Below are 56,754 nucleotides of genomic sequence, written 5' to 3'. Positions count from 1 at the left end.
ACCGGCGAGCGCGCCCAGGCCGGCGACCAGCAGGCTGACGAACCCGATCTCGGTGACCATCGCCGACCATCCTATGCTGGGCCCCATGGCCCGCACTCTGGTCGTCAAGGCCACCGCTGGCGCGGACGCGCCGGAGCGCTGCGCGCAGGCATTCACCGTCGCCGCCACCGCGGCCGCCGCCGGCGTCCCGGTGTCGCTCTGGCTGACCGGTGAGTCGACCTGGTTCGCCCTGCCCGGGCGGGCACAGGAGTTCGAACTCCCGCACTCGGCACCGCTGGCCGAGTTGCTGCACGTGATCCTCACCACCGGCACGGTCACCGCCTGCACCCAGTGCGCGGCCCGCCGGGACATCGGCCCGGACGACGTGCTGCCGGGCATCCGGATCGCCGGTGCGGCGGTCTTCGTCGAGGAGGCCATGGCGGACGGGGCCCAGGCGCTCGTCTACTGACCGGGTGTTCACCGGGGAACGGTGAGCGGACTTCCGATACCCACCCAGCGAGTCGGGCGAATGCCTACGATTCGGTTGTGAGCGAGGCGATCGAGCGGTTCTTCGACTCGCTGCCGTCACGCGCCCCGGCGGTGCTGCGCAGCACAGTCGCCGGCACCATACAGATCGACCTCGCCACCGGCGACGGGACGACCCACTGGTTGGTCCGGCTGCAACCCGGCGAGGCCGAGGTGACCCGCGCCCGCGGGCCGGCCGACGCGATCTGGCACAGCAGCGAGGACCTGTTCGACCGGCTGGTGACCGGCCGGGCCCAGGCCATCGCGGCGATGCTGCGCAACGAGAGCACCTTCGGCGGGAACGTCGTGCTGTTCCTGGCGTTCCGCCGGTTCTTCCCGTCCCCGCCGGGCGCCCGGGACCCACGCGACATCGTCCGCGCACAGGCCGGACGACCGCGGTGAAGCAGATCGTCAGCATCCTGGACGGCAACACCTTCCTGGTCAGCGACCGGCGCGGCGACGTGGAGCCGTCCCCGGACACCCCGACCGGGCTGTTCTCCTTCGACACCCGGTTCCTCTCCACCTGGCTGCTCACCCTGGACGGGGAACGCCTGCACGCGCTGTCGGTCGACGAGGACCGGTCCTTCCAGAGCCGTTTCTTCCTGGTGCCCGGCGAGCCGACGCACTACCTGGACGCCAAGGTCTCGGTGATCCGCAGCCGCGCGATCGGCGGCGGCTTCACCGAGGAGCTGACCGTGCTCAACCACACCCGCGAGGAGGTGGAGTTCACCGTCCGGCTTGACGTCGGCGCGGACTTCGCCGACCTCTTCGAGATCAAGGACGCCGCCATCCGCAAGCAGGGCCGCACCACCGCGACCGTCGGCCCGGACGAGCTGCGCCTCACCTACCGACGGGACGCGTTCCGGCGGGAAACCGTGGTCACCACCAGCTCACCGGGCGACGTCGACCTGGCCGGCATCACCTTCCGCGTCCGGATCGGCCCGCACGACGAGTGGACCACCCGACTGCACGTGTCCACCGTGATCTACGGCTCGCGCGGTGAGGACATCCGGGCCACCCTTCCGCTCGGCGGCAGCCGGAGCCCGGCGGACATCGAGGCCGAACAGAACGAGCTGATCGCCAAGGCCCCGAAGCTGGGGTGCGACTGCCAGCCGCTGGCCGGGGCGTACCGGCGCAGCCTCAACGACCTGGCGGCACTGCGCTACGAGTCGATCGCGCTCGGCGTCCGGCTGATGGCGGCCGGGCTGCCGTGGTTCATGACCCTCTTCGGCCGGGACAGCATCATCACCTCGCTCCAGGTGGTGCCGTTCCTGCCGGAACTGATCACCCCGACGATCCTGCTGCTCGCCGGGCTACAGGGCAACCGGCTCGACGACTTTCGCGACGAGGAGCCGGGCAAGATCCTGCACGAGCTGCGGTACGGCGAGACCGCCGGGTTCGAGGAGCAGCCGCACTCGCCGTACTACGGGTCGGCCGACTCGACGCCGCTGTTCGTCATCCTGCTCGACGAGTACGAGCGGTGGACCGGCGACGCCGACCTGGTCCGGCATCTGGAGGCACCGACCCGGGCCGCGCTCGCCTGGATCGACACGTACGGCGACCTGCTCGGCACCGGCTACCTCTGGTTCCAGACCCGCAACCCGGACACCGGCCTGGAGAACCAGTGCTGGAAGGACTCGTGGGACGGGATCTCGTACCGTGACGGGCGGCTGCCCGGGTTCCCACGTGCCACCTGCGAACTACAGGGCTACGCGTACGACGCGAAGATCCGGGGTGCCCGGATGGCCCGGCTGTTCTGGAACGATCCGGCGTACGCCGACCGGTTGGAGCGCGAGGCCGCGGAGCTGAAGATCCGGTTCAACCGGGACTTCTGGATCCCGGAGCGGGAGTACTACGCGCTCGCCCTGGATCCGGAGGGCCGGCAGGTGGACGCGCTCACCTCCAACATCGGGCACCTGCTGTGGAGCGGCATCGTCGACGAGTCCCGCGCCGGGCGGGTGGTCGAACACCTGCTCGGCCCCCGCCTCTTCTCCGGTTGGGGCATCCGGACCCTCGCCGACGACCAGGGGCGCTACAACCCCATCGGTTACCACGTGGGCACGGTCTGGCCGTTCGACAACTCGCTCATCGCCTGGGGTCTGTGGCGGTACGGCTTCCGCAAGGAGGCGGGTCAGATCTGCGAGACGATGATGGCGGCGTCCCAGTTCTTCGACGGGCGGCTGCCGGAGGTGTTCGCCGGCTACGAACGGGCCCTCACCGAGTACCCGGTCAAGTACCCGACGGCGTGCAGCCCGCAGGCGTGGTCGGCGGGTACCCCGTTGCTGCTGCTGCGGGTCATGCTCGGCCTGGAGCCGCAGGGTGAACACCTGATCATCGACCCGGCGGTGCCGGACGGCATGGGCCGGGTGGAGCTGCTGGACATCCCGGGCCGGTGGGGCAGGGTCGACGCCCTGGGCCGCAGCCGGGGCCCGCACGACAGCGACCGCGGCCACTGACCCGCCAGGAGGTCGGTCAGCCCGCGCAGCCGGTGGTGGCGGTGAGTCGTACCCCGTCGCCGGTCAGCTCGGCGACGACGCCGACCGGGCCGGCGCGGTAGGCGTACACCGTGCCGGTGGCGACGACCGGTGCGCCGTTGGCCAGCGGTGCGAGCGCGGCCACCGGGTCCGGCGGTGCCGGGACCGCCTCGGCGCGGACCGTCCGGACGGTGCCGCCCCCCGGGCAGGCCGCCTGGTCGTGGTCGCCGACCGGCTGGTCCGGACGCCCGAGGGCGCGCAGCGCCGCGGTCAGGGCGTCGACGTCGGGCCCCGCCCCGGCGCCGATCGCCGGCCGGACGTAGTCGTCGCCGACCGGGCGGCAGCCGGTGTCGGCGGTGAAGGTGACCCGGCCCTCCTCCTCGACCCGGCCCTCGACCAGGACGAACTCCCCCGCGTCGGCCCGCAGCCGGGGCCCGGTGGAGGTGACCCGGACGCCGGGGCGCCAGTGGTCCGGTAGCCGCTCGGACACCCGTTCCAGCAGCGCGCGTTCCGCACCGGCGGGAACGACCACGGTGATCCCGCGCCGCAGTACGGCCCCGTCGGCCAGCGGGGTCACCCGGCAGCCCCGGTCGACCCGCGGCGGGGTCAACGCCGGCACCGCGTCACCACCGAGCGCGCCGGAGAGCTGGCCGATCGCGCCGTCCACCACCGGACCGGCGTCGGAGAGGGTGCGCTGCTCCCGCACGGTGGGCGGGTCGGTACGCACCGAATACCAGGTGAGGGCGGCGAGCACCACCGCCCAGACCACCGTCGCGATCACCAGCCAGCGCGCGGGGCGGCCGGACGGGGACGGCTCGGGACCGGCCGGCGGGGCGTACCCGGGCTGGACGAGACCACTCACCGCGCCATCGTGTCACGTGCCGGCCGGCGACCGGCCGACGGATCACCCGGCCGGGGGCGGCGTGAGGCGGTAGCCCACCCCTCGGACGGTCTGCACCTGCGGGCCGCCGGACAGGCCGCGGAGCTTCTGCCGGAGCCGCTTCACCGCCGAGTGCAGGATCGCGGTGTCGCCCAGGTACGCCCCGCCCCAGACCGAGCCGAACAGCCGCTCGTAGCTCCACAGGGTCACCGGCGGGCTGGCCAGCCGGGCCAGCAGCTCCCGCTCGGTCCGGGTCAGCGCCACCGGCGTCCCCCGCCAGGTGACCAGGTGCCCGGCCCGGTCCACCACCAGGTCACCGCAGCTGACCGGGCGCTCCGACGCGAGCGGCACCGGCTCCGCGGACGCGCCGGCCTCGGTCGGCGCGAACAGCAGCGCCCGCAGCTCGGCGAGATCGGCGCAGCTCAGGACCGACCCCACCCCGTCGAGCTGGCGTACGACGCGCTCCCGCAACGCCAGGTCGGGACTGACACAGACGACGAACGGACCTTCCCCACCGGACACGCTGCCTCCCCCGGCCGCACGCACTGACGTGAAGCTCCCACCCACCGGAGGCGACCACCACCGACAGGGCTCGGCTCAGCGTATCGGTCGCCATCGCGTCACGTCACTGACCGAGTACTGACCGAGAACTTTCATTGATCAGCGTCAGCACCACGGTCAGCATGACTCTCATGCGGGCGCCCGCAACCCGCTCGGGCCCGCGAACGTGGGGAGGAACTGTGTTCGTACGACCATCCGCGCGATCACCGCTGAGGCGCGCGGCCGTCGCGCTCGGCGCGTTCGTGCTCGGGCTCACCGCCCAGCCCGTGCTCGCCACCCCGGCGGCGGCCACCCCGACCCGGGCCACCGTGGCTCCCGCCGTGAACGCGGCGATCGGCGCGACCGGCAGCACCACGTTCCTGGTCTACCTGCGCGAGACGGCACCGCTCGCCGACACCGCGAAGCTGCGCGACCCGGACGGCCGGGCGCGCGAGGTGCACCGCCGACTGACCGACACCGCCGACCGCACCCAGCGCGGCCTGCGGGAACTGCTCGACGCCCGGAAGGCCGAGCACACCGGCTACTGGATCGCCAACGCCGTCCGGGTGCGTGGCGACCGGGCCCTGCTCGACGAGGTGGCCCGCCGCCCCGAGGTGGCCCGGATCGAGCCGGCCCGCAGTTACCCGCTGGTCCGGCCGACGCCGTCGGCCGACCGGGCTCGCGCCGCCGGGGCCGAGTGGGGCCTGACCGACATCGGTGCGCCCCGGGTGTGGACCGAGTTCGGCGACCGCGGCGAGGGCGTCGTGGTGGCGAACATCGACAGTGGCGTGCAGTACGACCACCCCGCGCTGGTCGGTTCCTACCGGGGCAACTCCGGTGGCGGCAGCTTCGACCACGCCTACAACTGGTACGACCCGGCCGGTGTCTGTGACGACCCGGCGCCCTGCGACAACAACGACCACGGCACGCACACCATGGGCACGATGGTGGGCGACGACGGCGCCGGGAACCAGACCGGTGTCGCGCCGGGCGCGCGGTGGATCGCCGCCAAGGGCTGCGAGGACCGGTCCTGCTCGGACGCGTCGCTGCTGGCCGCCGGTCAGTGGGTGCTGGCCCCGACCGACCTGGACGGGCAGAACCCGCGACCGGACCTGCGTCCGGACATCGTCAACAACTCGTGGGGCGGCGACGGGGGCGACCCCTGGTACCAGCAGACCGTCACCGCCTGGCGGGCCGCCGGGATCTTCCCGGTCTTCTCCGCCGGCAACGACGGCCCCGCCTGCGGCAGCGCCGGTTCACCCGGCGACAACGCCAACGCGTACGCGGTCGGGGCGTACGACTCGTCCGGCGCGATCGCCGGCTTCTCCGGTCGCGGCTCCGGCACCGACCCGCTGAAGCCGAACGTCGCCGCGCCGGGGGTGGACGTGCGCTCCACCGTGCCCGGCGACGGCTACGAGGCGTTCGACGGCACGTCGATGGCCGCGCCGCACGTGGCCGGCACGGTCGCCCTGGTCTGGTCGGCGGCACCGAGCCTGCGCGGTGACGTCACCGCCACCGAGGCGTTGCTGGACCGCACCGCCCGGGACACTGACGCCACCACGTGCGGCGGCACCCCGGCCGACAACAACGTGTTCGGCGAGGGCCGGCTCGACGCGTACGCGGCCGTGCAGGCCGCCCCGCGCGGAGCGGTCGGCCGGATCGTCGGCACGGTGACCCGGGCCGGTGACGGCGCCCCGGTCGCCGGCGCGACGGTCGGCGACGGCACCCGCAGCGTCACCACCGGCGCGGACGGCCGGTACGCGCTGACCGTGCCGGCCGGCGAGACCACCCTGACGGTGTCCGCCTACGGCTACGTCGGGCAGTCCGCGACGGTCACCGTGGCCGAGGGCGGCACGACGACCCGGGACTTCGCCCTGGCGGCGACGCCGACGGTGACGGTCAGCGGTCGGGTCACCGACGGCTCCGGGCACGGCTGGCCGCTGTACGCGCGGATCGACGTCGCCGGGCGTCCCGGCGGGCCGGTCTTCACCGACCCGGTCACCGGCCGGTACTCCTTCACCGTGGCCGGCGACGACACCTACCGGGTGACGGTGACCGCCCGCTACCCGGGCTACCGCACGGTGACCCGGGACGTCGAGGCCGGCGCGGACGCGCTCACCGTCGACGTGGCGGTGCCGGTGGAGGCGGCCTGCACCGCCGCCGGGTACACCGGCAGCCTGAGCGCGCCGCTGCTGAACGAGACCTTCGACGGCACCACCGCACCGTCGGGCTGGTCGGTGGTCAACCGGACCGACAAGGGCGGGTGGGCCTTCGACGACCCGGGCGGGCGGAACAACCTGACCGGCGGTTCCGGCGGCTTCGCGATCGTCGACAGCGACTTCCTGGGCTCCGGCAACCGCCAGGACACCGACCTGGTGACCCCGACGGTGGACCTGACCGCGGCACCGGCGCCGGTGCTGCGCTTCCGCAGTGACTGGCGGGCGGTCGGGGTGACCGACACCGCCGACATCGACGTCTCCACCGACGGCGGTACGACCTGGGCCAACGTCTGGCACCAGACGGCCAGCCGGCGCGGGCCCCGGGTCGAGGAGGTGCCGCTGAGCGCGGCGGCGGGAGCGTCGTCGGTCCGGGTGCGGTTCCGGTTCACCGGCACGTTCGCCTGGTGGTGGCAGGTCGACGACGTGAGCCTGGTCAACCGGGACTGCACGCCGGTCCCCGGTGGCCTGGTCGTCGGCACCACCACCGACCGCAACACCGGCGCCCCGCTCAACGGGGTCACCGTGACCAGTGTGGACCGGCCCACCGACCGGGGTGTGTCGGCCGCGACGCCGGACGACCCCGGTCAGCCGGACGGCTTCTACTGGCTCTTCTCCGGGCTGACCGGCAGCCACCCGTTCACCGCCTCCCGCACGCCGTACCAGCCGGTCACCCGGGACGTCACGGTTGTCGCCGACGACACGCGACGGGCCGACTTCGCGCTCGCCGCGGGGCGGCTCACGGTCACCCCCACCACGATCGAGTCGCACCAGCCGTACGGCAGCACCCGCACCACCCGGGTGACGGTCACCAACACCGGCACCGCGCCGGCCGACGTGGAGGTGCTGGAACGGGCCGGCCGGTTCGAACTGCTGAACCGGGCCGGAGCGCCGCTGCGGGAGCAGAAGCTGAAGGGCATCAGCAAGACCCGGAACGGCACCGCGTACGGCGGGCCGGCGGCGGACGCCGGCACCACGGTTGACGACGCGTGGACCCGGGTCGCCGACCTGCCGGCCGCGGTGTTCGACAACGGGGCGACCTGGCTGGACGGCCGGGTCTACTCGGTCGGCGGCGGCAGCGGCACCGGGACCGAACGCCGGGCCTGGGCGTACGACCCGGACGCCGACGCCTGGTCGGCGCTGCCGGACCTGCCGGCGGAGCGGGCGAAGCCGGCCGTCGCGGCGGTCGGCGGGAAGCTGTACGCCATCGGCGGCTGGGGTGCCGACGACGACACGGTGGCCACGGTCGACGTGTTCGACCCGGCGACCAACGCGTGGGCGACCCTGCCCGGCGTGACCAACCCGACCCCGGTGGCGGCGGCCGGAACGGCGGTCGCCGGCGGCAAGGTCTACCTGGTCGGCGGGTGCGCCGACGCCGACTGCACGGACACCGACGCGCTGGTGGCGTTCGACCCGGAGACGGGCACGTTCGGCACCGGAGCGCCCTACCCGCACCCGGTCGCGTGGCTGTCCTGCGGCGGGATCGGCGCCCAGGTCTACTGCGCGGGCGGCACCGGCGAGACCGAGTACACCGACGCCCACCGGTACGACCCGGCGAGCGACACCTGGACCCGGTTGCCGGACCTGCCGCTGGAGCTGTGGGCGTCGCAGTACGCGGCGGCCGGCGGGATGCTGGTGCTGGCCGGCGGGGTCACCGCCGGGTCCACCACGGTCACCAACCGGACGGTCGGGTACGACCCGGCGACCGGTGGCTGGCGGGACCTGCCCAACTCCGCGTTCGCCCGGTACCGGGGCGCGGGGGCGTGCGGGGCGTACAAGGTCGGCGGGTCGCCCACCTCCTTCGTGGGCTCGCCGCAGACCGAGCGGTTGGGCGGTCTGGAGCAGTGCGCCCAGGAGTCGGACCTGTCCTGGCTGAGCACCGCCCCGACCACCTTCACGCTGGCCCCGGGGGCGTCCCGGACGGTCACCGTCACGCTCACCGCGACGGCCGCCGCCGGGGTCGCGCAACCCGGCCGGTACGCCGGTGAGCTGCTCCTCGCCGCGAGCGTGCCGTACCCGGCGCCGCAGGTGGCGGTCGAGATGAACGTCTCGCCGCCGGCCAGCTGGGGCAAGATCCAGGGCACGGTGACCGGGGTGACGTGCGGTGGGGCGACCGTCGGCGTACCGGCCACGGTGCGGGTGAACCTGGTCGGCGGCACCACCGGGTACACGCTGACGGCCGACGCGCGCGGCCGGTACGCGTGGTGGCTGCCGAAGGGGCGGTACGAGGTGATCGCCGCCAAGGACGGCTGGGTGCCCGAGGTGCAGCGGACCCGGGTCGACGCGGGCATCGTCGGGACGCTCGACTTCGCCCTGGACCCGTCGTCGGGTTGCACGAGGGCGACCGGCATCTGACCGCCACGGTGGCCGCCGGCCCGCTCCGGTCCGGCGGCCACCATCGCACCGCGGCGGACGACTGTGGCCCGCCCCCTGGTCGGGGGCGGGCCACGGGCCGATCAGAGCGTGGATCAGGCGGCGACGGTGACGGCCACCTCGTTGATGCCCCGGCCGGCGGTCACCGCGGTGTCGCCGTTGCCGTGCCGGGACAGCGCCCGCAGCGTCCAGCTGCCGGGGGCGGCGAAGAAGCGGAACTGCCCGGCGGGCGAGGTGACCACCTCGGCGGTGAACTCCCCGGTCGAGTCGAGCAGCCGGACGTACGCGCCCGGCACGGCCTCGCCCACGTCGGAGCGGACCACGCCGGTGATCACGGTTTCCTTCTCCAGGTCCAGGCTGGCCGGCAGCGGCGCGGCCTGGTCGGGCGCCGCGCAGCCGGCGGCGGTGGGTGCGGTCATGGTGATCACGCCTTTCCGGGCTCGTCGCCGAGCGCGACCGGCACGCCGACCAGCGAGCCGTACTCGGTCCAGGAGCCGTCGTAGTTCTTCACGTTCTGGTGACCGAGCAGCTCCTGGAGGACGAACCAGGTGTGCGAGGAGCGCTCGCCGATCCGGCAGTAGGCGATGGTCTCCTTGCCGTCGTCCAGCCCGGCGTCGGCGTAGATCTTGCGCAGCTCGTCGTCGGACTTGAAGGTGCCGTCCTCGTTGGCGGCCTTGGACCACGGCACGCTGATCGCGGTGGGAATGTGCCCGGCCCGCTGTGCCTGCTCCTGGGGCAGGTGGGCGGGGGCGAGCAGGCGGCCCGCGTACTCGTCGGGGCTGCGCACGTCGACCAGGTTCTTGGTGCCGATCGCGTCCACGACCTCGTCCCGGAAGGCGCGGATCGAGACGTCCGGCGCCTGCGCGACGTACTGCGTCGCCGGGCGGGTCACCGCGTCGGAGACCAGCGGGCGGGCGTCCAGCTCCCACTTCTTGCGGCCACCGTCGAGCAGCTTGACGTCGCGGTGCCCGTAGAGCTTGAAGTACCAGTACGCGTACGCGGCGAACCAGTTGTTGTTGCCGCCGTAGAGGACCACGGTGTCGTCGTTGCCGATGCCCCGCTCGGAGAGCAGCTTCTCGAACTGGCTGGAGTTGACGAAGTCCCGCCGGACCGGGTCCTGGAGGTCGGTCTTCCAGTCGAGCTTGATGGCACCGGCGATGTGCCCGGTGTCGTACGCGGAGGTGTCCTCGTCGACCTCGACGAAGACGACGCCCGGGGCGTCGAGGTTCTTCTCGGCCCACTCGGCCGAGACGAGCGCGGTGTCGCGACTCATCAGATCACTCCCTGGTGAGGATGGATGGTGAGCCAACGCGCGGAAATCGATGACTGTCGTTGTCGTGCCGCGCGCGGGACCCGGAGCGTAGGAACGGATCGGGGGTACGTGCGACGGCGCCGCTGTCGGGCGTTCGGTGGGGGAGCACCGGACGGGTCGATGGACCCGGAGTGCGCTGCCGTTCAGGCAGCCGAGGACAGCCCCGCCGTCAGATGACGGGGCGACACAGGCAGGTGGCCACGCGGCACAGGTCGACCGCGCGCCGTTTGGTGAGGTGCATCCCCATGGCCAGGGAGCTTACCAGCCAGTGACCGGGACGCCACCGGACCGACCAGCATCCGGGACGGTCAGGTCGCCGCGTTGATCGGCACGTTCTTCGCGTCGGCGGTCACCGCGAGCCCCTCGGGCAGCGGCCGGACCTCCCGGACGGCGAGTTGGAACGGCAGGTCGGGCAGGGGTACGTCGATCGAGATGCTCTGCGCGTAGTTGTTCAGCAGGGTGCGGGCCAGCGGCACGTTCGGCAGCCCCTCGGCCGCGAGGTCCTTGAAGCGCAACGCCACCTCACCCTGCTCGCCGACGGTCACGTCGGCGGTGCCGTTGACGGTGAGTCGCTGCCCGAGGATGTTCACCGGGGCGGTCACGGCCAGCCGACCGTCCCGCTCGCCCAGCGTCAGCCCCTCCCGGTCGAGCAGCGCGGCCAGGCTCTCGTAGCTGATGGTGCCGGTGCCGTTGACGGTCTCGGCGACCACCTCGCCCTGCCCGGAGCGGATGGTGTCCAGCGACGCGGTCACGTTGCGGGCGTCCACGTCGAGCTTCGGCAGCGTGACGGCGTCGCCCTGCACCGACGCGCGGACGTCCGTCATCCCGATCGAGATGCGCTCGTACCGGCCGTCGAGCACCTGGGTGAGGAACGGGAACCCGCCGACCTCGACCGAGGGCGGCGACGACTGGGCACCCTGCTTCGCCACCTCCTGGCGGACCTGGTCGGTGATGGCCCGCTCGGCCACCCCGGCCGCCACCCGGTCGGCCACCACGAGCAGCCCGCCCAGGACCAGGAGCAGCACCACGAGTGTGACGAGCACCTTGCGCCCGCGCCGCCGGGGCCGCTCCTCGTACGCGTACTCCTGCGTCACGCCGCCTCCTGTCGACCGGTGTCCGGTGCCACTGTGGCGGACCGGTGGTACCCGAACGGGGTTTCGCTCAACCGTGTTCAGAACACGAGCTTGCACATGAGGTACGCGGTCGGCGCGGCGAACGCGAAGCCGGCCAGCGGGCCCTGCAGGTGCCGGGCCTCCCAGAGTGTCGGCGGCTCCCCCGCCATCAGCCGGCCCGCCTCCGCGTACCCCGCGGCGAGGTCGGCGAGCACGGCCGCGACCGCCGCGACCAGGCCGATGAGCGCGGCCTTGGTGGGGGTGAAGGGGGTGACCAGATAGCTGCCCAGAAGGGCGCTGCTCAACGTGCCGACCATCGCGCCGCCGACCACGCCGGCCGCGCCGCGGGGCACCTGGGGGGCCAGCCGCGGCCACGCCGCGAAGGCGTCGGTCACCCGGGCGACGGTGAGCGCCACCCCGGCGGCCAGCAGACCTACGGTGATCGTCTGGGTGCCCGCCGGGATCCGGCTGAGCAGGATCAGGGTGGCGAAGGTGACGACCCCGGCGGCGATGAGCGCGGTGCCCCGGAGCGAGTCGGTCAGGCGGGCCCGGTCGACCCGGCGGACGAGCTGGCCGAGCACGGCGAGCAGGAGAGCGGCGACCGCGACACCGAACAGCGGCAGGAGACCGGGCTCGTCCATCCGTACCGCCACCACGTCGGCGACCACCGCCGCGCCCACGCCGATCCCCGCGACCAGCAGGGTGGCCGGCGGACGCAGGGCGGTTGACCAGGCGAGCACGAAGAGCACCTGCACACCGAGTACGACGATGGCGAAGGGCAGCCGGTGCCCGGGGCCGGAGGTCTGCGCCGCGAGCACCAGGCCCAGCCCGAGCAGGGCGGCGAAGCCGGCGACGGCCAGCGCCAGCGGACGCCGTACCGGCACCGGCGGCACCACCTCCTCCTCCGGTTCGTCCGGCGCGTCGTCGGAGCGGCGGGGCGGCTCGCCGCCCCGCCGGGCACGACGCGGACCGCCCCGGCGGTCGCCGTCGTCGTCCTCACCGGGTCCGGTACGGGGCACGGGTGCGGCGCCGGCCGGGGCCGGACGGGGCCCGTCGGGCCACGGGTCACGGCCGGTCTCTGGCGAACTGGCGGGATGCACGGGTCCGATCGTGCCAGACCCGCTGACCGAAGCGGGGATCACGGTTTCGGCGACGTTAAAAGGTGAGCCGCGATCAAGGGCAACTCGGGCAAAAAGGAAAGGACGCGAAGGTGCGGCCGGAGCGATCGGTTACGCTCATGCCGTTACCCGCCCGTCAGCGACGCCGGGACCCACGCAAGTTCATCAGCGCACGTCCGGTTCGGACTGCTGCTGGTCGCGCGCGGCCGATGCGGCCGCCGGGACGGAGGTGATCGTGGAGATCCTGCTGCTGGTGACCGCGCGCGCAGGGGAACCATCCGCTGTGCTGCCGGCACTCGACCTGTTGCCCCACTCGGTCCGCACCGCACCGCGGGACGTCCGCACCCTGGTCGCCGGCCCCAGCCCGGACGCCGTCCTGGTGGACGCCCGGTCGGAGCTGAGCGAGGCCCGCGCCACCTGCCGCATGCTGCACGCGACCGGGCTCGGCGTGCCGCTGGTCGCGGTCGTCACCGAGGCCGGGTTGATCGCGCTCAACGCGGACTGGGGTGTCGACGACGTCATCCTCGCCTCGGCGGGTCCGGCCGAGGTGGAGGCGCGGCTGCGCCTCGCGGTCGGCCGGCTGAGCAACGCGACCGCCGGGACCGGCGGCTCGGTGCGCGCCGGCGAGCTGTCCATCGACCCGGACACGTACGCCGCCAAGCTCAAGGGCCGGCCGCTCGACCTCACCTACAAGGAGTTCGAGCTGCTGAAGTTCCTGGCCCAGCACCCGGGTCGGGTCTTCACCCGGGACCAGCTGCTGCGCGAGGTCTGGGGTTACGACTACTTCGGCGGCACCCGCACGGTGGACGTGCACGTGCGGCGGCTGCGGGCGAAGCTCGGTTCGGAGTACGAGTCGATGATCGGCACGGTCCGTCAGGTGGGCTACAAGTTCGTCGTACCGCCGTCCCGCTCGCTTCCCGAGTCGGAGCACGTGCCGCTGCCGGTCTGACGTCACCCGAATATCCGGAACTATTGCGATCTGCCCGTTTTGCACGGCTAACCCGACTTATTCTGACTGCCGGGTTTGCTGGGCGGAGGGAGAGATCGTGCGGATATCGACCACGGGGGCGGCGGCGACCGGGCCGGGACGGATCCACTGATGCGGGTCAGTCCGGCCGTTCGCACCCTGGGCATCGTCACCCTGGTGCTGGCCGCCCTGCTCGGCTCCGCGTACGCCCTCGGCCGCAGCCTGGTACCGGATCCGTCCGGCCGGGGCGTCACCACCAGCGCCACCGGTCCGCACTACGCCGACCAGCCGTCGACGGACAGCGGCCGACCCTCGCCCGACCAGGGGCCGCACTCCGGCGGCGCGCCGAACGAGACCGATCAGTCCGAGCAGGCCGAACAGGGCGAACCCGGCGGGCAGGCCAGCCAGACCGGGGTCCCGCCGAACACCGGCGAGACCTACGGTGCCCACGCCACCACCGGCACCGCCACCGTCGCGCTGACCTTCGACGACGGACCACATCCCCACTACACGCCCCAGGTGCTCGACATTCTCCGCGAATACCAGGTGACGGCCACCTTCTGCGTGGTCGGCGAGAACGCCCAGAACCATCCCGACCTGATCCGGGCGATCGTGGCCGACGGCCACACCCTGTGCAACCACACCTGGAACCACGACGTCCGGCTCGGCTCCCGCTCCCCCGACCGGATCCGGGCCGACCTGATCCGCACCAGCGAGGCGATCCACGCCGCGGCGCCGGACGCCCCGATCTCCTACTACCGCCAGCCCGGCGGCGCCTGGACCTACGAGGTGGTCTCGGTGGCCGAGGAACTCGGCATGGTGCCGCTGCACTGGACGGTGGACACCTCGGACTGGCAGCTGCCGGGCGCCGGCCGGATCGCCGCCTCCGTCATCACCGGCGTCGAGCCCGGATCGGTGGTGCTGATGCACGACGCCGGCGGCGACCGGCAGGGCACGGTGGACGCGCTGCACCGGATCCTGCCGGACCTGACCAGCCGGTTCCAGGTGGGGGCGATGCCGACCGGCCGCACCTGATGCGGCCGGCCCCGGCCACCGCCACGCGGAGCCGGCCGGCCCCGGTCTCCCCGGCGTTGCGCCCGCCGCCCCCGGCACGTGCTCACCCCGGACTACGGTGACCCCATGAGCAGTGCGGAACCGACCCTCGACCAGGTGACCCGGACCGACCGGCTGGAGCCGGCGGAGGTGGCTGACGTGCTGGCCCTCGCCCGGTTCGCCGGTGACACCGACGGGGCCGACCCGTTCGACGAGCACGTGCTGCTCCGGCTCCGCGACCCCGAGGCCGCCGCCGCGCACCTCACCGCCCGCGCCGACGACGGCACCCTGACCGGGTACGCGCACCTGGACACCACCGACCCCGCCACCGGGACCGGCGTAGAGTTGGCGGTCCATCCCGCCTACCGGCGACGGGGCACCGGCCGGGCGCTGGCCCGGGGCGTACTCGCCACGGCCACCGGGCCGCTGCGGGTGTGGGCGCACGGCGACCACCCCTCGGCCGCCGCGCTCGCGGTCGACCTCGGCTTCTCGCGGGCCCGGGTGCTCTGGCAGATGCGCCGGCCGCTGACCGCGCCAATCCCGGAGCCGCGCCTGCCCGACGGGGTGACCCTGCGCGCGTACCGGCCCGGGGTCGACGACGCGGCCTGGCTGGCGCTGAACGCCCGGGCCTTCGCCGGGCACCCGGAGCAGGGCCGGTGGTCCGCCGACGACCTGCGCGTACGCCTCAACGAGCCGTGGTTCGACGCGGCCGGCTTCCTGCTCGCGGTCGGTGAGCCCGACGGCCGGCTGCTGGGCTTCCACTGGACGAAGGTGCACGAGCGCCCCGGATCAGCCCGCATCGGCGAGGTGTACGTGCTCGGGGTCGACCCGGACGCCCACGGCGGCGGCCTGGGCAAGGCGCTGACCGCGGCGGGCCTCGCCCACCTTCGGGACCGGCGCGGCCTGGACCGGGTGATGCTGTACGTCGACGAGTCGAACACCGGCGCGGTGGCGCTCTACGAGCGGCTCGGCTTCGCCCGCTGGTCGGCACACGTCAACTACCACCTGGGCTAACCGGTGCGCACCCGACGGCTCGGCGCCGGCCTTGCGGCACTGCTGCTGGGCGTCGGGGCGTGCGTGACGGAGCCCGGCACCGGCCCGGTTCCCGGCGGACGGTGCGCCGCCGGCACCCTGGACGCGCAGGGCTCCTCAGCCCAGCGCAACGCGATGGAGATCTGGACCCGCGCCTACCAGCGGTCCTGCCCCGGCTCGACGATCAACTACGAGCCCACCGGGTCGGGTGCCGGCATCAAGGCGCTGGTCGCCGGCACCGCCGACTTCGCCGGCACTGAGTCGCTGCTCAAGCCGAAGGAGCGGGAACAGGCCGACGCACAGTGTTCGGGCGGCCGGACGATCAGCCTGCCCATGGTGATCGGCCCGGTGGCGGTCGCCTACCGGCTCAGCGGCGTCACCGAACTCCGGCTGACCCCGACGACCCTGGCCCGGATCTTCGCGGGCGCGATCTCGACCTGGGACGATCCCGCCGTACGCGCCGACAACCCCGGGGTCGACCTGCCCGCCACGCCGATCCAGCCGGTGCACCGGTCGGACGACTCCGGCACCACCGAGACCTTCACGACCTACCTCGCGGACTCGGCACCGGGTGACTGGACCCTCGGCGCGGACCGTAAGTGGCTGGGGCGGGGCGGGATTGGCGCGGAGGGTTCGGAGCGGTTGACCGAGGCGATCGCCGACACCGAGGGCGCGATCGGCTACCTGGAGCTGTCGTACACCCGGCGGGAGGGCCTGCCGGTGGCCCGGATCCGCAACGCGGCCGGCGAGTTCGTCCCGCCGTCGGCGCAGGGTGCCGCCAAGGCGGTGACCACGCCGGGGGACGGTCTGACGGTCGAGGTGGACAGCGACACCCGGGCGGCGGGTGCCTACCCGATCGTGCTGGTCACCTATGAGATCGTCTGCGATCGGGGACTGGCCCCGGACGAGGTGCCGCTGGTGCGGGGCTTCCTCGGCTGGACGGCCAGCGCCGAGGGTCAGATGGCCATCACCGACCTGGGCTACGCGGCGTTGCCGGAGGGGTTGCGCCGCCGGGTGGCCGCCGAGGTGGAACGGATCTCCTGACCGCTCCGCGCCAGGTCACAGTCGATGTTCACCGATCGGCGACGTCGATGCCATCCTCACTCGGCGACTGTCGACACCGCGCACGGCACCAGGCGATAGCCCAGTCCGCGTACCGTCACGATCATCGGCTGTTGGCGACCATCGGCCATGAGCCGCTGGCGCAGTCGCTTGATGTGCACGGTCAGAGTGTTCGAGGTGGCTCCGACTGATCCGTTCCAGACCGCCGACAGCAGTTGCTCACGGGTGACGGTCCGGTCCGCGTGCGTCATGAAGAAGTACAGGAGCTTGAACTCCTTCAACGGCAGCGCCACCGGCCGGCCGTGCAGCGTGACCTCGTAGGTCGCGGGGTTCATCCGGAGACCGCCGATTTCGACGGGGGGATCCAGAGTTCCCGCCGTCTCCGCCCGGATGCCGCGCAGGATCGGCACCACCTCGTCGAGCCGGTACGGACGGCGGACGCAGGCTGTCGCGCCCGCCTTCAACGCGGCCACCACCACCGAGCCGTCGTCGTCGCCGACTCCGACGATCGTGGGAATGCCCGCCCGTCCGGTCAGCAGACCGGCCAGATCGATGCTGCTCATCGTTGCCAGGCCGGCCGCGACGACGGCCGCGTCGGGCTGGAGCACACCGGCGGCCAGAAGGGCCTCGGCGGCGTGCGCGAAGTGGTGCGCGTGCACGCCGTGATCTGCCAGGCGTGCCACGAGGTCCGCGCCGACGGTCTGGTCGTCGTCCAACACGAGCAGCACGAAACGCCCGCCGGACCGGCTGTCACCTCTGGTGATGTCGGCCAGGTTGTTCATCGGCACCGGCTCCGATCAGCATCAAACCCGTTGCCGCCGGCGGCCCGACGGTTCAGGGCGCGGTATCGCGCGGCGGGCCTCGTGGACAAGGACGCCGATCGGCGGTGGCCGCGGTCCCCCGACCCCGACCACCGCCGAACCGGATCAGCCGAAACGTCCGGTGATGTAGTCCTCGGTCGCCTTGACCGAGGGGTTGCTGAAGATCCGCTGGGTGGCGTCCATCTCGATGAGGCGGCCCGGCTTGCCGGTGCCCTCGATGTTGAAGAAGCCGGTGCGGTCACTCACCCGGGCGGCCTGCTGCATGTTGTGTGTCACGATCACGATCGTGAAGTCCGACTTGAGCTGGTAGATCAGGTCCTCGATGGCGAGCGTGGAGATCGGATCCAGGGCCGAGCACGGTTCGTCCATCAGGAGCACCTCCGGCTTGATGGCGATGGCGCGGGCGATGCAGAGGCGCTGCTGCTGACCACCGGAAAGGCTTGAACCGGGCCGGCCGAGGCGGTCCTTGACCTCCTCCCAGAGGTTGGCGCCCCGCAGCGAGCTCTCCACCAACTCGTCGAGCGTCGCCTTACGCATCCGCCCGGAGTTGAGCCTGACCCCGGCCGCCACGTTGTCGTAGATCGACATGGTCGGGAACGGGTTCGGACGTTGGAACACCATGCCGACGTGGCGGCGTACGGCCACCGGGTCGACATCCGAGCCGTACAGGTCCTGTCCGTCCATCACGACCTTGCCGGCGACGGAAGCACCGGGGATGACCTCGTGCATCCGGTTGAGTGAGCGGAGAAAGGTCGACTTCCCGCACCCGGAGGGGCCGATGAGGGCAGTCACCGACTGCGGCTCGATCGACATGTTGACAGACTCCACGGCCTTGAACGAGCCGTAGAAGATGTCCAGATCGGAGACGTCAATGCGCTTGGCCACGATGAGTCCTTTCCTGGATCAGCGGCTGTTCAGGCTGAAATAGCGGGAGATGGCGCGGGCGACGAGGTTCAGGAGCATCACGATGACGAACAACGTGAGGGCCGCCGCCCACGCCCGGTCGACGCCGAACTCCGGCGGCACGCCCGGGATGGTGTACGAGTAGTAGGTGAAGATGGGCAGCGACGACATCCGGCCCTCGAAGAGGTCGGCGTTGAGCCGGGTGGTGCTGCCCGCGATGATCAGCAACGGTGCGGTCTCGCCGATCACCCGGGCCACCGCGAGGGTGACGCCGGTGGCGATGCCCGCCGCCGCCGTCCGCAGCACCACCTTCACCACGGTGCGGGACTTGGAGACACCCAGCGCGTACGACGCCTCCCGCAGTTCGTTCGGCACCAGCTTGAGCATCTCCTCGGAGGAGCGCACCACCACCGGCACCATCAGCACCGACAGTGCCACCGCGCCACCGATACCGAACCGGACACTCGGCCCGAAGAAGATCGCGAACATGGCGAAGGCGAACAGACCGGCCACGATCGACGGGATGCCGGTCATGACGTCCACCAGCAGGGTGACCGCGCGGGCCAGCCTGCCCCGGCCGTACTCGACCAGGTAGACGGCGCACATGATGCCGATGGGCACCGAGATGACGGCAGCCGCCGCGGTGATCAACAGGGTGCCGACGATCGCGTGGTAGGCACCGCCGCCTTCGCCCAGCACACCCCGCATGGTCTGGGTGAGGAACTCCCCGTCGAATCGCTCGATCCCGTTCTGCACCACGGTGATCAACAGTGAGACCAACGGCAGCAGGGCGAGGACGAAGGCGCTCGTCACCACGACGGTGACCAGCCGGTCCTTGGCCCGGCGGGCACCCTCCACCTGACGGGAGACGACGGTCAGCACGAGCCCGACGCCGACCACCGCGAAGGCCGCGGCGAGCATCAGGTTGACGTCGAACAGCAGGCCGGCGGCCAGACCGACGGCGAGGATCCCGGCCACGATCGCCGGCGGGACCCACCGGGGCAGCATGCCGCTGGTCAGCGAGTTCTGGACCCGCTTGCGGTCCGGCGGGGTGACGGTCGTCGAGGTCATGCGTTGGCTCCCGAGAACTCGCGCCGACGGGCGATGACCGCACGGGCCACGTAGTTGACCAGGAAGGTGAGGGCGAACAGCACCAGGCCGGAGGCGATCAGGGCGTTCACCGCCAGGCCGCTGGACTCCGGGAAGTCGAGCGCGATGTTGGCCGCGATCGTGTTGCTGTTGACCGAACTGATCAGGTTGCCGGTGATGACGTCCGCCGGCGAGAGCACCAGGGCGACGGCCAGCGTCTCACCCAACGCCCGGCCGAGGCCGAGCATCCCGCCGCTCACGATGCCGGACTTTCCGAACGGCAGCACCGTCTGCCGGATCATCTCCCAGCGGGTGGCGCCGAGCGCCAGCGAGGCCTCCTCCAGCAGCCGGGGCGTCTGGAGGAACACCTCCCGGTTCACCGCCGTCATGATCGGCAGGATCATCACGGCGAGCACCAGCCCGGCGGTGAGCATGGTGCGGCCGGTCGCGGAGGTCGGGCCGGCGAAGAACGGGATGAAGCCGAGCACGTCCTCCAGCCACTGGTACACCGGGACCAGGTTCGGCGCCAGGAAGAAGATCCCCCACAGCCCGTACACGACACTCGGCACGGCGGCCAGCAGGTCGACCAGGTAACCGAAGAAGGCGGCGATCTTTCGGGGCGCGAAGTGCGAGATGAACAGCGCGATCCCGATCGACAGCGGGAAGGCGACCAGCAGCGCGATCACCGCCGCCAGCACCGTGCCGTAGAGAAGAGGCGCGACGTAGGCGAAGAAGCTCTTGTCGCCGGGCAGGTCCTCCGCGTCCGCGATGAGGGCCGGGTAGCCCTCGTAGAGCAGGAACGCGGCGACCGCCGCGAGGGTGACAAGGATCAGGACACCGGACGCGGTGGCGGTGCCGGAGAAGATCCGGTCGCCGGTGCGTCGGCGCGACCCGGTCCAGGCACTCGCCGGTTGCCCACCGGGGAGCGGTGCCCCGCTCCGGGCGGTGGCGGGTGTTGTCACGTTGCGCCTCCTCAAGGCTGTCCAGTGACGGTCAGGGGTGGGACGGCCGGAGGGTCCGGCCGGTCTGGAGCGACCGACCGGACCCGCGGGCCCGTCAATTCAGTTGGCGTCAGCCCTTGACCTTGATGGCGTCAATGGCCTTCTGGGCCTCACCGCGCAGCTTGTCGGAGATCGGCGCGGAACCGGCGTTCTTGGCGGCGGCCTGCTGACCCTCCTCGCTGACGAGGTAGGAGAAGAAGGACTTCACCAGGTCGGCGGTCTGCTGGCTGTCGTAGCTGGTGCAGGCGAGCTGGTAGGAGACCAGGACGATCGGGTAGACGCCGTCGGCCTTGGTGTCCCGGGGCAGGTCGATCGCGTAGCTGAACTCGCCACGACCGCTGACCTTCTCGGCCGCGTCGACGACGGCCGCGGCCGCCTCCGGCGAGTACTCGACGAACTTCTCGCCGACCTGGATCGCGGCCACTCCCAGGTCACCGACCTGGGAGGCGTCGATGTAGCCGATGGTGCCCTCGCCACCACGCAGTGCCGCGGCGACGCCCTGGGTCTGCCCGGCGCCCTCGCCGCCCTTGGCCGGCCAGTTGCCGTCGACCTCGTACGGCCAGTCCTGCGGGGCCGCCTTGGCGAGGTAGTCGACGAAGTTCTCCGTGGTGCCCGACTCGTCCGAGCGGTGCACGGTGGTGATGTTGGTGGCCGGCAGGGTGGCGCCCGAGTTCAGCTGGGCGATCGCCGGGTCGTTCCACTTGGTGATCTTGCCGTCGAAGATCTTCGCCAGCACCGACGCGGAGAGGTTCAGCTTCTCCACCCCCGGCAGGTTGTAGGCCACGGCGATCGGGCTGATGTAACCGGGGAACTCGATGTAGCCGCCGCCGCAGGTCGAGGTGGCCGCGGTGACCTCCTCGGGCTTCAGGTAGGCGTCCGAGCCGGCGAACTGGGTGCCGCCGCTGGTGAACTGCTTGCGGCCGGCGCCGGAACCTGTCGGGTCGTAGGTCACCTCGGCGTCCGGCGCCTTCGCGGAGAAGCCGGCGATCCAGGCCTGCATGGCCGCGCCCTGCGCGGAGGAGCCAGCGCCAGCGAGGTTACCGCTGACCTCGGCGGCCGCACCGTTGCCGGTGTCGGAACCGCTGTCGTCGTCGCCACCGCAGGCGGCGACACCAAGAGCAAGCATGGCCGCGACCGGCAGGGCGGCCAACCGAAGGGTCTTGCGATTCACGGTGATGAAACCTCTCTGAGGTCTGGGAGATCCGCCGTTCGGTCCGATTGGCGAGTCAGTTTCTCGATCGCGGTGGACGCTACGAGGCGTACCTAAACGACTGGACCGGGCATGGTGAACGAAGGGTGAACAAGCCGTGTCCGCCCCAGCTCTCGGCGGCGCCCTGGCGCGTGAGCAGGGCGGCGGGGCCGCCGGGACGCGCCGCCGGCGAGGCCGGTCACCCCTGCTCGCGCACGATCCGCCAGCGTCTCGCCTGCTCCGCGGAGAGGGCGTACGACACCACCGCCGACCGTCCGCCGGCCGAATCGGTGATCCGCTGCAAGGGAAGCCCATAGGTGGGGTAGTCGTGGTAGGCCTTGACGATCCGGGTCAGACCGCCGAGCGCCCCGATCACCTTCTCCACCGACATGCCCAGCTCGGCGGCGATGTCGCCGACCGGCAGGCGTTGACCGGGTCGGACGGCGAGCAGGTCGAGGATGGCGGCCACCGTCTGGTGGGTTCGCGAACGCCCCTGGGCGAACCGCCGAAGCTCCCGGACCGGCCACTCCCTGCCGGTCACCGCCGCGCCGCGGGTGCGCTGGCTGGGCCGCGGCAGCGGCCGGGCGACCCGGTCGAGATCCTCGATGAGCCGGGCGATGTGGCCCACGTACTCCACCGGCACCGCGATGTGCACCAGGTTCGTTTGTGGTGGCAGCATGCCGGCTGCCCCCGGCTTGTGCCGTCGACCCATTGTCCCGTCCGAAAGTCGCTCGACCAATGCTGGATGAACGACGCGTCGGGACCGGCGGCGCATCGTGGTGGCGTCAAAGTATCACTACTTGGTAACGCTTGATCGGTTCACGCCGAGGCGACACCGCCACCCGGAAGCGGTAGCCGCCTCAGCGCAGCAGGAAACGCGGTTCGCCGCCTTCGGGAGCGAACTCCAGCCGAGGCGTCACCGGGCTGGCGGCGTCGCGGGACCGCGCGGCCCGGGCCACTCCCGCCAGGTCGCCGCACGCGGCGACCTCGTCGAGGGTGACCAGGGTGGGCGGAAGCATGGTCAGCTCACCCGCCGCCGCCCGGTCACGCGCGTCGGCCGGCCGGGCCCAGAGCACCCGGTCGGCCTCCCGGGAGACGTCCCGGGTCCGCTGTCCCGCCGGCAGCAGGGCCACGAAGAAGTACGTGTCGAAGCGGCGCGGCTCGAACTCGGGCGTGATCCACCGGCTCCACGGCAGCAGCAGATCCGACCGGAGGGTGAGCCCGCGTTGGGCCAGCAGGTCGGCGAAGCCCACCTCGTGCCGTTCCAGGGCGACCCGGGCCGCCTCCCAGTCGTCGCCGCTGACGTCGCCCACCACCGTGCCGGCGTCCGGGCCGGCGAGCAGCACCCCGGCCTCCTCGAACACCTCCCGGGCGGCGGCACAGACCACCGCCTGCGCGGCCTGGGCGGTCAGACCGAGCCGGGCGCCCCACTCCTCGGGGCCCGGTCCCGCCCAGCCCGGGTGCGCCTGGGAGTCCGACGGATCCACGCCGCCACCCGGAAAGGCGTACATCCCGCCGAACGCCATCGCGGCGACCCGCCGGATCAGGTAGACCTCGAAGCCGACCCCGGCGACCGACCTGGAATCGGCCGGGTCGGCCGGGGCCGCCGGGTCGGCCGGGTCGGCCGGGGCCGCCGGGGCGGCCGGGTCGGCCGGGGCCGCCGGGGCGGCCGGGTCGGCCGGGGCGGCCGGGTCGGCCGGGGCGGCCGGGACCGTCGGGGCGGCCGGGACCGTCGGGGCGGCCGGGACCGTCGGGGCGGCCGGGACCGTCGGGGCGGCCGGGACCGTCGGGGCGGCCGGGACCGTCGGGGCGGCCGGGACCGTCGGGGCGGCCGGGACCGTCGGGGCGGGACGGAGCAGCAGCACGGTGGCCGCGACCCGGGGCACGGCCGGGACGGCACCCTCGGCGCGGAACCGGCGGGCGTGCTCCACCAGCGCCGGTGGGGCGGGGAAGCCGTCGCGGTCGATCGTCATGTCGGGAGCCTAGGCCACGCGCCAGCCCCGGTGCGCGGCCTGGTTCCGCACCCCGGAAGCGCTCCCACGCCGATCTTCGCTAGCGTTGCCGGCATGACTAGATGGGGCATCCTCGCCACCGGACACATCGCCGGGCAGTTCGCCGAAGACCTCCGGCTGGTGCCGGACGCGGAGCTGGTCGCGGTCGGCTCGCGTACGGCGGAGAGCGCGGAGCGCTTCGCGCAGCGGCACGGGGCGCGGCGTGCGTACGCCTCCTGGGCGGAACTGGCCGCGGACGCCGACCTGGACGTCGTGTACGTCGCCACCCCGCACGCCGCGCACCACGCGGCGGCCCTGACCTGCCTGCGCGCGGGACGGGCGGTGCTGCTGGAGAAGCCCTTCACGCTGGACTCGTCGACCAGCCGGGAGCTGGTCGACACCGCGCGGGACGCCGGGGTCTTCCTGATGGAGGCCATGTGGATGCGGACGAACCCGCTGATCCGGCGAATGTGCGAGCTGCTCGCCGACGGCGCGATCGGCGCGGTGACCGGCGTGCAGGCGGACTTCGGGGTGGCCGGGCCGTTCCCGCCGGAGCACCGGATGCGGGCCCGCACCCTGGGCGGCGGCGCGCTGCTGGACCTCGGTGTCTACCCGGTGAGCCTGGCGCACCTGCTGCTCGGCGTGCCGGACCAGGTACGCGCGTGGGCGAAGATCAGCCCGGAGCTGGTGGACGAGAACACCGGGATCGTCCTCGGGTACGACTCGGGTGCGGTGGCCACGCTGAGCTGCGGCATGGTGGGGGCGACCCCGCTGGTCGCCTCGATCACCGGCACCGGCGGGCGGATCGACCTGCCCACGCCGTTCTTCCGGCCCGGTTCGTTCACCCTGCACCGGGCCGGCGCGGACCCGGAGACCCACACCGCGGAGCTGGTCGGCAACGGCTACCAGTACGAGGCCGAGGAGGTCCAGCGCTGTCTCGCCGCGGGCCTGCGGGAGAGCCCGCTGGTGCCGCACGCGGCGACCCTGGAGGTGATGGCGCTGCTGGACGACATCCGCGCCCAGATCGGCGTCGACTACACGTGAGCCCGCGCCGCGCTCCGAGTGCGCCGTCCGCGCGCTCCGGGTGCGGCTTGGGTGTTAGGAAGGGCCCCTTGTACAACGCCAGGCGTTAACAAGGGGCCCTTCCTTACACCTCAGCTGAACAGGGGGCGGACCAGGAAGAACATGAGGGCGCCGATGGAGCCGGCGGCCGGGAAGGTCAGGACCCAGGCGCCGACGATGTTGCCGGCGACGCCCCACCGCACCGCGGAGAGCCGCTTGGTGGCGCCGACGCCCATGATCGCCGAGGTGATCGTGTGGGTGGTGGAGATCGGGGCACCGAGCACCAGGGCGTTGAAGTAGAGCACCGAGCTGGCCACGGTCTCGGCGGCGAAGCCCTCCGGCGGCCGAAGGTCGATGATCTTGCGGCCCAGGGTCCGGATGATCCGCCAGCCACCGGCATAGGTACCCGCCGCGAGAACGGCCGCGGAGGTCCAGAACGCCCACTCCGGGATGAACTCCGGGTCCTCCTGGTAGCCGCCGACATAGAGCGCGAGCACGACGATACCGATGGTCTTGGCGGCGTCCTGCATGCCGTGGCCGACCGACATCGCCGCCGCCGAGGCGGTCTGCGCCCAGCGGAAGCCCCGGTTCAGCTTGCCCGGGTGCCCCTTCCGGAAGATCCACTGCACGGCGATCATCACGATGTAACCGAGGACGAAGCCCACCATCGGCGAGAGGACCATCGGGATGATGACGTCCTCGCCGATGCCGGTCCAGAGCACCGTGCCGGAGGCGGCCAGCGTCGAGCCGACCAGCCCGCCGATCAGGGCGTGCGACGAGGACGACGGCAGGCCGAAGTACCAGGTGATCAGGTTCCAGACGATGGCGCCGATGACCCCGGCGAACACGATGCCGAGACTGGCCCGGCCGGTGGGGAGGGACACCAGCCCGCTGCCGACGGTCTTGGCCACCTCGGCACCGAAGTGCGCGCCGATGAAGTTGCCGACCGCCGCCATGGCGAGAGCCACCCGGGGTGTCAGCGCCCGGGTGGAGATGCTGGTCGCGATCGCGTTGGCGGCGTCGTGGAAGCCGTTGGTGTAGTCGAACGCCAGGGCCACCGCGATCACCGCCAGCACGGCGATGAGTTCCGGACTCACAGGATCAGGACTCCTTGACCGCGATGGTCTCGACGGTGTTGGCCACGTGCTCGAAGGCGTCGCAGGCGGCCTCCAACTCGTCGGCGACCTCCTTCATCTTCAACACGGTCAACGCGTCGTACTCGCCGGAGAAGAGACGGACCAGCAGCATCCGGTACGCCTGGTCGCCCTCGTTCTCCAGCCGGTTGCACTCGATCCAGTAGTCCTCGAGGTCCTTCATCGACTTCAGCCGGGGCATCGCCTCGGCGGTCAGCTTCGCCTGCAGGTCCAGCACGTTGACCAGCTCGTGCATCTCCCGGGGCAGCGACGGCAGCTTGGTGAGGCCGTACAGGTAGAGCAGGTTGCCGACCGCCTCCAGGTGGTCCATCACGTCGTCCAGCAGCGAGCCCAGCCGGTAGATGTCCTCCCGGTCGAACGGCGTCACGAAGGTGGAGTTGATCTTCTTGTACAGCTCGTGGGTGATCTGGTCGCTGTCGTGCTCCACCTCGGTCAACCGCTCGCTGACCGACTGCACCTCGACCCCGGGCAGCGCCAGCTCGTTGAGCAGCGCGGTGCCCTTCACCAGGTTGTGCGCGGCCCTGGTGAAGAGCTCGTAGAAGGCGCCCTCGTTCGGGCGGAAGGAAAACTTCACAGCACGGACCTCGTCGTGTCGGTGGAAGGGTGGCGGCTGCCCCGGAGAGGCGCCCGCCAGGGAATGCTAGAAAACGACGGATCCGGAAAATCGGCGGCCCACCTCTGGCCAACTGCGATCTACCCTGCGTTCACCTTCCGTTAACTTTCACCGGTCCCGCGGTTCCCAACAGTCGCTCCCGTTCCCGCCGTACGTCGAAGGTGGCGCCCGGATACCCCAGAGCGAGCGTGTCGAACGTCTCTCTCAGCAGGTGGGCCACCGCCCAGTCGCGGTACCACTTGCGGTCCGCCGGCACCAGGAACCACGGCGCGACGTCCGTGCCGCACCGGCCGAGAGCCTCGGCGTACGCGGCCTGGTAGTCGTCCCAGCGGGCGCGCGCGTCGACGTCACCCGGCTGGTACTTCCAGTGCTTGCGCGGGTCGTCCAGGCGCTCCAGCAGGCGCTTGCCCTGCTCGGCGTGCGAGATGTGCAGCATCACCTTGACCAGGGTCACCCCGTCGTCGACCAGTTCCTGCTCGAAGGCGTTGATCTCGTCGTACCGGGCCTGCCAGGTGGCCTCCGGCACCAGCGCGTCGACCCGGGCCACCAGCACGTCCTCGTAGTGCGAGCGGTTGAAGACCCCCACGTACCCGGCCGGGGGCAGCGACCGCCGGATCCGCCACAGGAAGTGGTGGGTCCGTTCCTTCGCCGTGGGCGGCCCGAACGAGCGGATGTGCAGGCCCAGCGGGTTCATGGCACCCGCCACCCGCTTGATCGTGCCGTCCTTGCCCCCGCTGTCCATCGCCTGGAGCACCAGGAGCACCCGCCGCCGGGCCGGGTCGCCGTCCGTCCGGCTCGCCCTCGTACCGGCGCCCGGCGCCTTCGCCCCGGCGAACAACATCTCCTGCTGCCGACCCAGGTCCGCGCCGAGCAACTCGACCTGGGCGCGGGCCCAGGCCTTCCGGTCCTCCCCGGTGACCGCCCGCTCGGGCAGCCCCGGCGTGGCGCGCGGGTGGACCGCCGCCAGGTCGACCGGTGCACCGACCGGTAGCCGCAGCAGGTCCCGCATCGTCCCGCCGACCGGCGCCACCACGCCGGTCCCCTCGCTCCCGTTCGGCCTGTCCGCCAGGTCCGTTCCGCCACCCACACTCATCCCGCGATCATCACCCACCCCCGCCAGTACCGCCCGCCGACCGCGTCCCGTCCCCCTGCCCCGCCGGCGCGGGTCACATTCTCCGGTGGCGGCTCGTCCTGGGGATGGGCAGGATCATGGGTGGACGGGGGAGGGTGAACGGGTGGGTGATCTGGTCGCGGAGTTCGAGGCGGAGCGGCAGCGGTTGACCGCGGTCGCATACCGGATGCTGGGCAGCCGCAGCGAGGCCGAGGACGCCGTCCAGGAGACCTGGCTGCGGTACGCGAGCGCGCTCGCCGACCCGGCCACCCGCGCCGGGATCCGCCAGCTCCCGGCGTGGCTCACCACGACCTGCTCCCGGATCTGCCTGGACGTGCTCCGCTCCGCGCGGGTACGCCGGGAGGCGTACCCGGGTCAGTGGCTGCCGGAGCCGTTCGTCACGCCGCTGGACCCGGCGGACGGCTTCGCGCCCGACCCGGCCGAGCGGGCGGTCCGGGCCGACCAGGTCGGCACCGCCCTGCTGGTGGTGCTGGAGCGGTTGAGTCCGGAGCAGCGGGTCGCGTTCGTCCTGCACGACGTGTTCGCGGTGCCCTTCGGCCGGATCGCCGAGGTGCTGGGCACCACCGACGTCGCCGCCCGGCAGCTCGCCTCCCGGGCCCGCCGCGCCGTCGACGCGCCGCAGGCGCCCCGGCACACCGCCGGCCCGGCCGAGCAGCGCCGGGTGGTCCAGGCGTTCGTGGCCGCCACCCAGTCGGGTGAGCTGGACGACCTGCTGAAGCTGCTCGCCCCGGACGTGGTGCTGGTGGGCGACGGCGGCGGGCACTTCCCGGCCGGCCGACACCCGATCGTGGGCGCGGACAAGGTCGGCCGCTTCACGCTGGGCCTGTTCGGGCAGGCGGGTCGCTACGGTCCCGGGCTGCGCGGCCGGCCGGTGCTGGTCGACGGGGTGCTGGGGCTGCTGCTGGAGACGGAGTTCCGCGACGGCCGACCGCTGCGGCTGGTCAGCGCCCTGGCGGTGCACGACGGCCGGGTGACCGGGATCTTCAATCAGCTCAACCCGGACAAGGTGCGCGACGTGCCGCCGCTCGGGCCGTCGGACACCTGGCCGCCGCGCTGGTGACGGGCCGCGCCGCCCCCGCCGGCTCAGCCCACCAGGGCCAGCCATTTCCGGTACGACGTGGCGAACGGCTCGGTGCCGTCACCGAGGGCACCGAGGAGCCACCGGGCGGCGGCCTCGGCCTCGACGACCACGTCGTCGGGGTAACCGAAGCGCACCCGGTGTTCGGCGAACTCGTCCTCGTCGCGCAGTTCCACCAGGCCGGTGGCCCGGCGCCGGACGACGTCCAGGTCGAGGTCGACGAGGTGGACCGTCTCGTCGTCCGTCCAGCAGGCCGGGGTGGCGATGTCGCAGTAGACCTCGCTGGTGCGCGGTGGCGGGTTGAACATGCCGGTCCACCACGCATGATGCGGCACCAGCAGGACGAACGGGATCTGCTCGACCGAGGGCCGGCCGTGGTAGACCGAGCGGGTGCCGGCGTTGACGCCGAGCCAGACACCGAGGTCGTCCTCGGCCAGCCGGCGGGCCGGGTAGTCGCGATGGGCGCCGCCGTCGTACTTGCGGTAGACCACGCGGACCACGTCGCTCGGCATGATTCGCACCCTAACCGATCCGGCCCGGCACGCGCCGCAGAGAGATGACCGGGCGCGGCCGTACGGTTGCCGGACCGTGACGGTGTCGCGGGCCGTGCCGGGCGAGCCGTGTCGGCGCCGACGGGTACCGTCGCACGGTGACTCCGCCCCGCACCGCCGCCGGTCCCGCCAGCTCCTCGCCGCGCACCGGGCGACGGCGCGGCAACCGGCCCGGCGGCCCGGAGCTGCTCGCCGCCGCGGTCGGCGCGGTGCCCGGCGGCGCGGCCCGCCCGGGCCAGCAGGAGATGGCCACCGCGATCGAGGAGTGCGTCGCCGCCCGCGAGCACCTGCTCGTGCAGGCCGGCACCGGCACCGGCAAGTCGCTGGCCTATCTGGCGCCGGCGCTCACCGTGGACGGCCCGGTGGTGGTGTCCACGGCCACCCTGGCGTTGCAGTCCCAGCTGGTCGAGCACGATCTGCCCCGGTTGGCCGACGCGGTGGAGCCGCTGCTCGGTCGCCGGCCCACGTTCGCGGTGCTCAAGGGCCGGCACCACTACCTGTGCCTGGCCCGCCTGGACAACTCGACCGAGGACGAGCCGGAGGACACCCTCTTCGACGCTCCCGGGTCCCGTCCGGCCGGGGGCACGAAGTGGCTGGGTGAGGCGGGTCGGCTGGGCAAACAGATCCAGCGGCTGCGCGACTGGGCCGAGAAGACCGACACCGGTGACCGCGACGAGCTCGACCCGGGCGTGGACGACCAGTCGTGGCGGCTGGTGTCGATGCCGGCCCGGGAGTGCGTGGGGGCGGCCCGCTGCCCGTTCGGGGCGGAGTGCTTCGCCGAGGCGTCGCGGGTCCGCGCCCGGGAGGCGGACATCGTGGTGACCAACCACAGCCTGCTGGCCGTGGACATGCTCGCCGGCCGCCAGATCGTGCCGCCGCACAAGCTGCTCGTCGTCGACGAGGCGCACGAACTGGCCGACCGGGTGTCGTCGGCCGCGCAGGCGGAGCTGGTGCCGGAGCTGATCGACCGGTCCACCAAGCGGGCCCGGCCGCTGCTGCGCCCGGAGACCGCCGACGCGCTCACCGCGGCCGGTGACGCGCTCGCGGTCGGGCTGGCCGAGGCGCCGGCGGGCCGGATCACCTCCGGGTTGCCGGGTCCACTACGGGAGGCGTGCACGCTGCTGGACGCGGCCACCCGGGCGGCCCTGGACGCGATCGGCGACGTCAAGGCCGACGATCCCGACCCGGTCCGCAAGCAACAGGCCAAGGCCGCCCTGGACGACCTCTCCGGCACCGCCCAGCGACTGCTGGAGGAGGCCGACCACGACGTGGCGTGGGTGGAGAAGAACGACACCACCGGCCGGCGCGCGCTGGTCGTCGCGCCGCTGTCTGTCGCCGGCACCCTCGCCACCCACCTCTACGAGGAACGCACCGTGGTCGCCACCTCGGCGACGCTGACGCTGGGCGGTCGGTTCGACACGGTGGCCCGGGCACTCGGCCTGGAGGCGCCGACGGCCACCCCGCCGTCCCCGGCCGCCGCCGCTCTCGCCGCGTCCACCGCACCGGAGCGTCCCGCCGCCGGCGCCCGAGGCCGGCGCGCCGGGGGCGACACCCCGATCGGGACGCCGGGCGTGCCCGCGACCTCCGGGCCGGGCTGGCGCTCCCTCGACGTGGGCTCCCCGTTCGACTACGCGCGGCAGGGCATCCTCTACGTCGCCGCGCACCTGCCCCGGCCCAGCGTCTCCGGGTTGCCGGACGCGGCGGGCGAGGAGTTGCTGGCGCTGGTCGGCGCGCTCGGTGGGCGTACGCTCGGGCTGTTCTCCTCCCGGCGGGCCGCGCAGCAGGCCGCGGAGCTGGTCCGGGCGCGGACCGACCTGCCCGTGCTGTTGCAGGGCGAGGAGGCGTTGCCGTTGCTGGTCCGGCGGTTCCGCGAGGACCGGGCGAGTTGCCTGTTCGGGGTGATGTCGCTGTGGCAGGGCGTGGACGTGCCCGGCGACGCGTGCCAACTGGTGGTCATCGATCGGCTGCCGTTCCCCCGGCCGGACGAGCCGCTGGCCGCCGCCCGCGCCGCGGCGGTGGACGCCGGCGGTGGTTCGGGGTTCGCCGCGGTCAGCGTGCCGATCGCCGCCGTCCGGCTGGCCCAGGGCGTGGGCCGGCTGATCCGGGCGACCGGCGACCGGGGCGTGGTGGCGGTGCTCGACTCGCGGTTGGAGACGGCGCGCGGCTACGGGCCCTTCCTGCGCCGCTCACTGCCCCCGTTCTGGTACACGACCCGACCCGACGTCGCCCGCGGCGCCCTGGAACGCCTCGCCACGTCCTGAGCGCCGCGCGCCTTCTCAGGGCGCCTTGGCGGCGACCACGACCGCGTCCGGCGGGGTGTCCGGTACGGTCCGCGCGGCCAGCCGGCGGACGGCGGTGTTCAACACCGCGATCAGCGGTACGGCGACCAGCGCGCCGGTGATGCCGGCCAGCACCACGCCGGCCGCGATGCCGATGATCACCGCGAGCGGGTGGATGGCCACCGCCCGGCCCATGATCAGCGGCTGGAGCACATGGCCCTCGATCTGCTGCACGCCGATCACCGCACCGAGGATGATCAACGCGATACCGGGACCGCTGTCCACCAGCGCGACCAGCACCGCGACACCGCCGGACAGGGTCGCGCCGATGATCGGGATGAAGGAGCTGAGGAAGACCAGGGCGGCGAGCGGGAAGGCGAACGGGATGTCGAAGACGATCAGGAAGATGCCGATGCCGACGGCGTCGATGAAGGCCACCAGCACGGTCGCCCGGACGTAGGCGCCGAGGGTGGCCCAGGAGGCCCGACCGGCGTCGTCGACCTTCCACCGGGCGGCGACCGGCAGCAGCCGGACCACGAACCGCCAGATCTTGTTGCCGTCACGCAGGAAGAAGAACGTCGCGAAGAGCACCAGGATCGCTCCGGTCAACACCTCGGCCAGCGTCGCCGCGGTGGAGAGCGCCCCGCTGGTGAACCGCTCGGTGTTGTTGTTGACCCAGGCCTCCGCCTCCTCGATGTAACGGTCGAGTTGGCTGTCGTTGAGGTGCAGCGGGCCGGTCTTGAGCCAGTTCTGGATCTGCCGGACGCCCTCGGACGACTTCTCGCTCAACTCCGGCACGCCCTGGATGAACTCGTTCACCACCAGGGTCAACGTGGCGATGACCCCGGCCAGCCCACCGACCAGCACCACCGCCGTCGCCAGCGACCGGGGCAGCCGGGCCCGGAGCAGCCAGCCCACCGCCGGCGCGAGCAGCGCCGAGAGCAGCAGCGCGATCGCCAACGGGATGACCACGATGCTGATCGTCCCGACGACCTTCAGCAGCGCCCAGGCGACCACACCGATCACGATCAACCGCCACGACCAGGCGGCGGAGATGCGCAGGGCGTGCGGTACGTCCGCGTCGTCCCTGCTGGAGGTGGAGTTGTGCACCTCGCCGGCCGGTTCCGCGCCGATCACGGTCGCCGAGGGCGGCGCGACCGGACCGGGGGACACCGGCGACGCCACGGCGGGTGTCTCCGACGTCTCGGCCTGGTCGGCACGGCCGGCACGGACCGACTCGCGGCCGGACTCGTAGGCACGGCGGAGCCGTCCGCGTACCCGCTCGAAGCGGCTCAAGCGCACCTCCTGGCAGAAGAACTCCGACCGCCCACGGGTCAGTCGGACACGATAGTCCGACCTCGCCACCGTAGGGGAGTTCCGCCACACATTGCCCCGGCCGGCCACCGCCCAACCACCGGAGACCGGATCCGGACCGGCACGGTACCGTCTGCGACGTGACCGCCGACGAGAAAAGCCTGCCCATCCGGCTGCTGCACGACCGGGTGCTGGTGCAGATGGAGGGCAGCGAGGGTGAGCGGCGCTCCTCCGCCGGCATCGTGATCCCGGCGACCGCCGCCGTGGGCAAGCGCCTCGCCTGGGCGACCGCGGTCGGAGTCGGCCCGAACGTCCGTTCCATCGTCTCCGGCGACCGGGTGCTCTTCGACCCGGACGACCGCTCCGAGGTCGAGTTGCACGGTCGGGGCTACGTGCTGCTGCGCGAGCGTGACGTGCACGCGGTGGCCGCCGAACGCATCGAGAACGACTCCACCGGCCTCTACCTCTAGCTCGTTTGCACCGCTCCCCGCCGGGAAGCCAACCGCACCACCGGCCTGGGGAGGGACGATGCCGGTATTCGTGAAGAAGCTGCTGATCTGGGGAAGCGTCGCGTTCCTGATCTACTTCATGGCCTTCCGGCCGGAGGGTGCCGCCGAGATGTTCAAGGCGATCGGGGCGGCCCTGATGGCGATGGCACAGGGGCTCGGCGACTTTCTCACCAGCCTGATGACCTGAGTACCGGCCGGGGTGCGGGACCGCGCTCGGCCGGTGCGGGTCAGGAGCGGCCGGGCGGCCAGGGCGCGGACGGAGGGGGGCCGTACCAGCCGGGGGGGCCGTAGCCGGCCGGGAAGGCCGGTGGGGGCGGCGGGGCGAGCACCACCGGGATCGGCACCACCGGCTCGTCCGGTGCCTCGACGCTGCGCTGCGAGCCGTCCGGGAAGCGCAGGTGGTAGCGCTGCCCGTCCCACGTTCCGGTCGGGGCCTGCGGGTCCCGGCCGACGAAGTAGGCCCGGTAGCCGCTGATCGCCTCGAGCAGCTCGCGCTCCTCGGTGGCGGCCCGCTCCCGGTCGGCGGGCCGGTTGTCCAGGCCGCGCCGCATCCCGTCACGCAGCAGCGCCAGCCGGGTCGCCGCGAACTGGTATCCCCGCATCGCCTTCAGCCCGGCGTCGCCGCCGACCCGCTTCGCCCACGCCCGCGCCGCGTGCCGTCGGCCGAGGCTGCTCAGCGCGGCCACCTCGGGCGGGGTGAGCCAACCGGCCCGTACGTAGTCGGGCAGGATCCGCTCGGTGAGCCGGCCCTCCCACGCGCGCAGCCAGACGGCCAGCCCCACCATCCCGAAGAAGATCGGCACCATCACGCCGATGAAGCCGTACAGCAGGATCAACGTCTCGCCGGTGGCCTGGGTCAGCGTCGGCAGCAGGTTCCACGTGCCGTGCAGCATCATCGCCAGCAGCAGGCCGGCCACCGGGGCGAGCACCCGCACCCGGCGGTCGGCGGTACGCGCGGCGATGCCCAGCCCGACGCCGGTCATCGAGGTGAAGAGCGGGTGGGCGAACCCGAAGAGCAGGATCCGCACGATGAAGATCGCGATCACCTGTTGGGTCCCGGTCGCCGGGCCGTACCGCTCGACGCCGGTGGCGTAGCCGTAGCCGCCCAGGTAGAGGATGTTCTCCACCATGGCGAAGCCGATCGCCGAGAGGCCGCAGTAGACCAGCGCGTCGGTGATGCCGGAGATCTCCCGGCGCCGGAAGATCAGCAGCAGGATCGGCCCGAGCGCCTTGGTCAGCTCCTCGATGAACGGTGCGACCAGCACCGCGGTCAGCGCGGCGGGCAGCCCCCAGCCCTCGAACAGCTTGGCGGCGTTGTTGTTGACGGTCAACGACGCGGCGGTGGAGACGAACGCGCCCCAGGCGAAGCAGAAGATCAGGTACTTGAGCGGCTCCGGTTCGTACCGGTCGAGCCAGAGGAAGCAGGCCACCAGTACCGGAACCGGGAGGATCGCCGCGACCAGGCCGATCAGCAACGCCTCGGCGCCCAGGCTCTCGCCCAGTTGGAAGACCATGAACACGGCACAGGCCGCGATCAGCAGCACCACCCCGGCCAGCACCAGAAAGCGCCGCCAGCCCAGCCGCCGGCCCGGCATCCGCGCGGCCGGTCCGACCGGTGGCGGGGCAGCGGAGGTGGTCGGCGACGGCGGCTGCGGCGCGCCGGGCGGGGTGTCGGCCATGCGGTCAGCGTAGTCATGCCCGGCCGCCCCGGCCCGCCGCATCGGAGCCAGCGGGCTACTCAGCCGACGGGCGGGGCGGTGGGGGGTTTCGGGGCGGTCTCCGGCTCGGCCTGCCCGGAGGTCTGGTCCCGCTCCCCGAAGGACTGCCGGATCAACCGGTTCGCCTCCTCCTGCTCGATCCCGGAGGCGACCAGCAGGTCGCTTGCCGTGGTACGCACCTGGGCGATCACCACGCTGCCGGAGAAGCCCACCCCCTCGGCGTACGCCCGGCCGGCCTCGCTGACCGCGCGCAGTGACCGTTCCCGCGCCTTCTCCGGCTCCTCGCCGACGGCGAACTCGTGCTTGATCAGGCGTACCGACTCGGCGAGGTGGGCGATGGCGTCGGGCATCGGCTCCGGGATCGGCTCCTCGTCCTCGATCAGCGTCACCGACCGGCGGATCAGCGTGCCGCTGTTGCGCATCGCCCGGTCGATCGGCTCGGCCGCCTCGGCGTAGTGGGTGAGTTCGTCGCGTCGGTGCCACCGGGCCGGGGACAGCATCGCGGTCTCCTTCGCCCCCTCGATCGCCTCGGTGAAGGTGTTCAGCTCGTCCTTGTTGTCGCGCAGCCGGTCCAGTGCCTCCTGCACCCTGGCCCGGTCCCGCTCGCGCAGACCGTCGGCGGTGACGTCGAGCTGGGCGGCGAGCAGGTCCAGCGCCGGGCGCGCGGCGCGGTTGAGCACGCGAAGCGGGTTCAGCGGCAGCAGCACCGCGGTGACCAGCAGGGCGATGCCGCCACCGACGAACGCGTCGATGAACCGGGGTATCTCCAGGTTCTCCGTGGACGGGCTGAGCGTGACGATCAGCACCGCGGTCGCCGCGGCCTGGATGACGATGGCCACGCTGGCGCCGGCGAAGACGGTCAGGATGATCGCCGTGAACACCACCAGGCCGAGCTGCCACGGACCGGTGCCGAGCAGGAAGATCAGGAAGTCGCCCAGCGCCACGCCGATCGCGACGCCGACGATCAGCTCGACGGTGCGCCGGGTCCGCTGGCCGACCGAGACGGCGAGCGTGCCGACAGCCGAGATCGGCGCGAACACCGGTTGCGGGTTGCCGAGAAGTTCGTGCGCGGCCAGCCAGGCCAGGCCGGCGGCGAGGCCGGCCTGCACCGCGAGCCCCATCGAGAGCCGCACCCGGTGCAGCCGGTCGTGCAGGGTCGCCCGGCCCTGGTGCCGGAGCTGCTCCACCGACCTGCTGATCCGGGCGCTGTCGATGTCCATCGGGCCGCCGCGCTTCATGACCCGTCGGAGCAGTGCGGGTCGTCGGTCCCGAGCCACGGCCATGGGCGGGACTACCCGTGCCGGGCGCGGGTAGTCCCGCCGCCGCTCGTGCGGCAGACTCGGCGACGTGGCGGACCTGACCGAGCGCTGGCGGACCGCGGCCCGGGGCGCCGGGGCGACCGAACCGGCCGAGGTCGTCGCGGCCGGTGCCGAGTTGCTCGCCCGCTGGGGCGAGCCGCACCGGCGGTACCACACCACCGGGCACCTGACCGCCGTGCTGGACGTCGTCGACGCGTACGCGCCGCTGGCCCGCCGCGCGGACCTGGTCCGGCTCGCGGCCTGGTGCCACGACGCGGTCTACGACCCGCGTGCCCCCGGCGACGCCAACGAGCGGGACAGCGCCGACCTGGCCGGCACGCTGCTGACCCGCTGCGGCCTGCCGACCGACGTCGTGGCCGAGGTGCGCCGGCTGGTGCTGCTCACCGCCGGGCACGCCGTCGAGGAGACCGACGTCGACGGCGCGCTGCTCTGCGACGCCGACCTCGCCGTGCTGGCCGCGCCTCCACCGGCGTACGACCGTTACGCCGCCGCGATCCGCCGCGAGTACGCCCACGTACCGGAGGCGGCCTTCCGCGCCGGCCGCGCCGACGTGCTCCGGAGGCTCCTCGCCCTCCCCGCCCTCTACCGCCTCCCACAGCCGTCCCGGACCTGGGAAACCGCCGCTCGCGCCAACCTCAGCCGTGAGCTGGCCACCCTGACCTGATCCTTCCGGTCTCCTGCCGGCCGGCGGGAGACTCAGCGGGGAGGGCGGGTGAGGTGTTTGGGGCGGCGTAGCCCGGCGCGGTGCAGGTGAGCCACCAGGTCGCGACTCGACACGACCTGCGCGCCGAGCTGGACCGCCGCGGCGAAGTGCTCGGCGGGAATGTCGTAGTGATCCCGGTCGAAGGCCCGGCGGGACACCCCCAGCGCCTCGGCGAAGGCGTGCAGCTCGGCGTGGGAGACGTCGCTGATCAGGTGCGACCACAGCCGCCCCCGCCAGGGCCAGGCCGGCCGGTCGACATAGAGCATGTCGGCCAATCTAGCCCGCCTGGCGCTCGGTTGATGATCACGCGGTGACGACCGTAGCCTTCCCGGCATGGCTGTCACCACCCTGCTCGACGACCTGCGCGCCGCGCTCGGCGACGACGCCGTGCTGACCGACCCGGACCTGCTGCGGATGCACGAACGCGACGAGGCCGACCTCTGCGCCTCCGGAACGCCGCTGGTGGTCACCCGCCCCCGGGACACCGGGCAGGTCGCGGCGGTGGTGCGGGCGGCGGCACGGCACGGCGTACCGGTGGTGCCGCAGGGCGCGCGGACCGGACTGGCCGGCGCGGCGAACGCGGTCGACGGCGCGGTGGTGCTCAGCACGGTCGCGATGGACACGATCCTGGAGATCGACCCGGTCAGCCGGATCGCGGTGGTGCAGCCGGGGGTGGTCAACGCGACGCTCGCCGCCGCCGTGGCGAAGCAGGGCCTGTGGTACCCGCCGGACCCCGGCTCGTGGGAGTCGTCCACGATCGGCGGCAACGTGTCCACCAACGCGGGCGGCATGTGCTGCGTGAAGTACGGGGTCACCACCGAGTACGTGCTCGGCCTGGAGGTGGTGCTCGCCACCGGTGAGGTGCTGCGCACCGGGCGACGCACCGCCAAGGGGGTCGCCGGCTACGACCTGACCCGCCTGTTCGTCGGCGCGGAGGGGACCCTCGGCGTGATCACCGAGGTGACCGTGGCGCTGCGGCCGGCTCCGCAGGAGTCGCTGACCATGGTGGCGGTCTTCCCGTCCACCGCCGCCGCGGGCGTCGCGGTCGCCGGGATCGCCGCCCAGGGCCTCTCCCCCAGCCTGCTGGAACTGCTCGACCAGACGCACCTGCGGGCGATCGAGGCGTACCGGCCGATGGGTCTGCGCACCGATGCGCAGGCGTTGCTGCTGGCCTCGGTCGACACCGGCAGCCGGGCGGCGGACGACCTGGCCGGGCTGGCCCGGGTGTGCGAGGAGGCCGGTGCCGACGAGGTCTACACGGCCACCGACGCGGTCGAGGCCGCGGCGCTGTTGCAGGCCCGGCGGCTCGCCCACCCGGCGATGGAGAAGTACGCCCACGACACGTACCCGACCGGCAGCGGCGGGCTGATCATCGACGACGTGGCGGTCCCCCGGGGCTCGCTGGCCGCCCTCCTCGACGGGGTGGCCCGCATCGCGGCCGAGTGCGCGGTGCCGATCGGCGTCGTCGGGCACGCCGGGGACGGCAACATGCACCCGAACATCGTGGTGGACCGGACCGACCCGGCGAGCCTGGAGCGCGGCCGGCGTGCGTTCGACGAGATCATGAAACTGGGCCTGGACCTGGGCGGTACCTGCACCGGTGAACACGGTGTCGGCCTGCTCAAGCGGGACTGGCTGGCGCGGGAGATCGGCCCGGTCGGCGTCCGCGTGCATCAGGCCGTCAAGGCGGCACTCGACCCGGACGGCCTGCTCAACCCGGGGAAGGTGCTCTGAGCCGGGGCCCGCTCAGGCGGTGGGCTCGGCCGGCGTCGCCTGGGTGAGCAGCAGCAGGATCTCGTACGCGATCGGCGGGCGCTCCTCGCCCGGGCAGTCCTGCGAGGTGATCAGGCCGGCGGCGGTGAGCAGGGTGGAGGTCAGGGCACCGATGCAGCTCACCCGGTACTGCCGGGCCTCGTCGGTCTCCTTCGCCAGCCCCGGGTCGGCGAGCAACGCCTGCAACCGGGTCACCTGCTCGCTGGCCAACGAACCGGCCGAGGTGACCCCGTCGCCCGCGCAGTCGGCGCACTCCCACCGGCCGTCCACGCTCACCTCAAGGCGGCGCAACGGACCGTCCTGACCGACCTTCTGCAGCAGGCTGACCCGACCCTGCTCGACGGTCGCCGCGCCGGGCAGACCGGTCCGGCCCGGTGTCGAACCGCCCGGCGCGGCCTCCTTTCCCGCGTCGGCGCCGGAGCACGCGGCGAGCACCAGGGCCGTCAGCACGGCGACGGAAAGGCGGACCGGACGGGACCAGGAAGCGGGAACCACGGGCCGCAACCTACCCCACCGTAGGTAGCGCCCGGAACCGGCCGACCGGATCGGCATCGACAGTGGACGGAAGATCGGTCAGCGCGACGACGACGGGAGTTCAGCCGGGTCGTCCTCGTCACCCCGGTCGGCGGCGAAGCCCCGTACGTCCGGCGCGCCCAACCGGGCCGCGTCCGCCGTCGCGTCGTCGGGCATCAGCTGGGACTGCCGCTCGGCCAGCACCCGGGCCCGGTAGTGCTCCACCTCCCGCGCCCGCGTCGCCGCGTCCCACCCGAGCACCGCGCCCATCAACTCGGCGGTGTGCTCGGCGGACTCCAGGCCCCGGTGGGTGGTCTCGAACGAGATCCGGGTACGCCGGGTCAGCACGTCCTCCAGGTGCAGCGCCCCCTCGGCGCGGGTCGCGTACGTCACCTCGGCGGCCAGGTACTCCGGTGCGCCGGCCAGCGGGGAGGCGAGCAGCGGATCGGCGTCGACCAGCGCGAGCAGGTCCCGGGTGAGCGTGCCGTAGCGCTCCAGCAGGTGCTCCACCACCCCGACCGGCACCCCGTGCCGGCGGGCCAGGTCTGCCCGGTCCCGCCAGATCGGCGCGTATCCGTCGGCGCCGAGCAGCGGCAGGTCGGCGGTGCGCGACGGGCGGACCGCGCCGAGCCGGTGGGCGGCCCGGTCGACCACGTCCGAGGCCATCACCCGGTACGTCGTGTACTTGCCGCCGGCCACCAGGAGCAGCCCGAGCATCGGCTCGAAGACCGCGTGTTCCCGGGACAGCTTGGAGGTGGAGTCCGCCTCACCGGCCAGCAGCGGCCGAAGCCCGGCGTAGACCCCCTCGATGTCGGCGGTGGTCAGCGGTCGGTCCAGGACGGTGTTGACCTGGTCGAGCAGGTATTCGATGTCGCGGGCGGACGCCGCCGGGTGGGACCGGTCCAGTCGCCAGTCGGTGTCCGTGGTGCCGATGATCCAGTGCCCGCCCCACGGGATGACGAAGAGCACGCTGGTCGGCGTACGCAGGATCAGCCCGGCCTCGCCGGTGATCGCCGAGCGGGGCACCACCAGGTGCACCCCCTTGGAGGCCCGCACCCGGATGCCGGGACGCAGCCCGACGTCGTTGAGCATCCGCGACATGTCGTCGCTCCACACGCCGGTGGCGCCGATGACCACCCGCGCGCGTACCTCGAACTCGGCCTCGGCGCCGGCGGGCGCCTCCAGGTCGCGCACCCGGACCCCGGTGACCTCGCGGGCCTGCCGGGTCAGCCCGACGGCGCGGGCGCTGGTCACCACGGTCGCGCCGAGGCTCGCCGCGGTGCGGGCGAGGGTGACCACCAGCCGGGCGTCGTCCACCTGCCCGTCGTAGTAGCGGATCGCGCCGGCCAGGGTGTCCGGACGCAGGCTGGGGAAGATCCGGCGAGCGCCCTCCCGGCTGAGGTGCCGGTGCAGGGGCATGCCGCGACCGCCGCCGAAGACGCCCGCGAAGGCGTCGTACGCGGCCACGCCGGCCCCGTAGTAGGAGCGGCGGAACAGCCGGGCGGGCAGGTCCCGGACGCCCTGACCGGCGGGCAGCGGGACCAGGATCGGCACCGGCCGGACCAGGTGCGGGGCGAGCCGGGTGGCCAGCAGGCCGCGCTCGGTCAGCGCCTCGTGCACCAGGTGGAACTCCAACTGCTCCAGGTAGCGCAGGCCGCCGTGGATGAGCTTGCTGGACCGGCTGGAGGTGCCGGCGGCGAAGTCCCGCGCCTCCACCAGGGCCACCTTGAGCCCCCGGGAGGCGGCGTCCACGGCCGCACCCGCCCCGGTCACACCCCCGCCGATGATCAGGACGTCGAAGCGTTCCGCCCGGAGTCGGCGCAGGTCGGCGGCCCGCCGTTCGGGCGAGAGCTGACCTGCGACGGACCGGGAGACGTTGGGGTCACGCACGGGTCCACGGTAGCTGGCGCGACCGTGCGGTGGCATCTGCCGCCCGCGCCGTACTGTCGAGGTCATGGAGATCGGCCCCGCCCGTCCCCCCGGCCCGCCCGTTCCCCCGGCACCGCCCCGGCCCGGCCCGTGGGCGGTCGTCGCGGCCGTGCTCACCGGGTTGTGGATCGTCGGGTTCACCGTGGTCGCCCAGCTCGGCGGCGCGCTGGCCGACCAGATCCTGCTCGCGTCCGGCCTGGACCGGACGGTCTGGCTGTGGCCGGTGCTGGCGCTGGTCACGGTGCTGTTCGCCGGTGCGCCCGCGCTGGCCCTGGCGCTGGGGCCGCGCTCGGTGGCGGTCCGGGCGACCGGCCGGGTCTGGCTGGCCGGGGCACTCGCGTCGGGCCTGTTCGGGCTGCTGCGGGTGATCCCCCCGGTGCACCACGAGGCCTACCTGGCCGCCCTCGCCGTGGCCGCCGCTACCGCCGCCGTGATCTTGCACTCTCTGCCCCGACGAAAAGGGCGAATGGCGCAACCGAGCGACCCGAAGCGCAAGATCGCGGTGGGGCCGCTCGGGGTGGCCGGTGGGCTGCTTCTCCTTCTGCCCTGGGTCTGGGTGGGGGCGCTCGGGGGATTCCTGGAAACCCTTCTCGCCCTCGTCGCCGCGGCGGCGGTCGGCGTGGTGGCCGCCGCGCTGCTGGACGACGCGTTCTGGTCGGCGTTCGCGGTCGGTTCGCCGCCCCGGCCGGCACGACTGGTGCTGGTCGGCGGCCTGGTCGCCGGGGTGGCACTGCTGCTGCTCGGCGCCGGGGTCGGCCAGTCGGGCGCCCAGTTGCCGCTCCTGCTGACCCTGCCGCCGGCCGGCTTCGCGCTGGCAGCCCTGGCGGCGGCTACCCGCCGGCCGGCCGGCACCGACGCCCCGGCGGCCTCCGCCGCGACTCCGGAAGCGGCCGCCGGGCGGGCCGCGACCCGCTGGCTGGTCGGGCTGGGCGTGCTCGGGCCGCTGGCGTTCACCGACCCGGAGGAGATCACGGTCGTCCTGGCGAACACCCGCGACGTGCCGTTCTGGGTGGCGGTCGCGGCCGCCGCCGGGCTGGTCGTCGCGGTCGGCCTCGCGGTGGTGTACGGCGTACTGCTCGCCCGTCCCCGGTCCGGCGCACCGAGCCGGCGGGTGGCCGGGGTGACCGTCGCGGTCCTGGCCGCCGCCGTCGGGGTGGTCGCGGTCGGCTTCGGCCAACCGGGCCTGCACGGCGAGCGACTGCTGGTGGTGCTGCGGGAACAGGCGGACCTGGCCGGCGTACCCGCCACGGCGGGGCGGGCCGGGCGCGACGCGCGGGCGACCGAGGTGTACCGGCGACTGGTGGACACCGCCGACCGGACCCAGGCCGACCTGCGCCGGGACCTGCGCCGGCTGCGGCTCGACCACACCCCTTACTACCTGGTCAACGCCGTCGAGGTGGACGGCGGGCCAGCGGTTCGGGCCTGGCTGTCCCGCCGTCCCGAGGTGGCCCGGGTGCTGGTCAGCCAGCGGGTCCGGCCGCTGCCCGCACCGGCCGGCGTGACCCGGGGGGACGCGCCCGCGCCGACCGGGCCGGAGTGGAACATCCGGATGATCGGTGCCGACCGGGTCTGGTCGGAGCTTCGGGTGACCGGTGCCGGCGTCACCGTGGGCAGTTCCGACTCCGGCGTGGACGGCGGGCACCCGGCGCTGGCCGGCGGATTCCGGGGCGGCGACGACTCCTGGTACGACCCGTGGGACGGCACCGGATCCCCCACCGACCAGGGCGGACACGGTACCCACACGATCGGCAGCGCGGTCGGCCGCGACGGCATCGGGGTGGCACCCGGCGCCGGTTGGGTGGGCTGCGTCAACCTGGACCGCAACCTGGGCAACCCGGCCTACTACCTGGACTGCCTCCAGTTCATGCTCGCGCCGTTCCCACCCGGCGGGGACCCGTTCACCGACGGCCGCCCGGCCCGCGCGCCGGAGATCCTGACCAACTCGTGGGGCTGCCCGGCGATCGAGGGCTGCGATCCCGGGGTGCTCCGACCGGCCGTCGACGCGCTGGACGCCGCCGGGATCCTGGTCGTCGCGGCGGCCGGCAACACCGGCCCCTACTGCGCGTCGATCGACGACCCGCCCGCGCCGTACGCGTCGGCGCTCACCGTCGGTGCGGTGGACGACCGGCGGCGGGTCACCGACTTCTCCTCGCGGGGGCCGGCGCCCGGCGGGGCGGCCAAACCCGACCTGGTCGCGCCCGGGGCGGAGGTGGTGTCCGCGATGCCGGGCGGCGGGTACGCGGCGCTCAGTGGCACGTCGATGGCGACTCCGCAGGTGGCCGGCGTGGTGGCACTGATGTGGTCGGCCAATCCTGCGCTCGTCGGTGACCTGGACCGGACCCGGGCCATCCTCGCCGACACCGCCACACCCACGGAGACGCCGACCGACATCTGCGGCGACCGGCGCAACCTCACCGGCGCCGGCCTGGTCGACGCGTACGCCGCCGTCCGCGCCGCCCAGAACGAAGGAAGGGCCCCTTCTTAACGCCTGGTGAGGTAAAAGGGCCCCTTCTTAACAGTTGACCTTCCGTGCTCTAGGGTCGGCGACCATGGACGGGGAGATCATCGTCACGAAGCTGTCCGCCGCACAGGGTCCGGACGTGGTGGAGCTGTGCCGGCGGGCGCTCGACCTGCCGGAGGACGCCGCCGAGGCGGACGTCCTGGTCGACACGCTCTGGACCCGGGCCGGGGCGGACCGGCCGGTGGTGGCGCTCGGGGCGTACGCGGGAGCCGACCTGGTCGGGGTGCTGATCTGTTCGGTCTCCGCGCGGGAGACCGGCCTCGGGCACGTGGACCTGGTGGCGGTGGACCCGGGACGCCGGCGCCGGGGGGCGGGACGGGCGCTGCTGGCGTACGCCGAGCGGACCCTCGCCGGGCTGGGCGCGACCGAGGTGCTGCTCGCCGGGAACCCGCCCTGGTACGGCTGGCCGGGCATCGACGTGCGGTACACCCCGGCGGTCTGCGCCGCGCTGGCGCTGGGTTACACCCAGGACCGTACGGCGTGGAACATGACGGCGGATCTGTCGTACGCCGGATCGCCCGCCCTGCGCCCGACGGACGCCGCGGAGACGCGCCTGGCCGGTCAGGGGGTGTCCGTGCGCCGCGCGGTGCCGGCGGACCTGCCGGCGCTGGCCGCGTTCGCCCGGTCCACCTTCGGCGGGGCGTGGGACGCGGAGCTGGCCGGTTCGCTCGGCCGCGACCGGGCGGGGTGCCACCTGGCCGAACGGGACGGCGAGCTGCTCGGGTTCGCGGCGTGGGGGTCGTCCCGGCCGAGCTGGTTCGGGCCGATGGGCACCGCGCCGGCGGCGGCGGGGTCCGGGATCGGCGGGGTGCTGCTGCGCCGCTGCCTGGCCGACCAGCGGGCGGCCGGGGTCGACGCGGCGCAGATCGGCTGGGTGGGGCCGGTGCCGTTCTACTCGGGCAGCGCGGGTGCGCGGATCGAGCGGGTCTTCTTCCTGTACCGGAGAGCGCTCCGAGATCAATAACGGGCGAATAGGATATAGACCCAGATAGTGTCATTCGCCCGCGTGGGCCATCGATGCCCCCTACCGTTTCGGTAGAGGAGGCACCCATGACCACGGACGACGAACTGCCCGGCCCGTTGCCGTTCGACCGGCTCGACTACGGCGACGCCGAGCAGCGGGCCGAGATGTCCGGCGCCGACGAGCCGGCCGACGAGCCGGTCACGCCGGTCGACGAGCCGGTCCAGGCCCGGCAGACGTACGACCGGGATCAGAAACGACGCAACCAGCGGCCCCTGCCGACGTGACGGCTCCGGCGGACGCCGCCGACGTACGCGGAAAGGGGCGGACCGCTGACGCGGCCCGCCCCTTTCGGCGTAGTGGAACTGGACTCAGAAGTCCATGTCCCCGCCACCCGGACCAGCCGGGGCGGCCGGGGTCTTCTCCGGCTTGTCCGCCACGACGGCCTCGGTGGTGAGGAACAGCGCCGCGATCGACGCCGCGTTCTGCAGCGCCGAACGGGTCACCTTGGCCGGGTCGATGATGCCCGCGGCCAGCAGGTCCACGTACTCGCCGTTGGCGGCGTTGAGGCCGTGGCCCGCGTCGAGGTTACGAACCTTCTCCACCACGACGCCGCCTTCGAGGCCGGCGTTGACGGCGATCTGCCGCAGCGGGGCGTCCAGCGCGATCCGGACGATCTGCGCGCCGGTCGCCTCGTCACCGGCGAGGTCCAGCTTGTCGAAGGCGGTCTTGCCGGCCTGCACCAGCGCGACGCCACCACCCGGGACGATGCCCTCCTCGACGGCGGCCTTCGCGTTGCGGACGGCGTCCTCGATGCGGTGCTTACGCTCCTTGAGCTCGACCTCGGTGGCCGCGCCGACCTTGATCACCGCAACACCGCCGGCCAGCTTGGCCAGGCGCTCCTGCAGCTTCTCGCGGTCGTAGTCGGAGTCCGACTTGTCGATCTCGGCCCGGATCTGGTTGACCCGGCCCTGGATCTGCTCGGCGTCACCGGCACCGTCGACGATCGTGGTCTCGTCCTTGGTGACCACGACCTTGCGGGCCCGGCCCAGCATGTCGACGCTGACGGCGTCCAGCTTGAGGCCGACCTCCTCGCTGATGACCTGGCCACCGGTGAGGATGGCGATGTCGGTCAGCATGGCCTTGCGGCGGTCACCGAAGCCCGGCGCCTTGACGGCGACCGACTTGAAGGTGCCCCGGACCTTGTTGACCACCAGGGTGGCCAGGGCCTCGCCCTCCAGGTCCTCGGCGATGATCAGCAGCGGCTTGCCGCCCTGCATGACCTTCTCCAGGATCGGGAGCAGGTCCTTCACCGACGAGATCTTGCTGTTGACGATCAGGATGTACGGGTCGTCGAAGACGGCCTCCATACGCTCCGGGTCGGTCATGAAGTAGGCCGAGATGTAGCCCTTGTCGAAGCGCATGCCCTCGGTGAGCTCCAGCTCCAGCCCGAAGGTGTTGCTCTCCTCGACGGTGATGACGCCTTCCTTGCCGACCTTGTCCATCGCCTCGGCGATGATCTCGCCGACGGTGTTGTCACCGGCGGAGATGGAGGCGGTGGAGGCGATCTGCTCCTTGGTCTCGACGTCCTTGGCGAGCTTCAGCAGCTCCTCCGAGACGCTCGCCACGGCAGCCTCGATGCCCCGCTTCAGGGCCATCGGGTTGGCACCGGCGGCCACGTTGCGCAGGCCCTCACGGACCAGGGCCTGGGCCAGGACGGTCGCCGTCGTCGTGCCGTCACCGGCGACGTCGTCGGTCTTCTTGGCGACCTCCTTGACCAGCTCGGCGCCGATCTTCTCGTACGGGTCCTCGAGCTCGATCTCCTTGGCGATGCTCACACCATCGTTGGTGATGGTGGGGGCACCCCACTTCTTCTCGAGCACGACGTTGCGGCCCTTGGGGCCGAGCGTCACCTTCACGGCGTCGGCGAGCTGGTTCATGCCCCGCTCGAGGCCGCGGCGCGCCTCTTCGTCGAACGCGATCATCTTGGCCATACGGCGTTGTCCTCCTGGACACTCACGGGCCACCCGAGTGTGTGTCCCGGATGGGCCGCCTGGTGTACGCACCTGGGGACGTCGCCACCTGGCGACGACGACGTCTCCCCGATCGGGCCGGACAGCCCGCGACGACCGGCCTCGTGCCGCACCCGCGACTGGGCGCTGGTGCGGCCGTGGCCCTACCGCCCCGACCGTTGGCACTCACGGTATGCGAGTGCCAATGACTTGTTTAGCACTCTCCCCTGCCGAGTGCAAGCACGATCGCCCCGGTCAGCCGAGTTCCGCCGCCAGTCGCGCGGCGTTCACCGGGCCCTCGTACGCCCGCTGCTCGGCGTACGTGACGACCAGGCCGACGAGCTGGGCGAGCTGCGCCGGCAGGGTCAGCACCGCACCCACCAGGCTGACCAGCACGATGCCCACCGTGGTGCCGGGCGAGTCCAGCGGAGTGGCGCCGAACGGCAGTCCGGCCACCGCCTCGACCAGTACGGCCGCCAGGGACACCAACACGACCGCCGCCGCCACCAGCGCCACCCGGCCCAGGACCATGCCGAACCGGTCGTGGAACATCCGGAACGACCGGCCGATCGGGTTGTGCCGTTCGAAGAGGTAGACCGGCCCGGCCAGGCTGAGCGCGAACGCGAGGTAGATGCCGGGCAGGATGCAGAAGCAGACGCCGACGGTGATCAGAAGACCCACCAGCAGGCTCCAGCCCCACAGGCCCAGCGCCCGGCGTACGCCGTGGCGCAGCGCGTCGCCGACGCCCACCGGCTCGCCGGCCGCCTGCCGGGCGACCACCCAGGTGCCGGCCGCCCAGCCGATGGCCTGGAGCAGACCGAAGAGCACCAGACCACCGAGGAGTACGCCGAACAGCACGGCCAGGTCGGGCAGGAAGTTGTCCGGGAGGGCGTCCGGGTTCTCCGCCATCGAGGACTCCCACCTCGCCGACGGGTCGACCGCCAGCGACAGCAGGGACACCAGCAGGCCGGGGAGCACCTGGGTGAGCAGCAGGATGGGCAGCAGCACGGGCCACCCCCGCCGTACCGCCCCGACACAGCGCGCCCACCAGCCGCCCACCCCGGCCCCGGGCGGGGTCACCAGCGAATCGTGCGGGTCCAGGCCGGGCGGGTACCAACCCCCGCCGTACGCGGGAGCCGGCCAGGTCGCCGGCGCACCCGGGTACCAGGGCTGACCCGGCACCGCACCGCCGTACTGGGCGTACGGCTCGGTGGGCGGGCCGTACGGGCCGGCGGGTGCGCCGGGCTGAGCCGGCGGACCGGGCTGGCCCGGCGGCGGGGCGCCGTACTGCCCCGGCGGTTCCTGCGGCGCACCGGAGGTCTGGCCGGACGGCGGAGCGGCGGGCGGGCCGGACGGCGGAGCGGCGTAGGGATCCGTCGGTGGGGTGCTGGGCGGGGTCGAGCCGTGGGGCGGACCGGACTGCGGCGCGGTCGGGTCACCCGACGGCCGCGCCCAGGGGTCGGGTTCCCCGGCGGGGGGCGACGGGGTGGACGGAGGCTGCTGGTCGGACAAGGAACCCTCCTCAGCGACGGCTGGAAAGGCTCATGATCCTCCAACACCGCACACCCGGACCGCAGCCCCACCCCACCGGCTCGCGACCGGTTCCGGTGACCGGAGCGCGGGGCGGGCCGACCGACGGTCGGTCAGGCGATGAGGCGTACCCGCTCGGCCTGGGGGCCCTTCTGGCCCTGGCTGATCTCGAACTCCACCCGCTGGCCGTCGTCCAACGCCTTGTAGCCGTCCATCTCGATGGCGGAGAAGTGGACGAAGACGTCCTGCCCTCCGTCGACGGCGATGAAGCCGTAGCCCTTTTCGGAGTTGAACCACTTGACGGTGCCCTGCGCCACGGTGCACTTCCTTACTCTGCACGGCATTCCACGACCCGGAAGCCGGCCTGCCGACGTCCGGGGGACCACCGCTCTCGGCGATCGGTGGCGATCGCTGAATCAGTGACCGAAATCGCACGCTACACGAGGAGTGACGGTCTCGCACGACCACAAATCGGGCACGTTTCCGGCGACGGGCATCGTCATCCGTCGTTGTGATAGGTATGCGCCCATGACGAGCGGACCGGTGCCCGACGTGGCACGACCACCGTCCCGACGGGACCTCGGCGGGCGGCGGGCGCCGGTGCGGCGGATCCGCCCGGAGGACGCCGCCCGGATGCGGGCGTTGCGGCTGGAGATGCTCGCGGACGCGCCGCTGGCCTTCCTGGAGACCATCGCGGACGCCGCCGCGCGGCCGCACGCCGAGTACGCGGCCCGGGTCGCCCGCACCTCGGTCGGGACCCGCGACGCCCAGTTCGTGGCGGATCCCGGCGGCCGGTTCGTCGGGCACGCCGGGGGCACGGTGCCGCCGGACGAGCCGGGCCTGACCGTCGTGTACGCCATCTACGTCACCCCGTCCTGGCGGGGCACCGGCCTGCTCGGCGACCTGATCGAGGCGGTCGCCGACTGGTCCCGTGCCGGCGGTCGGCCGGAGCTGATGCTGGAGGTCGTGGTCGGCAACGACCGGGCCTTCCGGGCGTACCAGCGGCTCGGCTTCACCGACACCGGCGTACGCGTCCCGCACCCGACGGTCCCCGCGCTGACCGAACTCCAGATGCGCCGCCCGGCCTGATCACCGCCGCCGACGTTAAGAAGGGGCCCCTCCTCTACCCCAGGCGTTGAGAAGGGGCCCTTCCTTACGCCTCAGGCGGGGCGGCGGCTCTGGACCACCCGGAAGCGGTTCGCCACGTAGGCACCGTCGGTCAGGGCCGAGTTCGCGGCCGGGTTGGCGCCGCTGCCGTGGAAGTCGGAGAAGGCCGCCGACTGGTTCACGAACACGCCGCCGGTCAGGTTGCAGGACAGGTGCACACCCACCTCGATCGCCGCGGCCTCGGCCGCGTCCAGGACCGCCTCGTCGGTGGAGTAGACGGCCGCGGTCAGCGCGCCCTTCTCGCCGACCGTCGCGCGGAGGATCTCCAGGCTGTGCGCGGTGGAGTCGGTCGCGATGGCGAAGGAGATCGGCCCGAACCACTCCCGCGCGTAGGTCGCGGTGTCGTCGGCGGCGAGCTTGACCAGGGTCGGCGTACGCACCACCGCGCCGGGGAAGGCCGGGTGCTCGACCGTACGGGACTCCAGCACCGGCTCGCCGATCTTGGTGATCTCGTCGAGGCGCTCCAGCACGCCGTCGTTGACGATCGCACCGGTCAGCTCCACGCCGCGCGCCGGGTCGGCGGTGAGCTTCCCGATCGCCGCCGCGATGCCGCCGGCCACCTCGTCGAAGCTCTTGTGCCCCTGGTCGGTGGCGATGCCGTCGGCGGGGATCAGGATGTTCTGCGAGGTGGTGCACATCTGGCCGCTGTACAGGGTCAGCGTGAAACCGAGGTTGCGGCACAGGCCGGCGAAGTCGTCGGTGGAGTCCACCACGACGGTGTTCAGGCCGGCCTTCTCGGTGTAGACGGCGGCCTGTCGGGCGTTCGCCTCCAGCCAGTCGCCGTACTCGGTGGAGCCGGTGAAGTCGACGATCCGCACCGCCGGGTGCAGGGCCAGGGTCGAGGCGAGCTTCTCGCCGGGGGCCTCGGGGGCGAGCAGCACCAGGTTCGGGTCGAAGCCGGCCTCGGCCAGGACCTCCCGGGCGTACCGCACGGTGATCGCCAGCGGCAGCACCGCGCGCGGGTGCGGCTTGACCACCACCGGGTTGCCGGTGACCAGCGAGGCGAAGAGCCCCGGGTACGAGTTCCAGGTCGGGAAGGTGTTGCAGCCGATCACCAGGGCGACACCCCGGGGCACCACGTGGAACGTCTTGGTCATCCGCAGCGGGTCGCCCTTGCCGGCGGCCTTCTCCCAGCCGGCCGTCCGCGGGTGCCGGGTCATCTCCGCGTACGCGTAGGCGACCGCCTCCAGCGCGCGGTCCAGCGCGTGCGCGCCGCCCGCCTGGAACGCCATCACGAACGCCTGGCCGCTGGTGAACTGCACCGCGTTGGCCAGTTCGAAGATGTGCTTGTGCAGCCGGTCGAGGATCTCCAGGCAGACCTCGGCGCGGGTCTGCGGACCGGCGTCGCGCCAGGCCGGCAGGGCGGCCGTCGCGGCGGCGACCAGCTCGTCGGCGCCCGCGTGCGGGTAGCGCACGTCCAGCGGCACGCCGAACGGGCTCGTCTCGGTGGCGATCCGGTCGCCGGCACCGGGCTGGTCGAGGGGGAAGTCGGCGTCCAGGTACGCCTCGAACGCGGCCTTGCCGTCGGCGGCGGCGGTCTCGCCGTACACCCTGGGGCTGGGCGACTCGGGGTAGGCGGACCAGTACCCCCGCTCCTTGATCGCGGTCAGCGCGCGGTGGAGGGTGTCGGCGTGCCTGTCGTAGCGGGGGTGCGGGGTCTCCGTCATGCCCGCCATCATGCAACAGAAAGCCCCCAGATCAGTAGGGCAGTGTCACAACTTTGCCCGGTTGCCGCCGGCGCGGGTGGCGCGGCCCGCGGATCGGTCGCATGCTCAGGGGGTGCGGCAGCGGGCCTGCGCGCGGGCGACCTGGCTCAACGGCACCACCCCGGTCGGGCTGGTGCTGGCGGTGCTGGCCCGGACCAGCCGGGTGCGTACGCCGGACGGGGTGATCGTGGCCGGCGGCTACCGGTGGCGGGTGCCCCGCCAGGACTGCTTCACGGTCGGTTCGGTGGTGTTGACCCGCCGGCCGCCGGAGTGGCTGCTGCACCCCGACCGGGCCGACCTGCTGGATCACGAACTGCGGCACACCCGCCAGTACGCGCTGCTCGGGCCGCTGTTCTGGCCCGCGTACTGGCTGGCCTGCCTCTGGTCGTACGGCCTGACCGGCAGCTACGGCCGGGCGAACACCTTCGAGCGGCGGGCCGGGCTGGCCGCCGGCGGTTACCGGGAGCCGGTGCTGCGCCCGTGGGCCGCCCGCGCGGCGGCCCGGCTCAGAGGTCCAGCTGCCAGTCCGTCCACGCGTCGACGGCGCGGAAACCCATCCGCTCGTTGATGTTGATCATGTAGTCGTTGACGGCGGCGTTCCAGGTGTCGATCGCGGTGAGCCGCGGCTCGCGGGCCAACGCGTACCGCAGATTCTCGATCTTGACGATCAGGCCGAGCCGGTGTCCCCGGTGGTCCGGATCCACGATGGTGGTGGCCTGCCAGGCGTGCCACGGCGCCGATCCGCCGACGTCGAGCATCGTCCAGGCGACCAGGGCACCGGTCGCCGGGTCCACCGCGCCGTGGTGGTAGACGCGCCGGCCCCGCGCCGTCAGCGCGGCCTCGATCCCCCGGATCCGCTCGTCGTCGACCTTCTCCGGCTCCATGTCCAGGTCACCCATCGGCGCGTCGGTGAGGATCCGGCCCTCCAGCCGGGCGACGTCGGCGACGTACTCGTCCGGGACCCGGCCGTGCCACCCCACCACCCGGTAGCCGTCCGCCCGGGACCGCGCCTCGGCCAGCAGCGCGTCCAGCGCGGCCTGGTCGACGCCGGTGGTGTCCAGCCGGCGGCGGACCTCGGCCAGTGCCGGCTTCGCGCCGGTCGCCGCCGAGAAGGCCGCGCCGGCCTCCGGTCGCGGCGGCCCGCCGGGCAGCGCCGCCACCGCGTTCCAGAACAGCCGCTTGCGGCCGTGCTCCCCGGCCACCTCCCGGGCGGACGCGAACAGCGCCCGACCGGCACCGCGACGCCGGTGCTCCGGGTGGACCTCGATGGTGACACTGGCGAGGTCGGTGTTGTCCAACTGCGGCAGCCGCACCTGGACCCGCCCGACGGCGATCCCGTCGACCCGGGCGAGGGCGTGCCACCACCCGTTGCCGGGTGTCGGGTGGGCCAGCGTGGCGCCGAACTCCGCGCGGTCCTCCAACGGGAAGTCCGGCACGTCGGCTGCGGTGGCGGCGGTGGCGATGCGGTGCGCCTCGTCGATCGCGGCCGGGTCGGACACGTCGAACGGCGTGACGACGATGCTCATGTCGCGAGGATGCCCGGGAGAAACGTCGAGGGCCAGCGAATTAACCGCTGGCCCTCGTCACGTTGGTCGGGAGGGACGATCGCACGACGCCTCCGGCGTCGGGTCGTAAAACTTCGCAAAGTCTTCGGCGAAACGCCCTCCCGCACGGAGCATCTTGCGCTGCCCGGTTCCTGCCGTCAAGTCCTGTGCAGCGCGTTTCCCCCAAACCCCGAAAAAGCCGGCTACCACGTGCCTCGATCCGGTCCCCCAGCCATGATCGCCTGCACGGGGGCCGTCGACGGCACGGCGCGTCGGACCGCTGAGCAGCAGACGATCACACCTCGGGCGACTCTCAGCCGAGGAGGCCGGCGTCGCGGGCGGCGCGCAGGGACGGCTTGATGCGGTGGGTCGGGCCGACCTGGGCGGCGACGGCGTCGATGGTCTTCAGGCCCTCACCGGTGTTGAAGACGACGGTCTCGGCTTCCGGGTCGAGCCGGCCGGACTCGACGAGCTTGCGGAGCACCGCGACGGTCACCCCACCGGCGGTCTCGGCGAACACGCCGGTGGTCCGGGCCAGCAGCCGGATGCCCTCGCGGATCTCGTCGTCGTCGACGTACTCCATCCAGCCGCCGGTGCGCCGCACCGCCTCCAGGGCGTACAGGCCGGCGGCCGGGTCGCCGATGTTGAGCGACTTGGCGATGCCGGTGGGCTTCACCGGGGTGATCGTGTCGGTGTCGGCGTGCAGCGCGGTGGCGATCGGGTTACAGCCGGCGGACTGCGCGCCGAACACCTTCCAGCCACCGGCCGGCGCCTCGACCAGGCCGATCTCGACCAGCTCCGCGAACGCCTTGTCGATCTTGGTGAGCAGCTCACCGGAGGCCATCGGGACGACCACCTGGGCGGGGATGCGCCAGCCGAGCTGCTCGGCCACCTCGTAGCCGAGGGTCTTGGAGCCCTCGGCGTAGTACGGGCGGACGTTCACGTTGACGAACGCGGTGTCCTCGAACTCGTCGGTCTCCACCAGTTCGCCACAGAGCCGGTTCACGTCGTCGTACGAGCCGTCGATGGCGACCAGTTCGCCGCCGTACACCGCGGTGGTGACGACCTTGCCCTGCTCCAGGTCGCTGGGGATGAAGACCACCGACGGCGTACCGGCGCGGGCCGCGTGGGCGGCCACCGAGTTGGCCAGGTTGCCGGTGGAGGCACAGGCGAAGCGGGTGAAGCCGAGCGCCTTCGCGGCGGTCAGCGCCACCGACACCACCCGGTCCTTGAAGGAGTGGGTCGGGTTGGCGCTGTCGTCCTTGACCCACAGCGGCGCGGTGATGCCCAGCTCGGCGGCGAGGTGCGGGGCGGCGACCAGTGGGGTCAGCCCCGGATCGAGGGTGACCCGGGTGGCCGGGTCCTGGCCGGCGGGCAGCAGGGCCGCGTACCGCCAGATGTTCTGCGGCCCGGCCTCGATCTGCTCGCGGGTGACCGCGGCCAGCGCGGCGGTGTCGTAGTCGACCTCAAGCGGGCCGAAACACTCGTAACAGGCGTGCTGCGCGGCCAGCGGGTAGCGCGCCGAACAGGCGCGGCAGACCAGGGCACGGGCGGGGCTGGCGGCGGTGTCGATGCCGGAGGGGGCGAGCGTCGACGTCATGTCGAGAGTCCTCTCATCTTTCCCCGCATCGCACTCTGCGGCGGGGACGGAATTGGCACCTGCCCCGCCGGTCGCTCAGCGATGAGCGCGCGGGGTGGTTGCCGGGGCGTCGTCGGGCCGTATCCCTCAGCCCCTCTGGATGAGGTATGCAGTTGTGCCACGGAGTCTATGCAATGCCCGCCGAACCGCCCAGCGGGGTTCCCACCTACTGAACCCCGGGTGCGAGGATCGGATCATGTTTCCTCGATCCGCCGCACCGCGCCGCCGGGCCGCCCTGTTCGGCCTGCCGGTCACCGCAGCGCTGCTGCTCGGCGGGTGCGGGCCGGCGTCGCCGCCGGGGTCCGGGCCCGCACGCGCGACCGGTTCCGGGCCGGTGTCGGGCCCGGCGGAGCCGGCGCCGGGAAGGACCGCCCCGGCCACCGCCGGGCCGGAAACCCCCTGCCCGGCGGATGGGGTACGGATCCGGGCGACCGGCAGCGACGCCGCGATGGGCCTGCGGGCGATGGGCCTGGAACTGGTCAACTGCGGCAGCGTCAGCTACCGGCTGCGCGGTTACCCCGCACTGCGCCTGTTCGACGCCGACGGCGGCGCGATCACGGTACGGGTGGTCGAGGGCGCGACCGGCATCACCGGCGGCTTCGACGACCCGCCCCGGTCGCTGACGTTGCGTCCCGGCGAGCGGGCCGGGGCCGCCCTCATCTGGCGCAACCTGGTCACCGACCCGACAGTGGTCGCCACCACCGCCGAGGGCCTGGAGGTCGCGCCGGTGGCCGGGCAGCCGGCCCGGGCCGTCGACCCGGACGGGCCGATCGACCTGGGCAACACCGGCCGGATCGGGGTCAGCGCGTGGAAGAAGCGCACCGGCCCGGCCCCCACGCCGACCACCGGACTGCCGGGCCGGCCGGGACGGCCGGAGCCGACCCGGTCGGCACCGCTGCCGTGAGCTGACGCCGGTGCCGCGCCGGTCAGGCGGGCACCGACGCGGGTTCGGCGGTGGGCGCCGGGGCGGGCCGCCGGGCGCGCAGCAGGGTGTCCAGCGCCCAGGGCCCCGGGCCGAGCGCCGCGACCAGCAGGAACGACCAGCAGAACAGGGCGGCCAGCTCGCCGCCGTTGCGCAGCGGCAGCAGCGCGTCCGGCTGGTGGACGACGAAGTACGCGTACGCCATCGAGCCGGACGCGACCAGCGCGGCCGGGCGGGTCAGCAGGCCGACCAGCACCAGGGCGCCGCAGACCGCCTGGATCAGCGCGGCCCACCAGCCCGGCCACTGGCCGAGCGGGACCGCCTCGCCGCTGCCCCGGTTGCCGCCGAGGACGCCGAACAGCGACGCCAGGCCGTGACAGAGGAACAACAGGCCGATGACCGTACGGAAGAGGGACAGCGCGGGACCGCCGATCCGGTGCATTCCGATACCTCCGATCGAGGGGATGAGGCCACCAGAATGCGCATACTCATCCATGCGAGTCGATGAGTTCCTCCACTGTGGGAACGCTCCCACAGCGGGAACGCGCCGAGTCACAGGTCCTAGGTGAATGAGAGGCACCTGAGGCGGACGGGCCAGGATGGCCCGTGGTCTCACCTGGCGGGACTGCACCGGCCGCCGGCCCGACCCCGAGCCGGACACGAACTGGTCAAGCGAGGGTATCGCCGGCCCGTCCGTGCCGAGCACGGATGCGGGATGCGCGCCGATTCCCCGTACGCCTCAGTCACAGCCGACCGGCGGCTCGACGCGCGGCCACGCCTCGACCCGGCGAGGATCGGTGGTCACGAGGTAGGCACGGGTGTCTCGGTCGCTCGGGGCCAGCCACAATGTCGTGCTCCCGCTCGTGTAGCCGGTGGCCTGGGCGTCCCGCGGAAGGGTCGCGTCTGGTTGGTACGCCCGGCGCAGCGCTTCATCACCGAGTACGCCCTCGGGATCGCGGACGTACTGCCGCGTCTCCGATCGGTCACTCGCGTCGGTGCCGGGCGGCCAAGACACGTGCAGAAACTGCGCCTGCTCCCAGTTGCAGTGCGGATGGCCGGCGTAGGACGTGACCTCGTCAGCACTGACTTCCCGCCCGTCACGCGACCAGATGTCTGGGCTTGCTGCCGCCGACTCACGATTGCACGCAGCGAGCACGGCCGTGACGATGAACGCCGCCGCGATCCGTCCGATGGCGGTACGCATGGGTTGGAAATTCACCGGGACCGCTACGAAGCCGTGGCCACCGCGCAGGCAACCGCGACGACAGCGGCGCCGGCCCCGAGCAGCCGGCGGACAGCCGCCGCATGGGACGTCGCGGGATCCAAGACAGGCAACTTTTTTGGGTCTTGTGACGTGTCTGTGGGTGGTTGGGCGCGTCAGTGATGGCGCACGCCGTTGTCCTGCCTAGGTTCTGGCTTGTCGAAGGTCAGAACTGTGAGGGCGGGAGAACGGCGTGCGTTCTGCCAG

General features: G+C 73.0%; 53 protein-coding genes, 2 pseudogenes and 1 riboswitch (1 of these 56 only partly in view). Of the genes and pseudogenes, 21 read left to right on the top strand and 34 right to left on the bottom strand.

The annotated features are described in order from the left end of the window. Window positions 1-60, bottom strand: partial view of a small membrane protein MtfM gene (mtfM, locus tag D7223_RS34055; protein WP_043966460.1) — the 5' portion only. Its footprint begins 45 nt before the window's first position; 60 of the gene's 105 nt are visible here — the first part of the coding sequence; the start codon lies at window positions 58-60; the stop codon falls past the left edge of the window. A 13-nt stretch (window positions 61-73) separates the two neighbouring features. Here mtfM and D7223_RS29570 point away from each other — a divergent pair, with 13 nt between their 5' ends. The 3 genes from D7223_RS29570 (at window position 74) to D7223_RS29560 (ending at window position 2,960) form a co-directional block, all read left to right on the top strand. Beyond that, window positions 74-448: a DsrE family protein gene (locus D7223_RS29570; RefSeq protein ID WP_120732454.1), complete on the top strand. Its 375-nt coding sequence runs from the start codon at window positions 74-76 to the stop codon at window positions 446-448. A 77-nt stretch (window positions 449-525) separates the two neighbouring features. Beyond that, on the top strand, window positions 526-906 hold the full coding sequence (locus tag D7223_RS29565; RefSeq protein WP_120732452.1) for an SCP2 sterol-binding domain-containing protein: 381 nt from the start codon (window positions 526-528) through the stop codon (window positions 904-906). Beyond that, on the top strand, window positions 903-2,960 hold the full coding sequence (locus D7223_RS29560) for an amylo-alpha-1,6-glucosidase (protein ID WP_120732450.1): 2,058 nt from the start codon (window positions 903-905) through the stop codon (window positions 2,958-2,960). The genes D7223_RS29565 and D7223_RS29560 overlap by 4 nt, the downstream gene beginning before the upstream one ends. A gap of 16 nt (window positions 2,961-2,976) precedes the next feature. On the opposite strand, the gene D7223_RS29555 is transcribed toward D7223_RS29560, so the two are convergent. Continuing rightward, window positions 2,977-3,840, bottom strand: a complete 864-nt coding sequence (locus D7223_RS29555) for a hypothetical protein (RefSeq protein ID WP_120732448.1) — start codon at window positions 3,838-3,840, stop codon at window positions 2,977-2,979. A 42-nt stretch (window positions 3,841-3,882) separates the two neighbouring features. Continuing rightward, window positions 3,883-4,380, bottom strand: coding sequence for a winged helix-turn-helix domain-containing protein (locus tag D7223_RS29550; protein WP_120732446.1), 498 nt, complete (start codon window positions 4,378-4,380; stop codon window positions 3,883-3,885). Window positions 4,381-4,598: 218 nt separating this feature from the next. On the opposite strand from D7223_RS29550, the gene D7223_RS29545 reads away from it, so the two are divergent. Then, on the top strand, window positions 4,599-8,969 hold the full coding sequence (locus tag D7223_RS29545) for a S8 family serine peptidase (protein WP_120732444.1): 4,371 nt from the start codon (window positions 4,599-4,601) through the stop codon (window positions 8,967-8,969). A gap of 113 nt (window positions 8,970-9,082) precedes the next feature. On the opposite strand, the gene D7223_RS29540 is transcribed toward D7223_RS29545, so the two are convergent. The 5 genes from D7223_RS29540 to D7223_RS29525 all read right to left on the bottom strand — a co-directional run bounded on the left by D7223_RS29540 (window position 9,083) and on the right by D7223_RS29525 (window position 12,511). Then, a complete protein-coding gene (locus D7223_RS29540) occupies window positions 9,083-9,406 on the bottom strand; it encodes a DUF1416 domain-containing protein (protein ID WP_120732545.1) in 324 nt (107 codons plus the stop codon). A 5-nt stretch (window positions 9,407-9,411) separates the two neighbouring features. Further along, complete coding sequence (locus tag D7223_RS29535; RefSeq protein ID WP_120732442.1) at window positions 9,412-10,260, bottom strand: sulfurtransferase; 849 nt, start codon at window positions 10,258-10,260, stop codon at window positions 9,412-9,414. Window positions 10,261-10,468: 208 nt separating this feature from the next. Beyond that, complete coding sequence (locus D7223_RS34160; protein WP_337589467.1) at window positions 10,469-10,540, bottom strand: Ms5788A family Cys-rich leader peptide; 72 nt, start codon at window positions 10,538-10,540, stop codon at window positions 10,469-10,471. Between the two features lie 67 nt (window positions 10,541-10,607). Further along, a complete protein-coding gene (locus D7223_RS29530) occupies window positions 10,608-11,393 on the bottom strand; it encodes an LmeA family phospholipid-binding protein (RefSeq protein ID WP_120732440.1) in 786 nt (261 codons plus the stop codon). Between the two features lie 77 nt (window positions 11,394-11,470). After that, window positions 11,471-12,511 carry a hypothetical protein gene (locus D7223_RS29525; protein WP_120732438.1) on the bottom strand — a complete coding sequence of 347 codons (1,041 nt, stop codon included), beginning with the start codon at window positions 12,509-12,511 and terminating at the stop codon, window positions 11,471-11,473. A gap of 247 nt (window positions 12,512-12,758) precedes the next feature. Here D7223_RS29525 and D7223_RS29520 point away from each other — a divergent pair, with 247 nt between their 5' ends. From D7223_RS29520 to pstS (D7223_RS29505), 4 genes are all read left to right on the top strand, one after another. Continuing rightward, a complete protein-coding gene (locus D7223_RS29520; RefSeq protein ID WP_186832331.1) occupies window positions 12,759-13,478 on the top strand; it encodes a winged helix-turn-helix transcriptional regulator in 720 nt (239 codons plus the stop codon). A gap of 150 nt (window positions 13,479-13,628) precedes the next feature. After that, complete coding sequence (locus D7223_RS29515) at window positions 13,629-14,531, top strand: polysaccharide deacetylase family protein (RefSeq protein WP_120732435.1); 903 nt, start codon at window positions 13,629-13,631, stop codon at window positions 14,529-14,531. 105 nt (window positions 14,532-14,636) lie between these two features. After that, window positions 14,637-15,563, top strand: coding sequence for a mycothiol synthase (gene mshD, locus D7223_RS29510; RefSeq protein WP_120732541.1), 927 nt, complete (start codon window positions 14,637-14,639; stop codon window positions 15,561-15,563). Window positions 15,564-15,566: 3 nt separating this feature from the next. Next, window positions 15,567-16,625: a phosphate ABC transporter substrate-binding protein PstS gene (gene pstS / locus D7223_RS29505; protein WP_120732433.1), complete on the top strand. Its 1,059-nt coding sequence runs from the start codon at window positions 15,567-15,569 to the stop codon at window positions 16,623-16,625. A gap of 56 nt (window positions 16,626-16,681) precedes the next feature. Here the strand turns inward: pstS (D7223_RS29505) and D7223_RS29500 are convergent, their stop codons facing one another. The 8 genes and pseudogenes from D7223_RS29500 to D7223_RS34360 form a co-directional block, all read right to left on the bottom strand. After that, entirely contained in the window at window positions 16,682-17,425 is a 744-nt protein-coding gene (locus D7223_RS29500) for a winged helix-turn-helix transcriptional regulator (RefSeq protein ID WP_120732539.1), read from the bottom strand. A gap of 144 nt (window positions 17,426-17,569) precedes the next feature. Beyond that, window positions 17,570-18,349, bottom strand: a complete 780-nt coding sequence (gene pstB, locus D7223_RS29495) for a phosphate ABC transporter ATP-binding protein PstB (protein ID WP_120732431.1) — start codon at window positions 18,347-18,349, stop codon at window positions 17,570-17,572. A gap of 18 nt (window positions 18,350-18,367) precedes the next feature. Beyond that, window positions 18,368-19,438, bottom strand: a complete 1,071-nt coding sequence (pstA, locus tag D7223_RS29490; RefSeq protein ID WP_120732429.1) for a phosphate ABC transporter permease PstA — start codon at window positions 19,436-19,438, stop codon at window positions 18,368-18,370. Beyond that, the gene (gene pstC / locus D7223_RS29485; protein ID WP_120732427.1) at window positions 19,435-20,418 is read right to left on the bottom strand and encodes a phosphate ABC transporter permease subunit PstC; all 984 of its coding nucleotides are present in this window, start codon (window positions 20,416-20,418) and stop codon (window positions 19,435-19,437) included. Before pstC ends, pstA begins: the two co-directional genes overlap by 4 nt. Before the next feature lie 109 nt (window positions 20,419-20,527). Beyond that, entirely contained in the window at window positions 20,528-21,628 is a 1,101-nt protein-coding gene (gene pstS, locus D7223_RS29480; protein WP_120732425.1) for a phosphate ABC transporter substrate-binding protein PstS, read from the bottom strand. 217 nt (window positions 21,629-21,845) lie between these two features. Further along, complete coding sequence (locus D7223_RS29475) at window positions 21,846-22,325, bottom strand: hypothetical protein (protein WP_147252671.1); 480 nt, start codon at window positions 22,323-22,325, stop codon at window positions 21,846-21,848. Between the two features lie 181 nt (window positions 22,326-22,506). Further along, window positions 22,507-23,208: pseudogene (locus D7223_RS29470) on the bottom strand (NUDIX hydrolase); the annotation flags it as partial. A gap of 288 nt (window positions 23,209-23,496) precedes the next feature. After that, window positions 23,497-23,619, bottom strand: a pseudogene (locus D7223_RS34360) (NUDIX hydrolase); the annotation flags it as partial. 93 nt (window positions 23,620-23,712) lie between these two features. Between D7223_RS34360 and D7223_RS29455 the strand changes: the two are divergent. Then, the gene (locus tag D7223_RS29455; protein ID WP_120732420.1) at window positions 23,713-24,681 is read left to right on the top strand and encodes a Gfo/Idh/MocA family protein; all 969 of its coding nucleotides are present in this window, start codon (window positions 23,713-23,715) and stop codon (window positions 24,679-24,681) included. A gap of 110 nt (window positions 24,682-24,791) precedes the next feature. On the opposite strand, the gene D7223_RS29450 is transcribed toward D7223_RS29455, so the two are convergent. The 3 genes from D7223_RS29450 to D7223_RS29440 form a co-directional block, all read right to left on the bottom strand. Beyond that, window positions 24,792-25,796: an inorganic phosphate transporter gene (locus tag D7223_RS29450; RefSeq protein ID WP_120732418.1), complete on the bottom strand. Its 1,005-nt coding sequence runs from the start codon at window positions 25,794-25,796 to the stop codon at window positions 24,792-24,794. Between the two features lie 4 nt (window positions 25,797-25,800). Continuing rightward, window positions 25,801-26,427 (bottom strand): DUF47 domain-containing protein, encoded by a 627-nt coding sequence (locus D7223_RS29445; protein WP_120732416.1) that lies wholly within the window; start codon window positions 26,425-26,427, stop codon window positions 25,801-25,803. 130 nt (window positions 26,428-26,557) lie between these two features. Beyond that, complete coding sequence (locus D7223_RS29440) at window positions 26,558-27,475, bottom strand: PPK2 family polyphosphate kinase (protein WP_186832443.1); 918 nt, start codon at window positions 27,473-27,475, stop codon at window positions 26,558-26,560. Window positions 27,476-27,701: 226 nt separating this feature from the next. Here D7223_RS29440 and sigJ point away from each other — a divergent pair, with 226 nt between their 5' ends. After that, entirely contained in the window at window positions 27,702-28,658 is a 957-nt protein-coding gene (gene sigJ / locus D7223_RS29435) for an RNA polymerase sigma factor SigJ (RefSeq protein ID WP_120732412.1), read from the top strand. Window positions 28,659-28,681: 23 nt separating this feature from the next. Here the strand turns inward: sigJ and D7223_RS29430 are convergent, their stop codons facing one another. Beyond that, entirely contained in the window at window positions 28,682-29,188 is a 507-nt protein-coding gene (locus D7223_RS29430) for a DUF402 domain-containing protein (protein ID WP_120732410.1), read from the bottom strand. Between the two features lie 137 nt (window positions 29,189-29,325). On the opposite strand from D7223_RS29430, the gene D7223_RS29425 reads away from it, so the two are divergent. Next, window positions 29,326-31,488 (top strand): ATP-dependent DNA helicase, encoded by a 2,163-nt coding sequence (locus D7223_RS29425; RefSeq protein WP_120732408.1) that lies wholly within the window; start codon window positions 29,326-29,328, stop codon window positions 31,486-31,488. 15 nt (window positions 31,489-31,503) lie between these two features. Here D7223_RS29425 and D7223_RS29420 read toward each other — a convergent pair whose 3' ends face one another. Then, window positions 31,504-32,802 carry an AI-2E family transporter gene (locus tag D7223_RS29420; protein WP_186832442.1) on the bottom strand — a complete coding sequence of 433 codons (1,299 nt, stop codon included), beginning with the start codon at window positions 32,800-32,802 and terminating at the stop codon, window positions 31,504-31,506. A 158-nt stretch (window positions 32,803-32,960) separates the two neighbouring features. On the opposite strand from D7223_RS29420, the gene D7223_RS29415 reads away from it, so the two are divergent. Together D7223_RS29415 and D7223_RS33125 are read left to right on the top strand one after the other, a co-directional pair. After that, window positions 32,961-33,290, top strand: coding sequence for a GroES family chaperonin (locus D7223_RS29415; RefSeq protein ID WP_120732404.1), 330 nt, complete (start codon window positions 32,961-32,963; stop codon window positions 33,288-33,290). 58 nt (window positions 33,291-33,348) lie between these two features. Then, on the top strand, window positions 33,349-33,516 hold the full coding sequence (locus D7223_RS33125) for a hypothetical protein (RefSeq protein WP_192902353.1): 168 nt from the start codon (window positions 33,349-33,351) through the stop codon (window positions 33,514-33,516). A gap of 40 nt (window positions 33,517-33,556) precedes the next feature. Here the strand turns inward: D7223_RS33125 and D7223_RS29410 are convergent, their stop codons facing one another. Further along, window positions 33,557-35,050, bottom strand: coding sequence for a PrsW family intramembrane metalloprotease (locus D7223_RS29410; protein ID WP_120732402.1), 1,494 nt, complete (start codon window positions 35,048-35,050; stop codon window positions 33,557-33,559). A gap of 17 nt (window positions 35,051-35,067) precedes the next feature. Beyond that, window positions 35,068-36,267, bottom strand: coding sequence for an FUSC family protein (locus D7223_RS29405; protein ID WP_186832330.1), 1,200 nt, complete (start codon window positions 36,265-36,267; stop codon window positions 35,068-35,070). Between the two features lie 127 nt (window positions 36,268-36,394). Between D7223_RS29405 and D7223_RS29400 the strand changes: the two genes are divergently transcribed. Next, on the top strand, window positions 36,395-37,030 hold the full coding sequence (locus D7223_RS29400) for an HD domain-containing protein (RefSeq protein ID WP_120732398.1): 636 nt from the start codon (window positions 36,395-36,397) through the stop codon (window positions 37,028-37,030). A gap of 32 nt (window positions 37,031-37,062) precedes the next feature. Here the strand turns inward: D7223_RS29400 and D7223_RS29395 are convergent, their stop codons facing one another. Continuing rightward, window positions 37,063-37,335, bottom strand: a complete 273-nt coding sequence (locus D7223_RS29395) for a DUF4031 domain-containing protein (RefSeq protein WP_120732395.1) — start codon at window positions 37,333-37,335, stop codon at window positions 37,063-37,065. A 67-nt stretch (window positions 37,336-37,402) separates the two neighbouring features. Here D7223_RS29395 and D7223_RS29390 point away from each other — a divergent pair, with 67 nt between their 5' ends. Beyond that, entirely contained in the window at window positions 37,403-38,803 is a 1,401-nt protein-coding gene (locus tag D7223_RS29390) for an FAD-binding oxidoreductase (protein ID WP_120732393.1), read from the top strand. Window positions 38,804-38,815: 12 nt separating this feature from the next. Here the strand turns inward: D7223_RS29390 and D7223_RS29385 are convergent, their stop codons facing one another. Both D7223_RS29385 and D7223_RS29380 read right to left on the bottom strand, forming a co-directional pair. Next, window positions 38,816-39,337, bottom strand: a complete 522-nt coding sequence (locus D7223_RS29385; protein WP_186832329.1) for a hypothetical protein — start codon at window positions 39,335-39,337, stop codon at window positions 38,816-38,818. A gap of 78 nt (window positions 39,338-39,415) precedes the next feature. After that, window positions 39,416-41,281: a glycerol-3-phosphate dehydrogenase/oxidase gene (locus D7223_RS29380; protein ID WP_120732391.1), complete on the bottom strand. Its 1,866-nt coding sequence runs from the start codon at window positions 41,279-41,281 to the stop codon at window positions 39,416-39,418. Between the two features lie 28 nt (window positions 41,282-41,309). On the opposite strand from D7223_RS29380, the gene D7223_RS29375 reads away from it, so the two are divergent. The 3 genes from D7223_RS29375 to D7223_RS29365 all read left to right on the top strand — a co-directional run bounded on the left by D7223_RS29375 (window position 41,310) and on the right by D7223_RS29365 (window position 45,053). Continuing rightward, window positions 41,310-43,769, top strand: a complete 2,460-nt coding sequence (locus tag D7223_RS29375; protein WP_120732388.1) for a S8 family serine peptidase — start codon at window positions 41,310-41,312, stop codon at window positions 43,767-43,769. 64 nt (window positions 43,770-43,833) lie between these two features. After that, complete coding sequence (locus D7223_RS29370; RefSeq protein WP_120732386.1) at window positions 43,834-44,769, top strand: GNAT family N-acetyltransferase; 936 nt, start codon at window positions 43,834-43,836, stop codon at window positions 44,767-44,769. Between the two features lie 86 nt (window positions 44,770-44,855). Then, window positions 44,856-45,053, top strand: coding sequence for a hypothetical protein (locus D7223_RS29365; protein WP_120732384.1), 198 nt, complete (start codon window positions 44,856-44,858; stop codon window positions 45,051-45,053). Between the two features lie 84 nt (window positions 45,054-45,137). On the opposite strand, the gene groL is transcribed toward D7223_RS29365, so the two are convergent. The 3 genes from groL to D7223_RS29350 all read right to left on the bottom strand — a co-directional run bounded on the left by groL (window position 45,138) and on the right by D7223_RS29350 (window position 48,625). Continuing rightward, complete coding sequence (gene groL / locus D7223_RS29360; RefSeq protein ID WP_120732383.1) at window positions 45,138-46,760, bottom strand: chaperonin GroEL; 1,623 nt, start codon at window positions 46,758-46,760, stop codon at window positions 45,138-45,140. Between the two features lie 273 nt (window positions 46,761-47,033). Then, window positions 47,034-48,290 carry a hypothetical protein gene (locus D7223_RS29355; protein ID WP_120732381.1) on the bottom strand — a complete coding sequence of 419 codons (1,257 nt, stop codon included), beginning with the start codon at window positions 48,288-48,290 and terminating at the stop codon, window positions 47,034-47,036. 131 nt (window positions 48,291-48,421) lie between these two features. Beyond that, a complete protein-coding gene (locus D7223_RS29350) occupies window positions 48,422-48,625 on the bottom strand; it encodes a cold-shock protein (RefSeq protein ID WP_120732379.1) in 204 nt (67 codons plus the stop codon). Between the two features lie 211 nt (window positions 48,626-48,836). Between D7223_RS29350 and D7223_RS29345 the strand changes: the two genes are divergently transcribed. Continuing rightward, window positions 48,837-49,397 (top strand): GNAT family N-acetyltransferase, encoded by a 561-nt coding sequence (locus D7223_RS29345; RefSeq protein ID WP_120732377.1) that lies wholly within the window; start codon window positions 48,837-48,839, stop codon window positions 49,395-49,397. A 71-nt stretch (window positions 49,398-49,468) separates the two neighbouring features. Here the strand turns inward: D7223_RS29345 and paaN are convergent, their stop codons facing one another. After that, on the bottom strand, window positions 49,469-51,142 hold the full coding sequence (gene paaN, locus D7223_RS29340; protein WP_186832328.1) for a phenylacetic acid degradation protein PaaN: 1,674 nt from the start codon (window positions 51,140-51,142) through the stop codon (window positions 49,469-49,471). Window positions 51,143-51,254: 112 nt separating this feature from the next. Here paaN and D7223_RS29335 point away from each other — a divergent pair, with 112 nt between their 5' ends. Next, window positions 51,255-51,749, top strand: a complete 495-nt coding sequence (locus D7223_RS29335) for a hypothetical protein (protein ID WP_186832327.1) — start codon at window positions 51,255-51,257, stop codon at window positions 51,747-51,749. Here D7223_RS29335 and D7223_RS29330 read toward each other — a convergent pair. Continuing rightward, window positions 51,688-52,707 (bottom strand): GNAT family N-acetyltransferase, encoded by a 1,020-nt coding sequence (locus tag D7223_RS29330; RefSeq protein ID WP_120732372.1) that lies wholly within the window; start codon window positions 52,705-52,707, stop codon window positions 51,688-51,690. The genes D7223_RS29335 and D7223_RS29330 overlap by 62 nt on opposite strands. Before the next feature lie 331 nt (window positions 52,708-53,038). Continuing rightward, entirely contained in the window at window positions 53,039-54,325 is a 1,287-nt protein-coding gene (gene thrC / locus D7223_RS29325) for a threonine synthase (RefSeq protein ID WP_120732370.1), read from the bottom strand. Window positions 54,326-54,335: 10 nt separating this feature from the next. Beyond that, window positions 54,336-54,471: riboswitch (SAM riboswitch) on the bottom strand. A gap of 89 nt (window positions 54,472-54,560) precedes the next feature. On the opposite strand from thrC, the gene D7223_RS29320 reads away from it, so the two are divergent. Continuing rightward, entirely contained in the window at window positions 54,561-55,268 is a 708-nt protein-coding gene (locus tag D7223_RS29320) for a DUF4232 domain-containing protein (protein ID WP_120732368.1), read from the top strand. A gap of 22 nt (window positions 55,269-55,290) precedes the next feature. Here D7223_RS29320 and D7223_RS29315 read toward each other — a convergent pair whose 3' ends face one another. Next, entirely contained in the window at window positions 55,291-55,728 is a 438-nt protein-coding gene (locus D7223_RS29315) for a DoxX family protein (protein WP_120732359.1), read from the bottom strand. Between the two features lie 297 nt (window positions 55,729-56,025). Next, entirely contained in the window at window positions 56,026-56,490 is a 465-nt protein-coding gene (locus D7223_RS29310) for a hypothetical protein (RefSeq protein WP_120732357.1), read from the bottom strand. Window positions 56,491-56,754: the final 264 nt, after the last annotated feature.

The sequence above is a fragment of the Micromonospora endolithica genome, from assembly GCF_003626595.1.
GTDB lineage: Bacteria > Actinomycetota > Actinomycetes > Mycobacteriales > Micromonosporaceae > Micromonospora > Micromonospora endolithica.
Note: the sequence above shows the minus strand (reverse complement) of the source record. Positions and strands in the feature narration are given on the sequence as shown.

Coding starts and splice junctions, on each gene's coding strand:
- thrC (WP_120732370.1), bottom strand. CDS start 54,325: ATGACGTCGACGCTCGCCCCCTCCGGCATCGACACCGCCGCCAGCCCC.
- D7223_RS29330 (WP_120732372.1), bottom strand. CDS start 52,707: ATGAGCATCGTCGTCACGCCGTTCGACGTGTCCGACCCGGCCGCGATC.
- D7223_RS29570 (WP_120732454.1), top strand. CDS start 74: ATGCTGGGCCCCATGGCCCGCACTCTGGTCGTCAAGGCCACCGCTGGC.
- D7223_RS29475 (WP_147252671.1), bottom strand. CDS start 22,325: ATGCTGCCACCACAAACGAACCTGGTGCACATCGCGGTGCCGGTGGAG.
- D7223_RS29440 (WP_186832443.1), bottom strand. CDS start 27,475: ATGCGGGACCTGCTGCGGCTACCGGTCGGTGCACCGGTCGACCTGGCG.
- D7223_RS29310 (WP_120732357.1), bottom strand. CDS start 56,490: ATGCGTACCGCCATCGGACGGATCGCGGCGGCGTTCATCGTCACGGCC.
- D7223_RS29365 (WP_120732384.1), top strand. CDS start 44,856: ATGACCACGGACGACGAACTGCCCGGCCCGTTGCCGTTCGACCGGCTC.
- D7223_RS29535 (WP_120732442.1), bottom strand. CDS start 10,260: ATGAGTCGCGACACCGCGCTCGTCTCGGCCGAGTGGGCCGAGAAGAAC.
- D7223_RS29370 (WP_120732386.1), top strand. CDS start 43,834: ATGGACGGGGAGATCATCGTCACGAAGCTGTCCGCCGCACAGGGTCCG.
- D7223_RS29345 (WP_120732377.1), top strand. CDS start 48,837: ATGACGAGCGGACCGGTGCCCGACGTGGCACGACCACCGTCCCGACGG.
- D7223_RS29430 (WP_120732410.1), bottom strand. CDS start 29,188: ATGCCGAGCGACGTGGTCCGCGTGGTCTACCGCAAGTACGACGGCGGC.
- D7223_RS29320 (WP_120732368.1), top strand. CDS start 54,561: ATGTTTCCTCGATCCGCCGCACCGCGCCGCCGGGCCGCCCTGTTCGGC.
- mshD (WP_120732541.1), top strand. CDS start 14,637: ATGAGCAGTGCGGAACCGACCCTCGACCAGGTGACCCGGACCGACCGG.
- groL (WP_120732383.1), bottom strand. CDS start 46,760: ATGGCCAAGATGATCGCGTTCGACGAAGAGGCGCGCCGCGGCCTCGAG.
- D7223_RS29515 (WP_120732435.1), top strand. CDS start 13,629: ATGCGGGTCAGTCCGGCCGTTCGCACCCTGGGCATCGTCACCCTGGTG.
- D7223_RS29375 (WP_120732388.1), top strand. CDS start 41,310: ATGGAGATCGGCCCCGCCCGTCCCCCCGGCCCGCCCGTTCCCCCGGCA.
- D7223_RS29315 (WP_120732359.1), bottom strand. CDS start 55,728: ATGCACCGGATCGGCGGTCCCGCGCTGTCCCTCTTCCGTACGGTCATC.
- D7223_RS29410 (WP_120732402.1), bottom strand. CDS start 35,050: ATGCGGCGGGCCGGGGCGGCCGGGCATGACTACGCTGACCGCATGGCC.
- paaN (WP_186832328.1), bottom strand. CDS start 51,142: ATGACGGAGACCCCGCACCCCCGCTACGACAGGCACGCCGACACCCTC.
- D7223_RS29405 (WP_186832330.1), bottom strand. CDS start 36,267: ATGGACATCGACAGCGCCCGGATCAGCAGGTCGGTGGAGCAGCTCCGG.
- D7223_RS29380 (WP_120732391.1), bottom strand. CDS start 41,281: ATGCCACCGCACGGTCGCGCCAGCTACCGTGGACCCGTGCGTGACCCC.
- D7223_RS29390 (WP_120732393.1), top strand. CDS start 37,403: ATGGCTGTCACCACCCTGCTCGACGACCTGCGCGCCGCGCTCGGCGAC.
- D7223_RS29395 (WP_120732395.1), bottom strand. CDS start 37,335: ATGCTCTATGTCGACCGGCCGGCCTGGCCCTGGCGGGGGCGGCTGTGG.
- D7223_RS29455 (WP_120732420.1), top strand. CDS start 23,713: ATGACTAGATGGGGCATCCTCGCCACCGGACACATCGCCGGGCAGTTC.
- D7223_RS29500 (WP_120732539.1), bottom strand. CDS start 17,425: ATGAACAACCTGGCCGACATCACCAGAGGTGACAGCCGGTCCGGCGGG.
- D7223_RS33125 (WP_192902353.1), top strand. CDS start 33,349: ATGCCGGTATTCGTGAAGAAGCTGCTGATCTGGGGAAGCGTCGCGTTC.
- D7223_RS29540 (WP_120732545.1), bottom strand. CDS start 9,406: ATGACCGCACCCACCGCCGCCGGCTGCGCGGCGCCCGACCAGGCCGCG.
- pstA (WP_120732429.1), bottom strand. CDS start 19,438: ATGACCTCGACGACCGTCACCCCGCCGGACCGCAAGCGGGTCCAGAAC.